A 57,671-nucleotide genomic window follows, 5' to 3' on the forward strand; every position below is an offset into this window, starting at 1 on the left:
ATGTATAACACAATGTAGACTTTGCATTTTTCACCCAAGATTGGCGTAGCCGCTGATTCACCTTCGGTGACTTCCTGTTTCAAAAAAGCCTTCAGTGTTTTGACAATCTTTCCTTTCCATTTGCCTGTTTTTTTATCTTTGCGAACGAAACTCTTTCCAGACGCGGAAAAGTCATCAATAAGCCACAGATGATTAAACGTTGGGTTGTTGGGATTGCGCTGTTTTAGATAGTCAGCAAAGTCAGTATATTTTTCTTCACTGACTGAATAGGTTAACCATACCTGCTCGTTATCAAGTTGAGGATTAAACCGCCTGAAAGCGTCTGTTCTTGCACCATCAGAAAGCCCCAAAAACAAACTTTGTGTCAATGCTTCACTGTATAGTGGGTGATTCGCAAGCTGATTTCGTTTATGGATAGGTATGTGCGTCTGATTTGCGACCGCGTCTAGCAAAAGTGGTCTAATATGCATCGAGAATACAGATTCAACTAATAAACGAATTTGTGCCTCAGAAATATAAATCAAGCGATCTCTGACAAAGTCGAACGCAGCGGGTATATCACCTTTATCAAACTGGTTCAGCCAGCTCGACAAACTTTCTAAAAATCGAAAACCCGGATAGAACTGTTGGTAATCATTACACTTCATTGACATAGATTCCAACCAGGCTCTGTTGAATTCCACATTATCGGTATCCAGAATTTTATTGAGTGCTCTTGTAGCAAAATCCTTTTTATTCATTGTGACCCATCATCTAAAGTAAAGACACCTTGCCCAAATTGCATCATTGAAAACAGTCGTAGTGTTGCGCTTAATTCTATTTCATCTAGCGCGCCAATCTTAAAACCAGTGTCTGCATGCCCTGGGACATGATTAACACTAATACTGAAGGGGTGCGATAGCAGTTCGTGATCATTACCACCAGGTTGTCCACTATCACCCACTGTTAAACACTGTTTGGCGTGATGCAATGCTCCAATAACTCTCAGTTTTGAGGTCGATTTGTTAATAATATCAATCGAGTGACCCGAACGAAGTACTTTTATATCAGGACAGTGTTCAATCAGCTGAGCACATAACACATCAATCTGCGTGTCGGATTGCAGGGCAAAACCAAATTCGATTGTTATTTGCGTTGGCCTCATGTCGACCGATGCGCCACTTAAGCGTTTTGATGAGATAAACTCATGAGCGTGTTTAATCACTGGGTCGATTGGATATTGACTGACATCCAGTGTTTTATCTGCCGTTTCAATGACAGAACCGTTGTAATAGCCAATCACTATCTGTTCCCACCACTTTTCCTCTATGGCTTTTCGAATAGATATTCCGGCAGATTTTCCCCTACCGGTAGCAATCCCGACGCGAACGCTATGCTCAAGCAGGCGCTCTAACATCAACGCCACAATTGGCTTGAGTTCATCAAAACGTTCGTCGCTGTCACACAAGGTACCATCATAATCAAAAACGACAGCATCAAACGACGTATCGTAATAATGGGATGGCAAGGGCACATCACTTGCATCAACTAACGGTTGCGTTAAACAGCTACTTTGGTAAGGCAAGTAGTAAAGCGAACGGCCAAATTTTGGTACAAGGACTTTATTTGGATCACGATTTTGTGGTTCAGCTATCTCCCACAATAAATGCATCGAGAACAGGATGCTCTTAAACATTGCTTCGACGGGCGCACCAGAGAAAAAGATCAGTGAATTGGACAGGGATGTGTTTATTGCTAAACGCGTCAGACGCGCTAAAGCAGCTGTGCCTTCGTCAGCTAAGATGATGATGTGTGTTTCAGATTGATTTAAAAAAGCACCATAATGCCTGCCATGACTGAAATTTCTTATATCTGCAATCTGTACGCTGGCGACCCCGGATTCATGAAAACGGGATTCAATGTCTATTGCGGCTGGTTTAAGTAATGGCGCATAAACTACGATCAGTTGATTCAGTTGATTCAGTTTATTAGGCGTGGTCACTCGAGGTATTGCCGCGTCGGCTACATTACTGAGATTGGTGAGTTCGCTTTGAGGCTGAATGGCTCCGAACGCTTTGTAGCCAGCAATCATCGTGGCGACAATTGTGGATAACGCTAAAAACCCGTCCTTTTCATGAACGGGAAGGCAGACATTTTTTTGGTTCGTACGTTCACACAATTGACCAAGCGGTGTTTCGTTGAGGTTTGTCACACACGTAACGATGGCTTTATGTTTATTGGCGTATTCAAAGGCATGAATAATGTCAGGATTTTTACCTTCCGCGGAAAAGAATAAGCAGCGTTGACCTTCTAAATCTATTGCAGAGCACAGTAATTCTAAAGGCGTATACACCGTACACTGCTTGCGACTTACTTTTTCGATAAGGTGGGCATAAAAATGGGCTGATGTTAGCGAGCCTCCAGAGCCGACTAATATGGCTCCTGTCGCCTTGCTTTCCTCAAGACAATCTATTATTGCGCTTGGTACATCCAACGATGCTCGTCTGATCTGATCAGGTATTTCGTCTAGCAATACCTTATAGGATTTCTTCTTTTTGGTGGCCATGTTGAATCCATTACTTAGGCGCGTTTCTTCTCCGATTGTGCATCTTGCCTCAATTCTTCGCGCACTTCCATCAGTAGTACGCCCAACATGTTTTTACCTTTTCCGTTGACTTCACCCCATGTTCTATTTACTTCATTATCAACGGTCGCAGACTCAACCAGGCGTGCATCTCCCGTTGAATCCAATAGCGCCCTTAATTCTGGGTGTTGGGTGTATTTCGCGATTAAGATGTGTTTCATTCGCGTGAACTTGTTTTTAGACCATCCGGGGACGATATCCCAATAGTACAAACCGTGCGCCGCCATCGCCACCAGAGACGGGCTAGGTGCAGAGAGGATCCAATCGCGCACCGCTGGTTTGCGCGCCTTACCTGCTTGATAAGCATGCTCAGCAGTTGGATATTCAATACCTTCAAAAATCACTGGCCAGCGAGATAAATTTGAAAAGGCGCCATAGGGCTTCTCGTTTGCTCGATAGAATCTGATCTCCTCAATTCCTTCTCCCATCACGGTATCTCCTGGTTGCATAAAAGTATAATATAACTTATTTTGGTTATATTAACCACGTTATTAGAAGAAGTAAAGTTGCCTCAAACAAAAAAAGATGCGCAGTTAAGGCGAAAAATTTGTCAAAGGATCAAAGCGTTTAGCGAAAACTATTTGGGTCTAGGTTCAAGAGAACTTTCCAACGTTTTGGGCTATGGCGATCCCTCGACTTTACGGTCGGTGTGGCGTGCTGAATCGTTGCCCAGCATCGAGAAAATAGTTGCACTCAGTAAAATCGAGACCGATGAAGGGTACATCCTAAATTTAAATTGGTTATTTTCAGGTGAGGGCGAGGTCTGCGTGCAGCCAAGAAAGAGTCAGGTTGACAAAATGACAACGTCCAGTGTCGAGAAAAAGCTCGTCACAACGCTCAGAAAAATGCCTGTTCAAAAGCAACGAAGCCTTTTAAACATCATCACATAGACAAATTTTGACATTTACGGACTCATTTAAAATCGAGAAAGCTGATGTATATGAAAAAGTAGAATTGAAGACCGCTAAAAGACAGTCTTCAATTCAATCCAGAAGCTAAAGCTGACACTCGCTGGTACAAGTTATAGAATGGAGAGGCAAACCCTGTGCAACCCGCATCAAATTACATTGCTTTATATTCAACCAGGTAAACCAACACAAAATGCTTATGTTGAGCGATTTAATCGCACGGTAAGGCATGAATGGCTTGATCAGCATTTGTTTAAAAGTGTCGAACACGTTCAAGAACTGGCGACTCGCTGGTTATGGACATACTACAATGAACGACCTAATGTGGCAATCGGTGGTGTACCACCCAAAAACCTATTGAACGCAGCATAACGGATTTCTACAAATAACTGCTGTTTAAAATGGGGGGATTACACCCGTAGCTTCTGTATTATCGTATAAGTTACCTGTACTTGCCTATTCTCGTTTTAGTCCCACAACCCTCAATTAGTGTACAAACTTTATTATTCCAAAACGGTTTTGTGTACAAACTTTATTATGCGAACACACCCCTTTAATTGGTATAGCGGAAAAGCTGATAAGGCGCGCCGCCGTAATCGTAATCACTCAATATCAAATTAATTACGTCACCTTTTTCAATATCGTATACGGTGGTTTCAAGCAGTAAGTCATCGGTGTCGGCGTCGTATACGTAAATATCGTAATCACCGGCTTCAGTTTCAATGTTTAAACTACCCAGGTAAGAAATGCTGTCTGATGCGTCGTAGGAGTCAGGGTTGCTGCCTTGTTCAATCACTTTGATATTGATGGAGGTACTGCTTTCATTGTCAATGTTGTGGGCAAAGAGGAGTTTGGCGTGGGTGTCTATTACCCGTAAATCTTCGGTATGCGAGTAAGCTGTTACGATGCTGTCTGTATCACCTGAGCTGAGTAGCATCACAACTTGGTCGGCGTACATATCAATGCTGGTACTTTCTAGTACGGCACTGGTGTCGGTATCTTTAAGATAAATGTCGACGCTACTAGCGTCATCGGCATCGTCAATGTCTACGTTTATAAAGGGTGAAACATCACCAAAGTAAAGCGCTTCAATCACGGTGCTACTGCTGCTGTCTTTTGCAACGGCAACGGCGCTTGTACCCACAATGTTATTACTTACCCTTACATAACTGTCTTGTGCTTCGTTAGTGAGTTGCCGGGCGCCGTCATCATTTAACTCTATGATGCTGTAAAAGGGGTCGTCGAAGCCTGCATTTTCATAGCTAACAAATAGATAAGAAAGCGCCTCGCCTTCTTCAATGCTTATGTCGTTTTTCATGGCGAGTATGGTGTCTGTGCCTGACTCGGTGAACACTAATTTATAATCACCAGCGTCCAAGCTAACTTCGCCACTGTAGTCCTCAGCCGCCAGCGTGTAATCCACGGTTTTATTGGTGAGTGACGCGTCAGCATCCAAAATATATACATCTACGCCATCGTTTATATTGGCTAAGTTGGCAAATTGCACCAAGGCATAGCCATCGTCAAAATCATCGTCATAGATATCTGAAATATCGATGCTTATTTCCATGCTGCTTGGCGCATCGGCATCGCCATATAAAATATAGCTGTGCAGGTTCTTCTTACTGACTTTTAAGCTGTCTTCGCTGATAAAGTCATCGTTTTCTGTGTTAGGTAAAATTTGATTGAACGCAATATCAAAAGTGGAATTCGTCACGTAGGTGTAACCCGTGGCTTCGCTAAAAGCCAATGTGGCTTCAGATTCATCTTCCACAACAAATTCGATGTCTGGGGATTGGGGAACTAAGTTAACGTATTGGGCGTAACCGTAGCTATCACCTTCCTCTTCATCCTCTTCAATATACACACAACCAGTTAGGTAAAGGGAAGCAAGAAGGGTACAACCGAGGATGTACTTTGTATTAATAAGCATAATTTAGCCGTTAGAGTGAGCGATACTCTACGAACATATAAACAAAAAAGAGTTGTGCAAAGGAAGGTAAATATTGCTTAAAGAGGTGCATTGCGGTTGGGCAAACCGCAATGCGTGATGTTTTAGAACCGGTACATAACCGTTGCCCGAACCGTGCGAGGCTCTAGCACGTGGTAGTGAATATCGTCGGTTTCGGTGCCTAGGGCATCGCTTGAAAGTCGCGAGGCGTAAAAATAGTCAATGTCGTGGTCATCGCTATCGGTAAGGTTTAACACATCAAGTTGGAATACCCAATTTGCCATTTTATATCCAGCCCGCAAGTTAAGTACTGTGCTGGGATCTGAGGTTATACTGTTGTCCTCAACAAGCGGTCGCTCCCCAAAATGCCGTGCTCTTAGGCTGCCAAATAAGCCGTTGTCGAAGTGCGCCGACAGGCCAGCCTGTACCACGTTTTCAATCGCACCTGGAATGTAATTACCTTCAGGTGCATTATCTGTAAACTCAGCGTCGGTGTAGGCGTACTCAAGGTCAACAGACCAATTGTGGTCAAGCTGATAATAAAGCGCAATTTCCGCCCCCTTACGCTTAGATGCACGGCTAGCTTCGGTATTCCCTGCATCACCAACAAACAGTAACTCGCTGTCTAAAGACAACTGCCACAGCGATAACGAGGCATTGAGCTTTTCATCAATAAACCCTCGTATTCCCGCTTCAAAACCGGTTGAACGTACTAACGGATCTACCCCTTCAACCGCTTCACCAGAACTAGGGTCTACTGCAATGGTGGTGCCCCTGGCATCGTTAGAATGTAAGCCTTGCCCAGCTGAACCATACAGTTCCCATTCAGGGGTCAATGTGTATACCACACTGGCTTTTAACGAGGTGATGCCGTCACTGGCCGTGCCGCTATTGGCCGATAAATCAACGCCATTTGCATTTACACCGGCTAAGTCTTGCACGTCAAAATCAAAATAATCGTAGCGTAGGCCAAGCACGGTACGTAAATTTTGTGTCCAATAAGTTTGGTTATTCACATACACACCCACACTCGACTCGGTGACGTCGTCACTGCGAATAACGCCCAAGCGCTGTCTAGCTTGTGTGTGATATAAACCCACTTCATCTATATCATCTATTCGTACTTGCGTGCCAACCGTGGTGGTGGTGGGTTGACCAAATAGGGTGTGATCTTGCCAATAACTGACATCACCGCCATACACGGTGCGCTCGTCCACTTGTTCAAACTGGTCGCCATTGTCAGGATCATCAAGAAAATACGTAAAGTTAGACCACAAATTCATGCTGTACGACATTACATACGCGTTTGCGACCACGTTGTCGCCGCGCCAGTTCGCACTCAGGCTATAACGGTCGGATTCCCCACCCACAGTGGTATCTAGCGAGCCTAATTCATCTACTAACCCGCTTGATACCGCACGTTCGGGAATTTGGTCAGCACTGTTCCAGCTGTTGTCATAACCCATAAAAGTGAGGGAAAATTCACCGCCATCTTGTTTATTTATCCACTTTGCGAGCACATTGGTTTTATCAAGGTCTTCGTCAATATCGCTCCAAGGGCCATCGTAGGTATTGCGCTCACCGGCTACAACGACGTAATTGGTATCATCAATGCTGACATCGCCTAAGCCAACTAACCGCAGAAAGTCATTTTCGCCTATTGTGGCACTGAGTAATGGTGAGGAGGTACGGTTAACGGTATTGAGTGTGGCACTTCCGGCACCACTAAAATCGCCCACGTCAGCGTAGTACACCCCTTTTTTATAGTTTAAAGACTGCACGGCTTCAGGGATAACAAAATTAAGGTCTGTGTAGCCTTGCCCGTGACCATGGGTGCGCATATTCACCGGCATGCCATCTACAAATGTGGCAAAGTCAGTACCGTGATCTAAATTGAAACCGCGCAAAAAATATTGATTCGCCTTGCCTGTACCACTGTGTTGCGTCACCACCATGCCCGGAATGAACTCCAGTATTTCACCGGTACGTAAAATAGGGCGCAGTTGAATTTCTTCCTGTCCCACAACCCCTTGTGACGCTGAAATAGCCTCTCCCACTAAGCTAACTTGTCGACCAGACACGGTGACTTTCTCAATATCGTGGCTGTCATCTTCGTGAGCATTAGCTTGCAAAGCGGCAAGAACAAGCAGTGCTATGGGTGTTTTTTTCACAATAGTTCCTTAATGGGTATACGTTAATTGGGCACTTTCTGGTAACGTGCATTCTTGTATTATTAATGCCTTTACTAAAACCTATAAGAGGTCGGTGTTCGTGAAAGAGCTTTATCGGGGGTTAAGTCAGTGGCTAGGCGGAAAACCTTCGCAACACAGCCTCCCTGCATTAGGTGGTCGTGAAATAGACGTCCTTAAGGTGTTGTGGCAACACGGAGAGCTGAGTGCTCAAGAGGTGCTTACTTTTTTTGCCCATGAGCAACTCTCGCTCAGTACGATGCAAAGTACATTGGAACGCTTGTTTCGCAAAAATATGCTTACCCGATACAAGCAGGGGCGCTCTTATCGCTATGCGCCAGCATTGTCTCAAAGTACCGTGGTCAGCCGCTTGATGGGAGAAATTGCCAACCAATTGGGTAACGGTGAATCTCAGGTGATCGTCAGTGGTTTTATGTCCTATATTGAAGGGCAAGCCTCAAAAGAAGAGGCAAAAAAGTTATCCCATTTGCTACCTTCTCATGAGGAGAAGGATGACTAATACGAGTTTTCTCGCCCATCTCGCTTCTTGGCTGTTACTGTCTTTACTGTTGTCTTGGTGTGTAGCAGGGTGTTGGCGAGTAGCACGCCCACAACGCGTGTCGTTTTTACCCGATGTACAAGTAAAACTACTTTTCACTTTAGTATGGCTTCCCTTTATCTGTGCGGCATTTAGCCTCATTATTAACGAACTGCCCCCTATAAATCGCTATTTAGTGGGTGAACATTGCCACGAAAGCCATTGTGGGCCCCATGACTTATACATACCCACTTCATCTACTTTAGGGGCTGGGGTGTTAGCCTTTGCCATTGGTTTGTTGTGTGTCACTATCGTAATGATGGCGCGCCAATTGTACCTGAATAAACGCTTTCACCAGTTATTACAGCTCGCTAGTGCCAGTTCTCGTGCCAATGTTTGTAATAGTGCCAGTGGCCCACAGGCTGATATGAATCAAATTTATCAGCGAGTAGACAGTCAGGTTCCTTCTGCTTGGTGCGCGGGGTTGTTGCGCCCACAAATATACGTGTCTCAAGGTTTAGTGGAAAAGTTATCGGAGAATCAGCTTAATTTGGTGTTATTGCATGAGTTTAATCACGTACGCCAATTAGATAATATTAAGTTACTCTGTGTACGTTATTTTATGCTTCTCTGGCCAAAACGTTGGCGCACAGCCTATCGCCATGCCTTCATTAATGGGTTAGAACTGAGAAGCGATTTGTTCGCTTTACATAATATGGGGCACCACACTACTCTTGATGATTTACCCCTATGCGTTTGCCAACAAGCAGGAGAGCAGGGCGCAAGCAGCGAAAGGCGCAAGCAATTGAAACGGTTATTAACCCAACCTCAAAATACGCTGATGCAATATGCGGTAATTTATATCTTTGTGTTTGTATTTGGCATGTTACTTACCTTGATTGCTGTTGCCGTGGGGCACCCGCTCATGGAATTTCTATTGCAGTAATTTTCATGCTGTGTGGATCGGTGCTCGGGGTCGACAACAGTTGACGCCTTTCTTCACAACTAAATCTTAACGCGCCTTTTAAGGTTCGAAATACGCAAAATACCCCATGCTTATCACCGCTATATGTGTTTATACTGAGATATTAATCTTTAGTATAATCGGCACGTTTAAGTTGGTTGGATGGCGTTTATGTACACGGTGTTAGTGGTTGATGATTCACCCGATTCCTTAAGCTTAATTAACGATATCCTTGAAAAGGAAGGGATAAGCACACTTGTGGCATTAGAGGGTAGCCAAGCTATTACCATTGCTGAACAAATCAAACCAGACATCATTTTACTTGATGCCATGATGCCTAAATTAGATGGCTTCGAAACCTGTACGCGGCTAAAGCAAAACAGAGAATTACAGCACATTCCCGTTATCTTTATGACAGGCTTAACCGACTCTGAAAGCACGTTAAAGGGGCTAAATGCGGGTGGTGTGGACTACATTGTTAAGCCGGTCAATCCCGATGAACTGGTGGCGCGTATCAAAATTCATGCGAACAATGCACAAATCACATCGAGTGCACAACAAGCGTTAGATTCTATGGGGCAAAATTTATTTGCTGTTAATCAAGTAGGAGAGCTGCTTTGGGCTACGCCTCAAACCCACGACTTTCTATCCAACATCCCCTTCGCCGATGATTGGTTTAACGACAGTTTAATTCCTGCGGTGAAACATATATTGCAAACACCTGGGCAGCATGATGTTGTGCAACAGGTATCCTATGAAAGTGGCGAATGTGAACTGGCATTGTTGTCTCAACGGGAAAACGGAGACAGTACCTTTCGTGTTAATCATGCCGTAAAGGCCATGTCGGGCGAAGAAAAACTGAAAGCGACACTTAACTTAACCGGTCGAGAATCAGAGGTTCTTTACTGGTTATCTAATGGTAAAACCAATAAAGAAATTGCACAAATTCTCGATATTGGGCCGCGCACCGTGAATAAACATTTAGAGCAAGTATTCGCTAAGTTAGGGGTAGAAAATAGAACCACAGCCGCAGGGATAGCCATCCGTGCGCTGGCAGTGAACTAGCATTGACTATGTCACAGCGTCACTCCATTGGCCCGTTACAGCAAGCGTTTGCTCATTTTGAAAAGGGTGATATTCAACAGGCTCATAAAGGGTGTGTGTCTTTAATTCAAGCGGGCGAAAAGGTCGGCGAAGCGTATCACTTACTGGCGCAAATTAATGTCAGTGTAGGGCAGCTGCATAAAGCGGCAGAGCTCTGTAAACATGCCATTGCGCATAAAAACCTAGTCGAGTTTCGTGTTTTATTGTGCAAGGTTTACGCATTGCTAGGGCAAACCGATGGTGTAATTGCCATTGCCAATACGGTACAAGTGGAGGCTATTCAAACGCCTATTCACGCCGATACCCTCGGCGTAGCGCTATCTACATGTAATGAACACGCTCGTGCACTGGTGTACTTTTCTGCGGCGGTTAACGCCCCAAACCCTACGCCAAATTTTCTTTATAACTATGCGGTTTCAAGTAAGTTTTGTGGTGAACTTGAACAAGCAAAGAAAGCTCTTTGGCGAGTGCTGGACGATGATTCAACCTATTATAAAGCGCATTTTGCGCTGTCTGAATTAACCAAAGGCGATGAAATACACCGTCATTTAGCACAACTAAAGCAAAAGCTAGACAATGAAGCGCAAACCCTTGAGGCGCGACTGCATTTAAGCCACAGCCTAGCGCGGGAATTAGAAAAAAAACGGGATTATACCCAAGCCTTTGACGTATTAACTCAGGCAAAGCAAGAGAAGCAGAAGCACCTTCCTTACGACGCGTCTGCCGACCGGCAGGTCTTTGCTTATTTACAAGCAGCCTTTGCGTCAAATGGGCATATTTCGCCTTCGTCACCTTCTTCACAAAGCACCACTCGACCCATTTTTGTCGTAGGCATGCCGCGTTCTGGCACAACCTTGGTAGAACGCATTTTAAGTAGCCATCAGCAGGTCAGTTCCGGTGGTGAATTACAGGATTTTAGTACCCTTTTAAAGCAGATGTCGGGCAGCCAAAGCCTTAATGTTTTAGACGTCACCACGTTAAAACAGGCGGAAAGTATCGACTACAATAAGCTTGCGCAGGCATACCTTGCGCGAACACAGCACATAGGTAATAGCGCCCACTTCGTCGATAAGCTCCCGTTCAATTTTTTCTATCTTCCGTATATTCGCCGTGCTTTTCCCAACGCAAAAATTATTTGCTTACAGCGAAACCCAATGGACACCTGTGTGGGGAACTTCCGCCAGTTATTTAGTATCCACAACCCACATTATCATTACACCCACAGTCTACTTTCCTGTGCGTCTTTCTACCGCCAATGCATGAATTGGGTAGAGCACTGGCAGGCAATAGAAGGTGAGAATTTTATGTTGCTGAACTACGAAGCCTTGGTGACTCATCCAAGACAGCACATTGCTGACTTGCTCAAGTTTTGTGAATTATCATGGGACGAAAATTGTTTACACATGCAAGGGAACACTGCGCCTGTGTCAACGGCCAGCAAAATGCAGGTGAAAATGCCCATCAACCAGCAGTCGATAGGTCGTTGGCAGCGTTACAAGCCCCACACCAATGCCTTAGAGGCAGTCTTTCAGTAATAAGTTAAATTCGGCGTCATTTAATTAACAAAGTTTTAACTATTTGATTTGGCAGAAAAAGTGCGTTAAATGACGTAGTCGGAATAGGAATAATGCCAGTACTCGTTGCAACCTAGCAAGCCCATAATAATCCTGCAAATAAAATAAGAACCCATCGCAAATTGATCATCCAATGCAGCGTCCAGCAGTTATCTGCATGTCAAACGAGGGTAGAGTTCACAGGCAATTACGAGTACACCACTATGAAAAGCATTGAACGAAATAAAAAGAATCGCATAGCTGCAGCAATCACCGCCGCATTAGTACCAATGGCATCGGCCATCGTTGCGCCAGGGGTAGCGGCACAAGAAGTGAATGACGCTGAAAAAGCTGTTGCTCTAGAAACCATAGAAGTCACGGCAACGCGACGGGCAGGTTCATTGCAAGAAGTCCCTATTAATATTTCTGCCGTTACAAACGACTTAATGGAGCAACAAGATTTAGAAGAACTCGAAGATATTGCACGTTGGGTACCTGGTTTAACGGTAAACGATCAAGGTGGACGTTCAGAATCGCCTATTATTGTTCGCGGCCTTAACACCAATTCATCTGGCCCAGGTTCAAATGGCGGCACAGTCGCAACCTACGTGGGCGAAATTCCGTTGTTCATGAATTTACGCTTACTTGATATCGACAGAGTAGAGGTTTTGATTGGGCCACAAGGTACCTTGTATGGTGCGGGAACACTTGGTGGCGCAATACGTTATATCCCTAAAAAAGTAGATTTAGACTTCGTTTCAGGGTCGGTGAATGGTGACCTGTATCAAACCAATGAAAGCGAGAGCATGGGGGGAGAGGCTGGATTTGTATTTAATGCGCCTATTATGGAAGGTACCCTTGGTTTTCGTGCTGCTTTTAACTATTCAGATGACCCAGGATTCATCGACTACGATTATTTAGTGCGTGAGTCTGGCACCTCATTGCCGGACCCAGATTTTACCGATCAAGCTGAAGTGGATGCGAACCTTTATAGTGTTGAAGATGGAAACACCTTCGAGCAAACAGCGGCAAAAGTACAGTTACGCTGGGTGCCCACAGATTGGCTAGATACAACACTTTCCTATTTCTACCAAAAAGATGATATTGGTGCTCGTTCTACCGTGCACTATCAGTCTTTGGGTGATGAAAACCCCATTGGGGATTTAGTGGGAAAATATGACGCCGCCTATCGTTTTCTTGAACCCATGGAGCGTGAAAACGAGTTGTTAAGTTTAGAAGTTGAAGCCGACTTAGGCTTCGCTACCTTGGTTTCTGCTACCGGTTCATCTAAGACCACCCGTGATTCTAATTCAGACGTTACCGATTTATTGATTCGTTTAAATTTTGGTTATGAAGAGTTCCCCGCATTTTCAGGGTTAACAACCAGCACCAGTGAAGACGAAAATTTAACTCAAGAACTTCGTTTAGTGAGTAATAGCGACGGCCCGTTAAGCTGGATAGTGGGCGCTTATTACAACAAGAACGACTACAACCGTAACTACAGGGAAGAAGTGGAGGGGTTTGATGAGTTCGCCATTGAAACCTGGGGCGCCACAGGGCCACTTCGTCCAGACAGTATTGAGTACATTTCTTATGGTATCGACCAAATAAAAGAACAAGCATTCTTTGGTGAGATTAGCTATGCGTTCAATGACAAACTGGATATTACCCTAGGCTTACGTCAATACAAATACGAAGTAGAAACCGAATCAGATACTGACCTTCCTCTCTACTATACGGTTTTTACAGGCCGAGATCCCGACTCTATCCTTTTTGAGCCGAATACAGCGGAAGGCGATGATGATGGAAATTTATTTAAATTCAACGCCAGCTATGCATTTTCGTCAGACGTGATGGGATATGTCACTGTGAGTGAAGGGTTTAGAATTGGCGGTGTTAACGCCGTAGCAGCCTGTCCGCCTAATGTTGATGATATTACCAATCAGCTTATCTGTGCATTACCTGACGAGGCCATGTACGACGCAGATACCACAACAAACTATGAAGCTGGTATAAAAACATCATGGTTTAAAAGTCGCTTTACTTTCAACGTTGCAGCCTTCAACGTTGACTGGGAAGATCCTCAAGTGTCGGGTATAACCGAAAATGGTGCTGTGGGTATTCTCACCAATGCTAAAGGGGCAAATGCGAAAGGGGTGGAAATCAGTTCTCGCGCTACGTTAAGCGACGACCTTACGATGTATGCTGCCTATTCTTACGCAAAAACCGAGATGACCGACGATGCATTTGGAATATTCGGGAGTACAGGTGACACTGTGTACGAGGGAGATAGACTGCCAGGCTCTCCTGAGCACCAAATTTCAATTGGCCTAAATTACACCACTGAATTGTGGAACCGCCTGCTAGATCTTAGTTATGGCTTTACTGCACAAAGTGACGTGTACTCTACATTAGGTTTGCGTAATTATGGTGAAGAATTACCTGGATATGGGTTGAGTAATATCAGCGCCAAGCTGTCTGATGAAGCGTGGAGCGTTACCTTTTATGTAAACAACCTGTTCGATAAATATGCCTTTACCTCTGCTTCACGGAATTGGGGTGATATTGAATACGGTAACCGAGGTAGTGACTTACAGCGAAGCTATGCACACTATATTTTAACGCCTCGTACAGTAGGTCTTAAATTTAGCTACCAGTTTGGAATGTAGTGATTGTGGAATGAAACAATACGGCTCAGCGTTTAGCTGAGCCCAAATAATAAATGTAAGGAAAGCAAAGTGATTACACGTTCTCGTATTCTTGGCGCAGTGTTAAGCGGTTTACTTATGTGTTCGCTAGGGGCATCTGTGTATGCGGAAGATACCGACACGCCCATGCCCGATAGCTTTAAAGAAAAAACCAAAGGCATATCCGAAGAAAAACTAGAAATCTTGGACTCGCCTCTCCCTACCATGTTGTTAGGTACCATGGAGCGTTTTTATAAGTCGATGGAAGGAAAGTCGGCTGAAGAAATTGAAGCGTACCTCGACGGAATGATTGAGGTGGCGGAAGCGGGAAAATTTAACCCGGAAACAGACATGGCGTCTATTCCGCTTAATACCGAAGCAAAAGGGTTTAACGGGTGGAAAGCGAAGCGCCCTAAAAGCCTCAACCCAGAAAGAGAGCCAGGTCCCATTCATTTAAGCCGTTATATGAGTAGTCGTTCTGGTGGCGTAAAAACCTTCGCCAACGCGCCCCTTGCCATTTATCCCGAAGACTTAATTGCCGGCAATGTGGATATCGCTATAGTGGGTGCCCCACTAGATATGGGTTCTTATTATCGTGGGCAAAAGTTCGGCCCCCAAGCCATGCGTAATGAGTATGGTGCAGGTGGGATTGATATGAGCACTATGGTGAACCCTAGCAAGGTACTGAGTATCGTGGATTATGGTGATATTGCTATTGATAACATGAGCACCGAACTTTCGGTACAGCATGTGCGCGAACGAGTCAGAGAAATTGCTGAAACTGGCACCATGCCTTTTATTGTGGGCGGCGATCACAGCTTAGAGTACCCGGACATTGCTGCGTTAGCGGATGTGCATGGTAAGGGAAGCTTTGGCGTGGTTCACTTCGATTCGCACTATGATGCGGGTAAAAACCAAGCGCACTGGTTAACGCACGGGCAACCGGTTTACCGAGCGGTAAAAGAAGGGCATGTAAAACCAGAAAACTTCATTCAAATTGGTTTGCGTGGGCCTTGGCCTGGTCCAGAAGGCTTCGAATGGATGCGTAATAACGGTATGCGTTATCACACCATGGCAGAAGTAGAGAAAAAAGGTTGGAAGCAGGTGATGGACACGGCGCTTAAAGAAGCCCGTGAAAATGTAGATAAACTCTATATCTCATTTGACGTGGATGTTATCGACCCTGCCTTTATACCGGGTACCGGTACGCCAGTACCTGGCGGCTTAACCATGCGTGAAGCCATTCCTATCGTGCGAGGCTTATGCGCACAAAACGATATTATTGGGTTTGAAATTGTAGAGCTCGACCCCTTGTTAGATCCAACCTATCGTTCAGCGCTTAATTCAAACTTTATTCTTCATGCGTGTTTAACCGGCGTGGCAATGCGAAAAGAAGGCATAGAAGACCCGTATTACCTTTCTGATTTAACCACAGAACATAGGCAACCAGAAGCCGGTGAAAAAGCACGGAAAGAAGGGCTTAGGGAGGAAGTCGACCCTAACTACGCCAAGCCGAAGAACTAGGTATAAAACAGTGAAAAGCCGGTTGCATCAAAGACCGGCTTTTTTGCCAAAAAGAATAAGAAAGCAGGTGCAGTACATATGTTGAAGGTATTAATTCGTGATCCACTGGTGATGTTTTTAGGCTTAGGGGTCATTGTTTTTGGCCTTTATTACGGCCTTGAAAACGATGATAGTGATGCCGTTGAACTGAGTGAATCGAATAGAAACGTATTTGCTGAGCAATTTGAATTACTGACCGGTCGCCAAGCCACGCAAGCCGACTTAGCAAAAATTGAAGACGACTATATTCGCGAAGAAGTACTTTTTCGTGAAGCTATTGATGCAGGTATGCACCTGATTGACCCCGAAGTTCGCGAAAAACTGGTTCAGGAAATGCGTTACCAGATAACCGGCTATTTACCTGACCCAGACGAAGCTAAATTAGTGGCATATTATCTTAAGCATATAGACCGCTACTACGTAGAACCCACCTACAGCTTTCAGCATGTATTTTTTGAACAGCTTCCCGATAACAGTGAGGAAATTTTAGCAAAACTCACCCGTGGCGAGGAAGTGAAAGGGGATGAGTTCTGGCGTGGCAGATTAATGCCTGCCTATGGTGTAAGCATGATAAGAGGCATGTTCGGCAAAGCTTTTTTAGACACCATGGATAACCATGCCTTTAGTGAATGGTATGGCCCTCAGGAATCACTTTTAGGGTGGCATTTTGTCAAGGTTACGCATTCAACGCCTCGATCGCCACTCACCTTTGACGAAGCAAAAATGCAGGTGACGAACGACTACGTGGTAGACCGGCTCGATAGTGCAGTGAAAGACTACATTGATGATTTAGGCGACAAATACCGCATTATTAAGCACGTTAAGGAGTAGCCACATGCTAAGAAATACAGCCATTTTTGTGTGCTTATTGTTTTGCGTGTTTCCGTTAAGTGCGGATGTATTTTCGGCGGCAGAATTAAGATTATCCGATGGCGAGATGGAAAATACCTACCAATTTACCGCGCAGCTTCCTACCTCGCTTGCCAGCAGTAAAACCCTTCAGTTGCCCAGCTACTGCCAGGTAGAAACGGTAAATCAGCAACGGTTAGGCAGCAACACGATACTGAGTTATGAATTTGCCTGTACGGACGAACTCGGTGACGGCGCTGAAATTATTACGCCATGGTATTTAGACGGCGCCAATTTAAGAGTGAACACGCAATCGAGCAACTTTAGCCTTACCCTTAAGCGTTCATTGAATACCATGGTGGTGCCCATGGTACAGCCCGGCGCACTGACGTTATCGAAGGGGCAAACCATTAAACGGTATTTGTGGCAAGGTATGCTGCATATTTGGTTTGGATGGGACCACCTCGCTTTTGTGCTTTGCCTATGTTTATTGGCCCGTGGTTATAAACTATTGTGGCTAGTGAGTACATTTACGCTTGCCCACTCTCTTACCCTTGCTCTGTCTTATTTTGAACTTGTCACCCTTCCTATTGCGCCCGTTGAAGTATTAATTGCCTTGTCAATTTGCTTGATGGCGCGCGAAGCAATTCTATGCAATCGAAACGCAAGAAAGGTAGCAATGACAGCCAGTTTGGGCGTTGTCGCCCTATTCGGTTTAATCCACGGTTTGGGTTTTGCCAGTGCGTTAGGCGAGTTAGGGGTGCCGCAAAATGAAATTACATTGGCACTCTTGTTTTTTAATATTGGGGTGGAAGTCGGCCAGGTGGTGTTTATTGGTGTTATCTACGCGGTTGGCGCGTTGTTCACCAAAACCCCGTATGCCGACCAGATGCGTTACAGCGTGTTAATGGGAGTAGGTACCCTGGGCATGTTTTGGGTTATTGAACGCATTAATGGTTTTGGTGGGGGGATTATTTAACCTGTCTTCAAGAGACGGTTAAAGCACCATTAATCAGCCTGATATAGAAAGGGAGAGATGGGGTATTTAACTGGGGGATATGACTTATTGTTTGGTATTTAAGCGACTTTTATAGTGGTACTACGTTCACTTTTAACGTCCTTAATAATGAAATTAAAAACTCTTCTACTCGCTACCAGTTGGGCAGCGTTATCTTCTTTCTCGGTGCAAGCGCTTCAAGAAACTGCCGAGAAAGAGGAGGTGCAATCACCTCCTTCGCTGCCCGGTGAGGTTCATTCAAAAATAGATTCCGCCACGCCAGGCCTTATGCCTGTTAAGCCATTAAAAGACGTACCCGAGGATATTCTTGCGTTACTTGATGCATTGCCCGAAGCCAAGCGAGAGTTTGTGCTTAGTGGAAAAGGCGCGAGCGTACTTAAACCCGACCTTATGTACGAGTTAATGCGAAAAGCCAGTACGCAGGAAGTTGAGCAATACGTTGACACTATGCTCACTGTGTATGACCAAGTGCAATATAAGCAAGGCCGAGACACTGACCAAATCACCCTAAATACCGATTCAGAAAACTACAATACGTGGCGAGTGAAGCGGCCAAAAGAGCTTGATCCCGAGCGGGAAGCCGGGCCTATTTCCCTAGGCCGCTATTTAGGTGGTGGCCGCTCTGGCATACCCACTTTTGCGCGCTCTCCAGTGGCCCTTTCTCCTGAGGATTTGGTTGCCGGTGAAGTGGATGTTGCCATTTTAGGTGCGCCTTTAGACATGGGGTCAGGCTGGCGAGATGCCATCCATGGCCCTCGTGCAATGCGTATGTTAGGAAGGGGAACCGGGGGCGCAGACGTGTCCACCATGATTGACCCAGGGAAAGTATTGAACATTGTGGATTATGGCGACGCAGCCATAGATCAACTTAGCACTGAGCGAAGTGTTCAAGAAGTACGAGATCGGGTGCGCGAAATAGCCGAGACCGGAGCGATACCCTTTATCATCGGCGGTGACCATTCGCTCGAATATCCCAATGTTGCGGCGATTGCCGACGTTTATGGAAAAGGCAAGGTGGGCGTTGTGCACTTTGACGCGCATTTGGACACAGGTCGCGGACGGGTGCATTTATTGGATCATGGCCAGCCTATTTACCGCCTCATGAAAGAAGCGCATGTGCGACCCGAGGATTATATTCAGGTGGGCTTACGGGCGCATTACAGCAAAAGTTACTACGAGTGGGAGCGTGAAATTGGTATGCACTACCACACCATGGCTGAAGTAGAACGGCGTGGATGGGATGCAGTTATGGAGCGAGTTTTACAAGAAGCCACTGAAAATACCGAATTTTTGTATGTGTCCTTCGATGTTGATGTACTCGACCCAGCATTTCAACCGGGCACGGGAACGCCAGTATCTGGCGGGTTAACCATGCGAGAAGCCATCCCCATTGTTCGACGATTGTGCGCCGAAACAAACCTGGTTGGGTTTGATATTGTGGAATTAGCCCCAGCGCTAGATACCACGTACGTGAGTACATTAAACGCCAATAGCCTGATGTTTGCGTGCTTAACCGGTGTCGCTATGCATAAAAAAGGCATTACCCAGAAAGGCTTTATTAGCGAATTATCTTCTGAGCACGGACAAACCGATTACTATGGAGATAAGAAATAATGAAACGCCTTCATATTGAAAGAAAATCAAATATATTGTGTGCGGCAGTAGGTGCAGCACTCATGCTATCCGGTTGTGCTTCTACCACCAAGGCTGAGCGCACACCCATGCCCGAAGTCGCGATATCAGCCAATACACAATTGTTGACTGACCAAGAGTTGGCCTTCATCAACGCCTCAGATGAACTGGTTTTGTATAACTTAACCCCTGAAAAGCTGGCGGTAAAGTTAGCGGAAAAGTCGCCTCAGGAAGCGAAACAGTTAGTACAAGCCTTGATGCAAACCAGTGCACAAAGACGCTATCAAGCAAACCATACTGCCTCCAAAGCTACGCCAGCGGAAGGTATTGAAGAGCCGCTAGCGTATTTGGCAGACAGCGATATTATTCCTCTTAACCCTGAGGCGGGCGGGTATAACAGGCAACGTGTATTGCAACCTGCATTGTTCGACCGTTATAAGCGCGAGCCTGGCCCTTTCAGTTTAAAGCGTTATCTAAATGAAGAAGGTGGCATTCCTACCTTTGCGAATGCGCCTGTGGCAATACGAAAAGCCGATTTAGTTGCCGGCGCTGTGGATGTGGCATTTGTCGGTGTGCCGCTGGCTTTAGGATCAGGATGGCGAGACGATAAACACGCGCCAACCCTCTTACGTGGTATGTACGGGTTAAGTGGGTACAGCGTTGAAGGTGGCATTGACCCAACCTTGGCAATGCAAGTGGCAGATTATGGCAATATTGCCGTGGATAATATGAGTCCAGAGCTGAATATTGAACACATTACTCAGCAACTTACCGACATGCTGGAGGCGGGCACAATCCCCTTTATTGTGGGCGGTGACCATTCCATTATGTTTTCAAGCGTGAGCGCGGTGGCCGGGCATTTTTCAGATACCCCGGTGTCTGTATTGCATCTAGATGCCCATTATCGCGGAGAGCGTGATAAAGACCACTTTTACTCTGATGAGCAAAGTGTTGCCAACTTATTAGAAGCCAGCGTCATCGAGGGTGAAAACCTGATTCAAGTAGGGCTTAGAGGCGCGTCTCAAAATAAAAGCGCCTTGATGTGGCTACGAGAAAACAGTGTGAAGTATCACACCATGGCGCAAGTTGAACGGGATTCATGGCCGGTAGTCATGGAGCAAGCATTGACGGAGCTTAGTGCTAGCGCAGGAAAGACGTTTGTGTCTTTCGACATGAGTGTGGTTGACCCAGCGTTTGTGAGTGGTTCTGGGCAGCCAGTGGCAGGAGGGATTTCAGTCCGTCAAGCCATGACCTTGGTTCGCCGAGCGTGTGCAGAAACTGAGGTGGCGGGTTTTGAAATGCTTGGTGTGGCACCGTTTTTGGATTTGAGCTACAACACGGCACTGAGCGCCAACCAAATCATGCATGCTTGTCTGACGGGCATTGCTATGCGTAAATCTGGTATGGACAACGCCAACTACATCGACCCAATGGCCCTTAGCCATCAGTAGCGATTGCCGCTAATAAAGCAAAAAAAAGACCGGCTTCTTCAGCCGGTCTTTTTTATTTCGGGCGGTTAAAGATGGCGCATTAGGCTGTCGAGCTTCTCAACCACCTTCACAAACTGAATTTGAGATGAAAGCTGCTTGAGCTCCTTTTGGGTCTCAGGGGGAATGTCATAGTGCTCTGAGATATCTTCGAGTTTGGCAGTAAAGCCCGACAGATAACCAATTTCCGCAAGCGACTTAAGGGCTTGATATTGATTACGCCCTACGGGAGGCTTATTCCCTTTGTTTTCGCCCGCTGGCTCAAGGGGGCTATCATCGTTTTGATTTATCCAGCGAATATTCAGCCAGTGGCCTAATTTATCAATGAGATTTGCAATAGCAAAAGGTTTGGTAAGGTAGTCGTTGTGATTTTGTCGGGCATTATCTTCTCGATCTAATTCCCGCACATTGGCAGACACAATGATAATGGGTAGCTTAAACCCTTCTTGCCTAACCAACTCAGCGGCTTTCCAGCCGCTTATTTCAGGCATTTTTAAGTCGAGGAACATGAGGTCGATAGCGTGGCGTTTTAACTTGTCTAAGCCTTCTTTAGCAGAACTGGCGGTAATTACAGTAAATCCAAGAGGGGTGAGAATGTCGCTCAATAACTGCCGCTGGCTGGCTTCATCATCTACGGTTAACAGCGTTTTAGATTCACCTTCGTAGCCCACCACCTGTTTGTCTTCATCTACAGGCGCCCTGTGAATATGAGTCAATCTGGGTAACATTAAACTTAGGCTAAACCTACTGCCTTTGCCGAGTTCGCTCACTAAACTAATATCACCGCCCATTAGCTCCGCCAGCGCGCGAGAGATAGTGAGGCCTAAACCCGTACCAGAAACCGCTGTGTTACTGTCAGATACGCGCTCGAATGGATGGAACACGGTTTCTTGATCCTGGGTGCTGATGCCCGGTCCGGTGTCTTCAACAATAAACTGGCCCACTTCATTACGGTATCGCACGGTAAATGTCACGCTGCCGTGTTCAGTAAATTTAAGGGCGTTAGAAATTAAGTTGATTAAAATTTGCCGTAGACGCTGTTTGTCACCAGACACATATTGGGGCAAGTGCTGGGGAAAGTCAGCGGTAAACATTAACCCTTTGGAGAGGGCTTGTTGCTGAAACATATCAACAAGCTGTTCTAATAAGGGGCGCAATTGAATATCTTCACGGTGAACTGATAATCGGCCCGCCTCAATTTTAGACACCTCTAACACCCCTTCAATTAAATCGCTTAGGTATTCTCCATTGCGTTTCATGGTTTGCAAAGGTTCTTTCGCGTGCTTGGGGATTTTGCTATCACTGGAAAGTAACTGCGCGTAACCCAGAAGCACGTTCAGCGGCGTTCGAAGTTCGTGACTCAAGCCAGCCAAATATCGACTTTTTGCTTTATTGGCCGACTCCGCCTCTTCTTTTGCTAATTGATACGCCCGAGAGGTTTTTTCATGAGCACTGACTTCGGTCGCCAGGGCTTTCGTTTGTTCACGAAGCTCTACTAAGGCTGAACGATTACTTAGCCTTGCAAGGGTGAATAGCCAACTCACTACACCAATAATAATCAGCAAAAAGAAAAATATCTTAAGTAGGGTGGCTGCAAAGACGTCTTTAAGCGCTTCGGTGGCCATAGGAATTTGCCAGTAAATGAGCAGCAATATGGTGGCGGAAATACCCGTGAGTAAAAGGGTTAGCCATAAACATTGTGCAATAGGGGTAGTCAGTACGCGCAACGTTTTTAAACTAAAATAGCGGTTAAACAGTGCAAAGGCTTGTGCTGATAAGGTGGCGTCTTCCCTGCATTGGTCACCACAACGCACGTCTAAGCTACAGCACAAAGAGCAAATAGGCTGGTTATAGGCCGGGCAAAAACTCATGTCTTCGTTATCAAATGTATTTTCACACAAGCAGCATTGGTGTTCAGCGCCACTAAGATCACTGGTGGCATTGGGGACCAGATAGTATTTCCCTTTAGTTGCCCACCCCATTGCAGGTACCATAATAAAGGGCAAGAAAAACGCTAAATAGGAACCAAAGGCGACACCAAGATCGCCAAATGCACCCATATGTGCAGTAAAGCCTACAACCGAAGAGACAAACATCGACACAGTGCCAACCGGATTAATGTCGTATAGTTTAGAACGTTTGAATTCGATGATGGGCGGGCTTAGCTTAAGCGGCTTATTAATGAGTAGGTCAGCCGATACAGAACTTAACCATGACAGTACCAGCACTGAATAAATCTGAAGCATGCTTTCGATGGTCTGATAAATACCCAATTCCATCAATAAAATAGCAATAAGGATATTGAAGATCATCCACACTACTCTGCCTGGGTGGTTGTGGGTAATACGGCTAAAAAAGTTAGACCACGCCAGCGACCCTGCATAAGCATTCGCTACATTAATTTTTAGCTGTGAAATAATCACAAATACAGTGGCAATGACAATGGTCAGTGTGGTGTTGTTAAAGAGAAACCCAAAAGCCACTTGGTACATATGTGCAGGGTCGCTCGCTAGCTCGCGAGACACTCCTTGTTTCAGGGCTAAGTACGCTAGAAACGACCCTAAAAATAATTTACCCGCTCCAAAAATTATCCATCCTGGCCCGGCCATTATCATGGCAATCCACCATTTTAAGGGGCTTGATGCCGTGGGCTTAGGGGGCAGAAACCTTAGAAAATCAACTTGCTCACCAATTTGCGCCACCAAGGAAAGCAAAACCGCTGACGCTGAACCAAATAAGAGTATGTTAAAACCGCCACCCATTTCACCGGCATCGCCGGTAAACTCTGTCCATTCCCTTAAACTTGAGTCGGGGTGGTTGAACACGTACAACAGGGGCATTAGCTGTAACACAATCCAAACTGGCTGTGTCCACACTTGGAAGCGACTAATATAAGTAATGCCGTGGGTGACCAAGGGCATGACAATAAGTGCACTAATGGCATACCCAATATATAGAGGGATACCTAGCAGTAGCTCAAGGGCCATGCTCATGATGGCCGCTTCAAGGGCAAAGAAAATAAAGGTAAAGGAGGCATAAATAAGTGAGGCGACCGTAGAGCCTATATAACCAAAGCCTGCCCCCCTACTTAAAAGATCAATGTCGACGCCATACCGAGCCGCATAAAAACTGATAGGCGTACCACTGATAAAAATAACCACCACCAACGCAAGAATGGCCCAGGCTGAATTTACAAACCCATAATTTAATGTAATGGCGCCACCGATTGCCTCCAATACCATGAAAGACACGATACCAAGTGCGGTATGTGCAATACGTGAATAAGACCACTTTCGGGCGCGCATGGCGGTAAAGCGAAGGGCGAAATCTTCCATCATTTCATTCGCGACCAGCTTATTATACGAGCGGCGGCTGGAAGAGACTTTTGAGTTGTCTGCCATGAGGTGGTGATGATCCTACTGGGAATGGGGTTAAACGATAAGTACGCTGAAAGCGCAAACGACTTTTTTTCCTATAGTGTCAGCATACCTTTAACTCGCCAATACCTGTATAGGAATAAGACGAGCCTAAACTACGTAATTTAACTCATTTTTTTATTTTGCTTATAGAAATACTATACAAACAATCGTCACAGCATGGTGTCACTGGCATACCGTTGTGTAACCCCATTATGGAAAACGGCCAATTAGCTCGCGTTAACGTGAACCTTTTTAATCAGGTTGATAGGAGCTAATCACCACTCTAGAGGATGTTTGATGAAGTTACGTAAATTAATAGTCGCTAGCTCGATTATCGCAGGGTCGCTGATTTCAAGTTTATCAATAGCCGAGGAAGATACGATTAAGGTTGGGGTATTGCACTCACTTACTGGCACCATGGCCATCAGTGAAACCACCTTAAAAGACACCGTATTAATGATGGTGGAAGAGCAAAACAAGCAAGGTGGTTTGCTTGGAAAGAAACTAGAAGCCGTGGTGGTGGACCCCGCCTCAAACTGGCCGTTATTTGCTGAAAAAGCACGTGAATTAATTGTGCAAGACAAGGTAGACGTTATCTTCGGTGGCTGGACGTCGGTTTCGCGTAAATCTGTGTTACCCGTGGTGGAAGAGCTAAACGGATTGCTGTTTTACCCAGTACAGTACGAAGGTGAAGAGTCGTCTAAAAATGTATTTTACACAGGGGCTGCGCCCAATCAACAAGCCATTCCTGCTGTAGATTACCTCATGAATGACATTGGCGCTGAACGATGGGTATTGCTAGGCACCGATTATGTGTACCCCCGTACGACCAATAAAATTCTCGAAGCTTACTTAAAGGCCAGTGGGGTGAGTGATGAAGACATCATGATTCAATACACACCCTTCGGTCACTCAGATTGGCAAAACATTGTGTCTGATGTGAAGAAGTTTGGTTCCAGTGGCAAGAAAACCGCTGTGGTTTCAACCATCAATGGTGATGCAAATGTACCTTTTTACAAAGAGTTAGGTAACCAAGGTATATCAGCGGAAGACATTCCTGTGGTGGCCTTCTCGGTGGGAGAAGAGGAGCTGTCAGGGTTTGATACTGCGCCACTTGTGGGGCATTTGGCCGCGTGGAATTATTTTCAGAGTATTTATACCGACGCCAACAACGCGTTTATTGATAAGTGGAAGGCCTTTATTGGTGACGAAAACCGGGTAACAAACGACCCAATGGAAGCCACTTATATCGGCTTTACTATGTGGGCTGCCGCCGTGGAACAAACGGGAAGCACTGATGTTAACACAGTGTCAGACGCGTTAATTGGTATGGCGGTACCAAATTTAACTGGCGGAATCGCGGTAATGAATCCTAATCATCACTTGTCGAAGCCGGTGTTTATTGGCGAAATTCAAGATGACGGTCAAGTAGAAGTGGTGTGGGAGACTCCAGGGACAGTGCGAGGTGACGCATGGTCTGATTTCCTGCCAAGTTCTAAAAATTTGATGTCTGACTGGACGGCACCCATGCTATGCGGCAGTTACGATGTTGAAGCTGGTACCTGTACTGGCAGTAAGTAGTGTGTAGTGGGCGGTATTGCCGTCCACCCCAGTGAGTGGCGCTGTTTTCGAATTCGTTGCAGCGCCACGTTTTTTTGCGACGCACTAAGGAATAAACCCATGTTCAAACCTGTGTTGGCATTATTTTTTGTCATCATTCATCTTAGTATTTTTCAGCCCGCTTATGCGCAAGACGTTGTTTTCGATGACATTGTAAAAGCCTTGCCTAAGGCGTCTTTTCGTACCTTACCTGCTACCCTCGATAAAGCTGCTACCCTTGACGATGAACGTGTTGCCACACTATTCGCGCGCTTACTGGAAGGCGATGTGTACTTTCACCCGAAAAATCAGCAAGTGATGTACGTAATTAAAATCCAAGGTGAACGGGTATGGATAGATACACTCACAGAGCAGAATATTGCTCAGCCAAGTGGCGTTAGGCTAAGGAAAGTCCGTGTCAACAACCGTGTGCGAAGCCATATTCGTCAACTCTTGGCCCAACGAAACTTAAGCCATCGTGATGTCACGGTACGGTTACAAGCGTCGCAAAGCCTATTGGCTGATGTTGATTCAATATCAACTAAGGTTATTTCCTCTCGGTTGGAGCAGGAGAAAAACGCCGATATTATTGATGTGTTAACGACCATTACCGCGCTTAAGCAACTTCAAAATGACGACGAGACCGCACAGTTAGGGGCGCTTGAAACCTTGAGGGGAAGCTTATACCCAGAAGTCAGGGTGGCGCTCTTGTCTTTGCAGCGTAACAGCGAGGTCACTGACACAGTTAAGGCGAATGTAGATGCTGCTCTAGCGGGAATAGAGGCGAAGCGCAAATGGTTCGGTTGGGCTGAAACGGCCTTTTTCGGTATTAGCATGGGGTCGGTGCTTTTATTAGCCGCTATTGGCTTATCCATCACTTTTGGGGTGATGGGCGTTATCAATATGGCCCATGGTGAAATGATCATGTTGGGGGCATATACCACCTACGTCATTCAACAAGCCTTCCCTAACCTTATAGAATATTCCTTACTTATGGCCGTGCCCGCTGCCTTCTTAGTCTCTGGTTTAATGGGGGTACTCATTGAGCGCAGTGTTATTCAGTTTTTAAAGGGGCGGCCTCTTGAAACATTACTGGCCACCTTTGGTATTTCTCTGATTTTACAGCAGTTAGTACGTACCGTGTTTTCACCACTAAATCGTCAGGTAGCAAGCCCAGAATGGATGAGTGGTTCATGGCAAATCAATCCAGTGTTTTCTGTTACCTTTAACCGCTTGTATATCATTATATTTTCTTTGGCGGTGTTCTTTTCCTTGCTGCTATTTTTGAAAAAGTCCTCCCTTGGTTTACATGTTCGCGCCGTGGCACAAAATCGCGACATGGCACGGGCGCTCAGTGTAAAGAGCAATTGGGTTGATGCCGCTACCTTTGGGCTAGGTTCTGGAATAGCCGGTGTGGCAGGGGTAGTGTTAAGTCAATTAACCAATGTGGGCCCCAATTTAGGTCAGGCCTATATTATCGATTCTTTCTTAGTGGTGGTATTTGGTGGCGTAGCCAATTTATGGGGCACGCTCGTCTCTGCCATGACCTTAGGGGTTTTAAACAAATTCCTAGAGCCTGTTACAGGCCCAGTATTGGCCACAATTATCGTGTTAGTCGGGTTGGTGTTATTTATTCAAAAGCGCCCAATGGGGCTGTTCCCGCAAAAGGGGAGAGCTGAATAATGATGAACTTCTTCTTTCAACTAAGCAGTGTGCAGCGCGTCGTGTCTGTATTGTTAGTCATGGCCGTGTACGTGGTATTAGCGAACCAGTTATTTTCCCCGGAGTCATTTTTTTACGTCAGCAGCTACTCGGTGAACCTATTGGGTAAATATCTGTGTTACGCCTTGTTGGCGTTAGCACTCGATCTGGTGTGGGGCTATTGCGGCATTTTAAGCCTAGGTCACGGCGCCTTCTTTGCCCTTGGTGGGTATGCCATGGGCATGTACCTGATGCGTCAAATTGGGGATAGAGGCGTATATGGCAACCCAGATTTACCTGATTTCATGGTGTTCTTAAACTGGGAAAGTTTACCTTGGTTTTGGGTGGGGTCAGATAGCTTTTTTTGGGTGATTGCAATGGTGGTACTTGCCCCAGGAATACTGGCGTATGTCTTTGGTGCCATGGCGTTTCGTTCAAGAGTTAGCGGCGTGTACCTTTCGATTATGACGCAAGCGATGACTTACGCACTCATGCTGGCCTTTTTCCGCAATGAGATGGGATTTGGTGGCAACAACGGTATGACTGATTTCAAAGACATTTTAGGGTTTTCATTGCAATCAGATACTACGCGGTTGGTGTTGTTTATTATCACTGTATGCGTATTAGCGGCCGCTTATTATGTGTGTGATCGCATTGTTTCTTCGAAAGCCGGTAAGGTGATCACCGCCATTCGAGATGCAGAAAATAGAGTGCGATTTGTGGGGTACAACAGTGCCAGTTATAAGGTGTTTCTGTTCACCTTTTCTGCCGTGCTTGCCGGCATCGCAGGTGCACTCTACGTACCTCAAGTAGGCATCATTAATCCTGGCGAATTCTCGCCCATAAATTCCATCGAAATCGTTATCTGGGTGGCTATTGGGGGCAGAGGCACCTTATACGGCGCCATTATTGGTGCCATTGTGGTGAGCTTTGCAAAAACAAGGCTGACAGGGATTATGCCTGAGGCCTGGTTATTTGCACTTGGCGGTTTATTTGTCTTAGTCACCTTGTTGTTGCCCAAGGGCTTGGTTGGACTGATTGATCATCGTTTTTCTGTCAAGCGTAAGGTGAATAAGCAGGAGTCAGCCTCATGAAAAGTGCGTTACTGACAGAGAAAAACCCCGCGCCAGATACGCGTCACGGTATGATTTTATACATGGAAAATGTGAGTGTTAGTTTTGATGGTTTCAAAGCACTTAACGATTTGAATTTGTATATCAAAAAAGGTGAGTTGCGTTGTCTTATTGGTGCAAATGGGGCGGGTAAAACTACCCTCATGGATGTCATTACCGGTAAAACCCGCCCCGATACCGGGACGGTAAGTTATGGGCAGCAAATTAATTTGCTACAGCATAACGAAGAGCAAATTGCCCGTTTAGGGATAGGGAGAAAATTCCAAAAACCGACGGTATTTGAGGCCTTAAGCGTCAAAGAAAATTTATACCTCAGCCTAAAAATGGACAAAGGCATTTGGACATCGTTATGGCACGCATTAAGTGCAGAACAACGAGATGATATAGACCAAATTCTGCATACCATCGGCCTTCTTGCTATGCAGCATCGTCAAGCCAGTGAGTTATCCCACGGGCAAAAACAGTGGCTGGAAATTGGTATGTTGCTGGCGGCCAAACCTCAGTTGTTGCTAGTGGATGAACCCGTCGCAGGCATGACAGTGTCGGAAGCAGAGCGCACCGCTGAGCTTTTAACCTCGTTGGCTGGAGAGCACTCAGTGGTGGTCGTAGAACATGACATGGGATTTGTGCGTTCAATTGCGCGCACGGTCACGGTGTTGCATCAAGGTAGCGTATTAGCAGAAGGCACCATGGACGCCATTCAAAGTCATCCGGAAGTGAAAAAGGTATATTTGGGGGAGGAAGGAAATGATTAACGTATCCCAACTGAACCAGCGTTACGGTGGTAGCCAAATATTGTGGGATTTGAACATGGACATAGCGGCCGGTTCCCGCACATGCATTATGGGGCGTAATGGAGTGGGGAAAACCACGCTACTAAAATGCCTCATGGGCATGTTACCCGCAGCCTCTGGCAGTATTACTATCAATCAACAAGACGTCACGCGCGCAAGTATAGAAAGCCGTGCCAATATAGGCGTGGGCTATGTACCACAAGGCCGTCATATTTTTGGTCAGCTTACCGTTGAAGAGAATTTAAAAGTGTCGCTCAATTGTAAGCGCCAAACGTCACGCAGCCTGCCAGAAGACATTTTCGAATACTTCCCTGTGTTAAAAGAAATGCTGCAACGCAGAGGCGGAGATTTATCAGGTGGTCAGCAGCAGCAACTTGCTATTGCCCGTGCCTTAGTGCTTAATCCTAATATGCTTATTTTAGATGAGCCGAATGAAGGCATTCAGCCCAACATTGTTCAGCTGATTCGTGATGTACTATTGCGCTTAAATAAAGAAAAGGGCATGACAATTGTTCTGGTTGAGCAAAAACTGCCCTTTGCTCGCGCGGTTGGCGAACAATTCTACTTAATGGAACGAGGGAAAGTGGTGTCCCATGGTGCGATGCCAGAGCTTAACGATGATTTGGTTAAGCAGTATTTGTCGGTTTAGCAAGGAGTGATAATGACGGCAAGGCCCGCAGCAGCTTACGAACAGTGGCTGGCGCGACTAGAAATGACATTTGCCCACCGGCAACAAAAAACAAAACTGGTGGATACACTGCGGGAAGGCCCGCTCAGTGTACAGCGGGCTTTTTACCCAGAAACCACTGGCGCGGCGCATTTATATTTATTGCATCCGCCAGCCGGTATCGTGTCTGGTGATGAATTGCATGTTGCGGCCACCTTAGAAAAAGATTGCCAAGTACTGCTAACCACCCCGGGAGCCAATCGGTTTTACCGCGCCCGAGAGGCAAAACAAATGGCCAGTAAGCAGTGCCAGTTCAACCGCTTTACTGTTGCAGACAACGCTCACCTTGAATACTTACCCCATGAAACACTGGTTTACACCAACGCCAATGCGTTTAGTCATACCCAGGTGTATTTGGATAAAGGCGCAAGCTACGTAGGTTGGGATATTGCGTGTTTGGGCTTACCTCATATCGACCAACCCTTTTGCAAAGGGCAGTTCACACAAACCTTCAGCCTTTATCACAACCAAGGTATTCGTTTTCATGACCGCCTTGCCATACACGCTAAAGACAGGCTGCATGAATCTCGCATTGGGTTAGCGGGGCACCATGTGGTGGGCACCATGGTGTTATTTAATGGCCATGAAGCGTCATCAAACGAATGGGCAAAAAACGTGTGTAGCTTAATTCGCGGCTGTATTGAAGGACTTAACCTGAGTCATTTCATGTCAGTCACTCAGTTGCAAGGCGTTGTTGTGGTGCGTTATTTAGGTGAGGACAGCGAAGTTTGTCGTGAGGGTTTTGTGCATATTTGGATGCAGACAAGGCCACAGGTGTCTGGTCATTTAGCGGTACCACCACGAATTTGGTACACATAACTGATTAAAAAGAGCGGGAGCAGCTTTTGGAACTATTACCCAGAGAGAAAGACAAGCTATTGTTATTTACCGCCGGACTACTGGCCGAGCGACGTTTAAACAGAGGCTTAAAACTCAATTACCCCGAAGCGATTGCATTTATTTCAATGGCCATTTTAGAAGGCGCACGAGATGGAAAGTCTGTCGCTGAACTGATGGATTATGGGCGTACCGTATTAAGCGCCGAGCAAGTGATGGAAGGTGTACCTGAGATGATTCACGATGTTCAGGTAGAAGCCACATTTGCAGATGGCACCAAATTGGTGACCGTTCACGACCCTATAGTGTAGGAGAATGCGATGATCCCCGGCGAGATATTCACAGACGAAAGTGATATAGCACTCAATCAAGGTCTACCTGAAACCAGCGTGGTTGTGGTTAATCATGGCGATAGGCCAATACAGGTGGGATCCCATTATCATTTCTATGAGGTGAATCCGGCGCTGCATTTCGACCGCCAAGCCACCAAAGGACTGCGATTAAATATTACCGCAGGCACTGCAGTGCGTTTCGAACCTGGTCAGAAACGTACGGTAAGTTTAGTGCCTTTTGGTGGCTCAAAATCCATTTATGGGTTTCGTGGTGATGTGATGGGAAAATTGGAGCAAGAGCATGACTAAAATAGACCGTAACGCCTATGCACACATGTTTGGCCCAACCACCGGCGATAGGGTTCGTTTAGCGGACACCGACATTATTATCGAGGTAGAAAAGGACTACACCTGCTATGGCGATGAAGTGAAGTTTGGTGGCGGTAAGGTTATTCGCGATGGCATGGGGCAGGGGCAGCTCAGCTGCGCAGAAACGCCAGATTTAGTCATTACCAATGCGCTCATTTTAGATTACTGGGGCATTGTGAAAGCCGATGTGGCCATTAACGATGGCCGTATTCAAGCCATTGGCAAAGCCGGTAATCCCGACGTGCAAAACGGCGTGACTATTCCTATTGGCGCGGGCACAGAGATTATAGCGGGAGAAGGGCAAATACTGACGGCAGGCGGCATTGATGCACACGTGCACTTCATTTGCCCTCAGCAGGTAGATGAAGCCTTAATGTCAGGAGTGACCACCATGATAGGTGGCGGCACAGGCCCGGCTACTGGGACGAAAGCCACCACATGCACACCTGGGCCTTGGAATATTGAAAAAATGATGCTTTCAACTCAGGATATGCCAATGAACTTTGGCTTTTTGGGCAAAGGAAACGCGAGTTTACCGAAAGCATTGGAAGAGCAAATTGAAGCGGGTGTTTGTGGTCTTAAATTGCATGAAGATTGGGGAACCACTCCTGCATCAATAGATAACTGCCTAACCGTAGCCGACCGTTACGATGTGCAAATTGCCATTCACACCGATACATTAAATGAAGCCGGGTTTATGGAAGATACTTTAGCGGCATTTAAAGGCAGAACGATTCATACTTATCACACCGAGGGTGCGGGTGGCGGGCATTCCCCAGATATTATTCGTGCTTGTGGTGAAGCCAATGTGTTGCCGTCATCCACAAATCCAACACGGCCTTATACCGTTAATACCGTTGACGAGCATTTAGACATGCTAATGGTTTGTCACCACCTCGACCCTTCTATTCCTGAAGATGTGGCCTTTGCTGACTCACGAATTCGCAAGGAAAGTATCGCGGCCGAAGATATTCTACAAGACCTAGGCGCAATCAGCATGATTGCCTCTGACAGTCAGGCCATGGGACGCATAGGTGAAATGATTTGTCGAACATGGCAAACCGCCCACAAAATGAAAGTGCAGCGGGGGCCGCTACCACAAGACTCTGACAGGAATGACAATTATCGTGCGCGTCGTTACGTGGCCAAATACACCATCAACCCGGCGATAAGCCATGGTATCGACAGCGAAGTGGGTTCTATTGAAGTAGGTAAACTGGCCGACCTTGTACTGTGGAAGCCCGCCTTCTTTGGGATTAAGCCCAGTTTGATCTTGAAGTCAGGTTTTATTGCAGCCGCACCTATGGGCGATCCCAACGCCTCTATTCCTACACCACAACCCGTCTATTATCGACCCATGTTCGGTAGTCTTGGCGGTGCCGCAGCCTCATTGTCTGTGACCTTTGTGTCACAGGCATCAATGGATAACAACATAGCAGAAAAATACGGGATACGCCGGCCACTTGTGGCATGTAAAAACACAAGGAATATTGGTAAAGGAGATATGAAACTCAACGATTGGCAGCCACACATTGAGGTGGATGCGCAAACCTATGAAGTACGCGCAAATGGTGAATTACTTACCTGTGAACCTATGGAAGTATTGCCCTTAGCACAGCGCTATAGTTTGTTTTAAGAGAAGTATATGTTAACGATTTCAGAAAGGTTGGGTCATTATCATGGTGATGCCGACGATACCATAACCCTAGATTTTGATACGCGGCAAAAAGCGCGAATTAAAGTGACAACCGACAAGGGCGTGCCGGTCGGCATTTTTATAGCGCGAGGGAAGCCCTTACGCGTGGGTGAGCACTTGCGCAGCGAATGCGGCAAAGTGATTAAGGTGATAGGTGCCCTTGAAGCTGTTACCACAGCAAGTACAGACGACTGGCACACCTTTTCAAAAGTGTGTTATCACTTGGGTAACCGCCATACTCGCTTACAAGTTGGTGAACGCTGGTTAAGGTTTAAACCCGATCATGTGCTTAGCGAATTAGTGCAGCGTTACCATCTCAGTGTGAGTGACGCACCTGCGGTATTCGACCCTGAAAGTGGCGCCTATCAAAGTGGCGAACATCACCACCATCATGACTGATCTTTCAATGCTTCAGTGCGCAAGGTTGCTGCAATTATGCAGTGCGAATTTGCCGGTGGGAGGGTTCTCCTTTTCACAAGGTTTAGAGCAAGCGGTAGAGCGTGGGTGGGTAACGACATCTGATGCACTAGAGAATTGGGTAGCTGTGCTGCTAGAAGGCAGCGTCGCCAATGCCGATGTCCCTTTGTTGATGCAGCAATTTCGCGCAATAGACGCTCACGACCAAACGCTATTTTTAGACACCGACGATTGGATTGCGGCTACCCGAGAAAGTGAAGAAATTTTACTGGCCGAGCAAGCCATGGGAAAAGCGTTACGTAGGTTGTTGCGCAATTTAGTAAACAAAGAAGACAGTCTGGCCGCGCACTGGGTTAATCAGCTAAATGCCCATTGTTTTATTAGTCAATTTGCCTTGGCCTCACATGTTTTTGGCTTATCACTTGATGCCTGTCTAAGTGGTTATGTGTGGACCCTTATTGATAATCAGGTGGCTGCGGGCACAAAACTCATCCCGTTAGGACAAACCGACGGCCAAAATTTACTGTTTCGCTTAACCACAAAAATTACACCATGTATTGAGAGTGCCAAACACGTGCAGCAAGACCAAATTGGACAGTCTATGCCGTCGTTGGCCATGGCAAGTGCATGGCATGAACAACAATATTCAAGATTATTCCGTTCTTAGAGGAAACCTTATGCAAAAACAGACATTGCGTGTTGGTGTGGGTGGCCCAGTGGGGTCTGGAAAGACAGCGCTACTGCGTTCGTTATGCCTCGCTATGCGTGAAAAGTACAACATGGCCGTAGTGACCAATGATATTTATACTCACGAAGACGCCCAGTTCCTAACCAAACATGACGCACTTGAAGCCGATCGTATTATCGGTGTAGAAACCGGGGGTTGCCCCCACACGGCTATTCGAGAAGACGCCTCAATGAATCTTGCTGCCATTGATGAATTGCAATCTCGCCATGAGAATTTGGATTTTGTCTTGGTAGAAAGTGGCGGTGACAATCTCAGTGCCACCTTTAGCCCAGAACTCTCCGACTTAACGCTTTATGTGATTGATGTTTCAGCCGGGGATAAAATCCCCCGCAAAGGTGGGCCGGGTATTACCAAGTCTGATTTACTTATCATCAATAAGATAGACATTGCTGACATGGTGGGAGCCTCACTAGACGTGATGGATACGGATACAAAGCGCATGCGCGGCGATAAACCTTTTGTATTCACTAATTTAAAAGCAGGTGAAGGATTGGCTGATATCATCAACTTTATAGAAGTTGAAGGCATGTTGGTTAAATCTTAATTAAGGAAAGACAATGAAAAAACAACTTCTATTGATTGCAGCGCTATTCTCTAGTGCAACGTTAGCCCATGATGATCATTACCTAAATACCACCGTTCATGAGTATTACCATATCGCGTTTTACGTTTTGTCTGTGCTGGTTGCCATTAAAGGTGTGCAATGGTTGGGGAATAAGCTAAGAAAACGCCTGCAACACAAGTAGCGGGTGGATGGCGTAAGGTTGCCACGCTATACATTGAATAATAGAGCGTGGCACCTATCGTGACTGGTCATTATGATGACCTTTGGGTCTGTTTCTAGCGGCTAAGCCTTAGTGTAAAACACGTCCCTACGCCACATACATGAAGGTTAGTATTCGTAACGTAAGTATGCCAGTACAGTGTCTTCGTCAGAATATTTGTTGTATTCCGTGCCAATAGCAAACTTATCCCAATTGTATTTTACACCCAGTTTGTAGGCTTTTTGATTGTCGCCATCATCCCAATTTTGCCATTCTAGACCACCATAAAACTCCAGTTGCGTTGTTACCTTATGGCGGAGGTTAGATTCAACAATATAGTAATGGGTTCCTCCCTCCCAATTTTCTGCTTCGTTGCTAACCCCTAAATCTACATCACCGTACCCTAGCTGATAATCGATGGTCGTGCGTGCATTGATATGTTGGATGTAGCCAAGTGTAGCAACAAGACGTTGGGCATCTAAACGTATACCAGTGGCATCATCGTTAACGTCAGAGTAGGTGCCTTCAATGAAAAAGTTATCGCTAAAGGCATAACTACTTTTTAATTCGAAGCCCTTGAGTGTAAAGTCATCTAAATCGGCTATGTCACTTTGTACATAGCCCACTTGGCTGTAGGTATAGGTTGGCGTCATATCGTTAGCGAAGACGGCAAAAGGCGCGGTAAGTAGTGCGGCGGTAGCGGTAAGGTGTTTTAACATGTTTCATTTCCCTGTTGGTTAAATTCAGGGGTAGTGTAGAGTTGGGAAGGTGAATGCAAAGTGAACTAAAGTTGAATGGGAATTAACGTCAATAACCCTTGAAATAGAAGGGGCTATACGTTTTGAACGGGTAGGGCACGTTAGTGTATCAAGAGGAAAATATTGGAAGTGAGACTTCAATAACGGCGATTTTCCACTACACTCAATAGTAGCGAGCTACTTTTGCGTGGTACGTTTTCGCCATAAATTCAACTCATAACACCCTATAACAGGTGACACGAAAACACCTGTTATAGCAGGGTTGTTGTACCAGCTGTAAAGGAATCGCAGATTTATGAACCAAGGCTTGCAACGCTTCCTTGCACGCATATTTGTTTCACTTACGTTAACTGTAATTAGCCTCAATGCTTATGCAAGTTGCAACGCAGTTTCGCCCACAGGTACACCGCTAAATCAGCCTTACACATTGAAAATCGGTCTACAACGTTTAACGCTTGAGTGCGATATTTCAGCCCCGGTTATCCTCAGTTTTACCCGCGACCACATTACGTACAGCCAATTGTATACCCAGGATCTGATAAGTGTGGAAGCCTTAACTGGGTCTCGAAAAGCTTTTTTTATTCCCCAAGGACGACACACCTTTTATTTGGATTTAAGTGCGCAGGTGCCTGCGCCCTTTGCGCCCTCCGTACAGAGTGTGGCGCAATATCAACGCTTCTCAACCGTGCATACCCTCACCCTTAGTGGTTTCGTGGGCTTTTGCTTGGCGCTCACGTTATACGTGGGAATGCTAGGAAACAGCGTGCGCAATATGGGGTTTTACTCTTACAGTTTTTATATTTTAAGTGCAGCCATTTTCTTCACGCTACAAGAAGGGCTATTTAACATCGGTTTCGAAGACCTTTCCGTGCTTAATAGCGTGCACTTACATTTGTTTTTTGTGGGCGTGACGGTGTTTGCTGCAGTGCGCTTCCTCGACCAACTTCTGGATTTAAAAGTGCTGCTGCGACAATGGCAGCGAAATCTACTTTTATACCTCTCTTACATCGCTTTAGGGTTAGCGTTTTTACAACTTCCCTTCGGGTTTAACGCAGCGGTGCTCGTCAATATGGGCTTTAGTGTGGTCACACTGCTCATTATGGCTATTGTGCTCGCTGCAGCCATTTACGCCGTTGTGAGAAAAGTACATTGCTCACGCTTAGTATTGGCGGGGCTAAGTATTGTGGTTTTGGCGATGCTCGCGCGTTTCACATTGGACAACATCAGTCCTTTTTTACAGCGTTACGGGCTTATTATTGGGATCACCATTGAAGCCTTTATTTTTGCCATTGCCACGGCGAAAAAAGTGAAAAAACTAGATGAAGATAGGCTAACTGCTTATCGAAAAGCTTCTATGGATACTCTGTGTTCGGTGATGAATAGAAGCGGTTGGGAAGGGTTTGCCAAAGAACTGGTAGACACCCACAAACGTGAAGGCGGCTACTTAACCGTGTTGTTTGTGGATGTGGACAACTTCAAGCGAATTAACGATAAATATGGACATAACGCCGGCGATACTGTTTTGCAGGTTATTGCGAAAATAGTCACAAATAGGTGCCGAGAACAAGATGCGGTGGGCCGAATAGGCGGCGATGAATTTGTCATCTTAAGCCACTGTTTTAGTGAAGGCCAATCTCAGCGCCTTGCAGAGCGCATTATTAAGGGTTTAGAGGGGAGAGACGTGAAAACGGCTAACTGCCTTGTGCCCGTGTCTGCCAGTGTTGGGGTGTTTATTACCAGTGAGCCTTCTGTGAAACTAGACACCCTAATTCAGCAGGCCGATGCCAACATGTACAAAGCAAAAGAGCGGCGTCGCAGAAAGAAATAAGGGCACCCTTGGTACCCTTTACTTTACTTAGTCTTCATTGCCTAGAGGTCGATATTGTAACGAGAACCCAAGCCAGGACCATACACGATGGCGTTTAACAGTAAACGGTTAGTGCCTCGTGATGAGCCTCTAAAGTTGGGCTGCCCTGAAAACAAAATTACTTGCCCTTTACCTACCCGTTCGCGAGTCAGATAGGCCGTGTTGGCAATACGTTGCTGTGCTTCAGGCCACACTAAACCGCTCATTCTTACATTAAGGGTTTTACCTTCTGGAAGGGTAAACCAGCGGCCGGTACTGTTGTTACCTTTTGCTTCGTCAGTTTTTTTCGCCGCTTTGTCGTTGGCATACACGCCTGCTCTAACCACGGCCTGACTACGAGAGTCCGACATTAGCAAAGGCTGGCTGGAATACATCAAAGGCAAGATGTCATTGGTGCCAACAGTAAGCCAATGAAGTTGATCGGTACGTCCCGCTACTATTGCGCCACTTGGCATAAATAGCTTAAGCCAGTTATCTCGGCGCTTGAGTTCTTCTTCACTTTGGGGTTTGGGTAAATCGGCCCATGGGTAGCGGTAATCTGTGTCTAGCGTGTGAGCCATGACACTTGATGATGATATGGCTTCAGACTCGGCTAGATATTCGCGGTAAAGGGCAATGTCGTAGTCCAGTGCTTTGTCGAATGCCCCTTCAAGGGTGCGAACCGTGCCAATGCCATCTTCTTTTGCAAGCGCCGCCGCAGAGCGGTCGTGAGCGATAAGTGTTCCGCCATTTTGTACCCACGCTTTTAGGGCAGCAAGCTGACCGTTTGAAAAATTAACCCGGCCAGACGGTAAAACAAGCACATTATAACGGCGAAGGTCGGTATAGCTAAGTGCGTTAACGTCAATCTGACTATGGCGAATACCTAAATTCGTGTCAATACTCCACCATGTTGCACCGGCGTCGTAGCTAGAAATACTGCCGTGGCTAATGATTGCTACCTGTGGCTTAGTGAGTAACGGGAGGTGTTCACCACCCCAATCCGGTAGGTCGCCTTTACCGTAACCATTTTGAATGGTGACTAGCTTAAGCCCTAGTTCATTGGCCATTTGGCTAGCGTGCTTCGCGACTTCGGTGTGATTAGGGTTGTCTGTAACCGTCACCACAATTGAACCTCGATTTAAGGTTTGATTGTTGTACTTAGCATCTTTATCAATAAACCTAACGTGAATGCCTTGCTCCATTAAGCGCGCGGCAAAGGCAACCGAACGGTCATCTGCGCCATCTACAGCCCAGGCAATACCAGCACTTGGCGTCGCATTAGAAATAGGCGTTTGGCGGTATTTCTCTAGGTTTTTAGTGAGGTGCTCTGGTACAGTGAGGCTATCAAGGCCATACATCATGGTGAGGTTCCATGCTGTGGTGTCGTACATCACAGATGAGCCGTCTCTGAGCGTTTTTTGTCTTTCTTCTATTAACACCGCGTCATTTACACCGGCATCAAATTCTAAAATGGCAGCAATAAGCGGTGCGTCTGGTTGACGGTTCGGTATAACAAGGCTGCCTTTCGGGATAACCGTATCAGATAACGTATTGCCTAAGTGGGTAGTTGCTTCATCCACTTCCATATCTTTTTGGGTAACGTATACCTCGATGCCTTGGGCAAGCAGCCTGTCAACAAAGGCGTCGGTTCGGCCTTTATTATCGTTGGCTAGCACCACAAAAGTGCGATTGGCAAACTTACCTTTAGAGGCCACATTATTTTTACGTCCTTGCCAGTAATCCTTGTACATCGCCTTACTGTGTTTGGCTAGGGTGTCTAAATTGGCCATGGTAGAGACAAACTGGTGATGCACCGCTTCCCTGTAAGTTTGAATGGTCCCTTCTGGCCGGCGAACGCCATCTTCAGCCATACGAGATTGTTCGTAAAGGATATGCATGGTGCCACGGTACTCGGCATAATTAGAGTAGCCAGGGTACCAATTTTCAAACCACTCACCGGTGTAATAACGCCACCCTTTGGCATCGAAGGCCGAAGTTTGGTCTTCAGCAAAGGTCACCGCCCATTTTTGCAAGTTGGGGTCGATATTTTGATTAAGCGGCTGACGGGGAGGCCCCATTAAATACGTATCTTGTGGTCCCATTTCATGACCATCAATCATCAATTGTGGACGCCACTGGTTAATTAATGCTACCCGGCCCACCGTTTCAGGCTGAGTAAGATAGAAAAAGTCACGGTTAAGATCGAAAAAATAATGATTGGTTCTACCATAGGGCCAGTCGCCTCTGTGCAGCAGTGACTGATCATCTACATTTGGCGCTGTCCCTCGGTACTGCTCTAGGGATTTTGCGAAGCGAGCGCGACCATCTGGGTTCATCATAGGGTCAATGACTACCACCATGTCGTCAAGAAGGTCGCTAACGGTCTGCTCTTCACTGGCAATTAAGTGGTAAATGGCAGTTAACGCGGCATCGGCACCGGACGTTTCGTTGCCGTGAATGGAGTATGCCATCCACGCTATTGCTGGCAGGTCATTAATAATAGCGTTTGCTTTGCTGTCTGATACGTTACGGGCGTCAGATAAGGTATCGATATTGGCTTTAATTTCATCAAGCTGAGCAAGTCGTGTGGGGGTAGAAATGAATACTGCAAGAAGCGGGCGCTGCTCGTGAGTGCGGGCGTATTCAACCACATGCAACCTATCAGACTGTTCAGCCCATGTCATAATAGCACTGTGAATTTGTTTTGGCGTGGCAACCCGAGATCCTACAGGGAAGCCCAAAAGCGAATCCGGGTGGGTGATATCCGTGTTGTAATTGCCACTGAGTAATTCACCCTTGTACTCAAGCGCGGCTTCTTTATTCGGTTTCATGAGCACTGCTGAATACGCGGGCAGCACAAACAAACCCAGCACCAGAGCGAACCATGTGCTGGTGGTTTTTAAAATCTTCATGTTTTTCCTTCGTTTTTCTGCGTTTTTTTCGTTTTTGTCATTGCCATAGTGGGCTGTGCTGGCACATTCGTCAACTGCACTAGGTTAAAATTTAGGCTAGGTGCGATTTGCGGTTAACACAAACCGAATTTTGTTTTTATGTCGGCTATACCACGTCTTTCAATTGTTGTTTTGCAATCAGTTTTACCGCGCGAGTTAGGTCACTTAATGCGCCTGAATCTATGGATGTCCAGTGCCAAAACAATGGCAGCCCTAAGGCCTGTTGTGGAAACAAAGACACAAGCTCTCCTTTTTTTACCTCATCCACAACTTGCAGTGTTGGTAATAACGCCCAGGCAACACCATCTACGGCCATTTTTACAAAACCGTGGGAGGACGGATACCAATGACATGAAGAGAAGCTAGGCGCTAGATTGAAACAGGTTTGTTGATAATCGCTGAGTAAGGTGACGTCGTACTCGTCGTAGAGTAGACCGGGGCTTTGCATTACCTTTTCTGGGCTGGGGGAACCCGAGATATAGCGTGCGATAAACGCCGGTGAAGCATAAAGTTGATAATACATAGTGCCTAGGCGAATAGATTGCCCGCCCGTCACCGGCGTACCGGTTTGGCTTATACATGCCATGACTCCACCTTGCTGCAATTTTTCGCGAGTCTGTGTTTGATCGGCATTATAAACATGAACCGGATTGCGCCGGGTTTCACTGAATTTAGCCAGCACCAACGAAAACCAGGTCGCAAGCACGTCATTGTTCACGGCCACCGTGATGGGTGAAGCGCTTTCTTGCAAACCGCTTTCAATATTTAGCGCTTCTTCTAACACACTGACTTTTTGGAAATGCGCCAATAATTCCCGGCCTAACGGGGTGGGCTTAAGCGGTTTCGTTCTTACAATCACCGGCCCACCCACGTTTTGCTCTAGCCGCTTTATTTTTTGCGATACAGCAGATTGGGTAAGACTCAAAGCTTGCGCGCCGCGGTCGAAGCCGCCGTAGCGTACCACTTCATTTAATGCGTAAAGTGCATCGTAATCTAACATAGCCTAGGCCCTGTAAACGTGTCGTTATTAATATTAAATATATTAATTTAAAACAAATATCATTAATTTAATTTAGTTTGCGTTATTGGTTAATATAGCGCCAGTTTTATTTATTCATTGAGAAAAAGGCACAAGGTATGTTTGCGGCAGCGACAAGCGGTTTAATCATGGGGGGCACGCTCATTATTGCCGTGGGGGCACAAAACAGTTTTTTGATTGAACAATCATTGAAGCGTCAATGGACAGCACTTTTTGTGCTTTTGTTTATTATTAGCGATGCTATTTCAATTAGTTTGGGTGCCATGGGGTTTGGTGTCTTGCTGCAAGAGTACCCAACACTAATTTCGATTACCAAATGGGCCGGTGTGGCGTTTTTACTGTGGATTGCTTATAACAAAATTAAGTCTTCAATGGCGGACGACGCGTTAGTTTTAGCCACAGCACATAAAGTATTGCCATTCAAAAAAGCGCTGTTAATCGCCTTGGCGGTGACTTGGTTAAACCCCCATTTTTATCTAGACACCTTATTATTAATGGGCAACTTAGCCAGTCAATGGCAACAAGATAAATGGTGGTTTGTCGCGGGAGCCATTAGCGCTTCTGTTATTTGGTTCGTCGGTGTCAGTACCCTAACGGCGAAATTTGCTCATCACATGCAGCGCCCTCGCTTTTGGCGTTGGTTCAATCGCGCGAACGCTGCTGTCTTAGGGTTGGTTAGCGTACAATTAGCTAGCCTTTAGGGTCAGGCTAGGGTGATTTACCGATAGCCTAGTTGAACCCGTAACTCTGCGAAGAACTGATTAATACGTTCTGCGTTTTTGCCCAAATCGCTACGGCCTACTCGCGACTTACTGCGCATGTCCACTAAGGTGTCATCACCCTGCGCTGTTAGCCGAATAACCACATCGTCTTTAAAGCCAAACCATGTGGTGGTGTCGGTGGCTTCAAGCGTATCTGGTTGCTCGCCTGCGCTAACTCTTTCCCAGCCTAAGCTCTCTATGGCTTTTTCTGCCGCCATATAGACTTCATTAATGGGCTGGGGGAGGCGCTGGGTTTTTATCTCTGGGTAGGCATCTAATTGTTGTCTGGTGACTTCACCGCCCTCATAGGTGATAGGGTTTGGCGCGTCTTTGCGCAAAGGGGCAATAGCGACAAATTCAGGCGGGTTGGTAACATGGGTAGTAATGTCGTGAATAGGTGGCACTGTGCTAGCTTTACTGGCCATGCTTAAGGGCATAGCAACCGCCACCAGCGCGAGAATGGCAAAGAGTGTGGTACTACCCCAATTTACGCTCTTGCGTTTAAGCAATACCTGCAAAATAATTAAAATTAGTGCTGCGCCGCCAACGTATACGCCAGAGCGAATAAGGGCAAAGGCAGTGCCTAGGTTTACTCCAGCATACTGGTAGAGTGGTCCGGGCAGCGTAACCATTAAAAAACTTACCACGCTGGTAAGAGCAATCAGTGCTTTCACAGTCAATCCTCGTTATTATTTTAGTGATACTTTAACAGTGCTTGGCGAAAATTGGTTCAATTTCGCGGTTAAATTTGTGTCAATGTGTGTAACCATGTGGCCATATCGTTAATCAATGTTGTCTACATCCGATGAATACGTCACTCGTTACCTTACTTGAAGATAGTTTACTTTTACTAAAGCCTACGCTTACGTTAGGTATCAGTGAGTTCGATCTTATTGCGCTGTTAAAGCGCCCGCCTTATTCGTTGTTTGATGAAGATGCGTTACGTGACCCATTAATGTTGTTTCAAACTCACTTTTTGGTTTTCCACGCGCTGTACAAACTGCAAATAAAATGGCGAGAAAGCGGTGAAGGGCGACTCGATATCCATACTACTAAGATTCTCTTACGGGATGATATCCAGCCACAGAATATCCCGCTACAAAATAAAGACGCCACACAAGCGCAAACCCACTTAGCGGGTTTAGATCCGTTGGCGAGTTATTATTTGAATTTAGACAATTTAAAAGGCACTAGCGAGGCAGACGTCGCCGCTTTATTAGATGATTTTTGGCGTCAAATGGCGGGGCAAAAACTAGGGGTGCCGAATACCAAAGACAGAGATAAGGCGTGCGATGTACTTAAGCTAGATAAGCAGGATATACTCACGTTGAATAGCCTTAAAGCGCACTATCGCAAAGCCTTGTTAAAGGTTCACCCAGATCGGGGTGGCAATGTTGAAGAGGCACAGCAAGTCATTCAGGCTTACCGCGTATTACTGAGTTCGTTAAAACGGGTTTAGTGGGCTTTTTCCCAGTTTCTGCAAAGCCACTGTGGGAGTGATCGCCATCACCTAAAGCACGAAACGATCTTAACATCTTTGTGGTTAGTACAAATTCCCTGCAACTGGACGATAAGATCAGCAAGTTTACCTTCCAGGGCTTTTATTCTTTAGTATAACTACGCACAATGTTCATCTTGCAGTGGCACAATTCACTATCGGCTGCCATGGGTGTATGTCGTACTTTGCTAACACCCGTTACAGTCAGACGCATCGGATGCAGCTAGGCTTGAAATACAAACTAACTTGAACACACACGGGTAAACGTTTTCGTTTAGCTGTATAGATTGGTTATTGAGATTGAGAAACTATATGAGTCGCCTATTTTTTGTTATTACTTCCATGGCTACACTGCTAAGTGTGGTGGGTTGTTCTGAAGCGCCGCAACAGGCAGCGCAAGCACAACAAGCTAGGCCTGCGCCTTCGGTGTCTGTGCTTACCCTTGCTAACCAGCCCATTACGCACGAGTTAGTCTTGCCAGGCAGAATTACACCTTCTCGCCAATCGCAAATTCGCCCCCAAGTCGACGGTGTTATTACTGAACGTTTGTTTGAAGAAGGTGCGCAAGTTGAAAAAGGTCAACAGCTCTATCAAATTGATGATGTGCGATACCGTGCCCAGCTAAACAGTGCCATTGCCGATGTTAAAAGTGCACAAGCTAACCTGAAAACCTTGGAAGCCAAAGCACGCCGATATGATGATCTCATTCAGCAAAATGCCATTAGCCAACAAGAATTTGACGATGTCATAGCACAAAAAGAGCAAGCGCAAGCCGCCATCAGCGTGGCAGAAGCATCGGTTGACCTGGCGAAAGTTAATGTAGGGTATACTCAGGTGTATGCCCCCATTAGTGGCCAAATTAGCCGTTCATTTGTGACTGAAGGCACCCTGGTCACGGCGAATCAAACCCAGCAACTGGCCACCATTACTCAGCTGGACCCCGTGTATGTTGATATGCAAGAGTCTGGACAGGCGATATTAACGCTACGCAAACAAATCCAGAAACAAGGTGCGCTGCCGGTTGAAATTACCCTTAATGAAAGTACAAACGAAAAGTACACACATGTTGGTTCAGTCAAATTCTCTGAAGTCACCGTGGATGAAGGTACGGGCTCGGTGGCATTACGCGCTGAACTGCCTAATCCAGAAGGTTTATTGATGCCAGGTTTGTTTGTGAAAGGGCACGTGATTACCAGCAAAGAAAGTGGCTTACTTGTGCCTCAAAGGGCAACCATGCGTCAGTCAGATGGCTCGTTAACGGTATACGTGGTCAATAACGAGAATCAGGTGGAAGCACGACAGCTAACCGTGGGAACAACTTACCAAGATCAGTATGTGGTAATAAGCGGTGTGCAAGAAGGTGAGCGGGTTATCGTTACCGGCTACCAAAAAGTCAAACCAGGTAGCACAGTCAACCCAACTGAGTGGCAATCTTCTTCACGTGGCTCACGTTAAGCAAGCAAGGAATTTATCGTTATGGCTCGCTTTTTTATAGACAGACCCGTCTTTGCGTGGGTACTTGCAATTATTACTATGATGGCTGGTGTTTTAGCTATCACCTCATTACCTATTGAACAGTATCCGAAGGTGGCGCCTCCTACGGTGACTATTAGTGCATCTTACCCGGGAGCATCTGCGGAAACCGTTGAAAACTCGGTCACTCAGGTTATCGAGCAAAGCTTAACGGGTATCGATAATTTGCGCTACTTCTCGGCCAGTAGCTCTAATAGCACCATGTCTATTAGCCTTACGTTTGCCCCTAGCGCCGACCCAGATATTGCGCAAGTGCAAACGCAAAATAAGGTGCAGGGCGCGCTACCACTGTTGCCTAGCGAAGTGCAGCAACAAGGCGTTACTGTGTCTAAGTCCAACAGTTCATTCGCGTTGGCGGTAGGGTTTTATTCAGAAGACGGCAGCATGTCTCAGTACGATCTGAGTGACCTTTTGGTGTCCCAATTTCAAGACCCTATTTCTCGTGTTAACGGGGTGGGTGATGTGCGTGTCTTTGGTGCGCAGCGTTCCATGCGAATTTGGCTAGACCCCGACAAACTCTACAGCTATAACTTAACACCGGTTGACGTTCAAGCCGCTGTACAGGTGCAAAATACCGACGTATCGGCAGGGCAGTTAGGTGGTTTACCTGCTATTGAAAATCAGCAAATTAATGCCACTATTCAGGCACAAAGCCGCCTGCAAACCGTGCAGGACTTTGAAAACATCGTTTTACGGGTAAATACAGATGGTTCTCAAGTAAGAGTCCGTGATGTGGCCCGGGTAGAGTTAGGCGCGCAAAGCTACGACGTCATTGTGCGTTACGACCGTAATCCTGCGTCGGGTATGGCAATCAGTTTGGCATCTGGGGCTAACGCACTTGATACCATTAATGCCATCAAAGCCCGCGTAGAAGAGCTTCGCAGCAACCTTCCAGACAGTGTAAAAGTGGTGTATCCGGTAGACAGCTCACCTTTCATTGAATTGTCGATTGAGTCTGTGGTGCACACCCTTATTGAGGCCGTGGTGCTCGTCTTTTTCGTTATGCTTCTGTTCTTACAGAACTGGCGCGCAACCCTGATTCCTACGATTGCGGTACCCGTGGTATTACTGGGTACTTTTGCTGTGCTACTTGCGTTTGGCTTTACCATTAACGTGCTCACCATGTTTGCGATGGTGTTAGCCATAGGCTTGTTGGTTGACGACGCCATAGTGGTGGTTGAAAACGTCGAGCGTATTATGGAAGAAGAAGGGCTTGAGCCAGCTGAAGCCACCAAAAAATCCATGACGCAGATTACCGGTGCATTGGTGGGTATTGCCGCTGTGTTGTCCACGGTATTTATTCCCATGGCATTTTTTAGTGGTTCTGCCGGCGCAATATATCGTCAGTTCTCAGTTACCATTGTCTCAGCTATGGCCTTCTCTGTGCTTGTGGCCATTGTGTTATCGCCTTCATTATGTGCCACTTTATTGAAAAAGCACCCAGAAGGGCACGATAAAAATAGCGGTTTCTTTGGGTGGTTTAACCGCACCTTCAACAAAGGCCGCGATGGCTATCAACGCACCACCACGCATATGGCTAAGCGTTTTAAGCGCTACTTTATTGTGTATGGCGTGTTAGTTGGGGGCATGGCCTTTATCTTTAGTCAACTTCCAGGAGCGTTCCTGCCTGATGAAGATCAGGGCCGTATGATGGTGTTAGTCAGCACACCACCAGGGGCAACTGCTGGGCGAACGTTAGAATCGATTAAACAAGTAGAAGATTACTTTTTAGATCACGAACAAGAAGCCGTTAACGGCATGTTCGCGGTAGTCGGCTTTAGTTTTGCTGGCCAGGCGCAAAATGCGGGTATGGCCTTTTTAAACTTAAACGATTGGAGTGAGCGAGACGAAGATAGCTCCGCCTTTGCGGTGGTCAATCGCGCATTCGGTGCGTTAAGTCAAATTCAAGACGCATCTGCGTTTCCTATTGTCCCGCCGCCAATCATGGAGCTGGGTAACGCGACTGGCTTTGATATGCAACTGGTAGACCGCGGGGGCAATGGTCATGAAGCCTTAATGAATGCACGAAACCAACTATTAGGGATGGCGGCGCAAAATCCGAAGTTGGCAGGCGTTCGCCCCAACGGCCTAAGCGATGTTCCACAATTCAAAATCAATATTGATAGTGAAAAAGCATCGGCACTCGGGCTGAGCTTGAGCGATATTAACAATACTTTGCAGATAGCTTGGGGCTCAAGTTATGTGAATGACTTTATTGATAAAGGGCGTATAAAGCGCGTTTATATGCAAGGTGATTTGCCAAGCCGCATGACCCCTGAAGATTTAGAAAAGTGGTTTGTTAGAAACAGCGATGGTGAAATGGTGGCATTCAGCACGTTTGCTACCACAGAGTGGGTGTATGGCTCGCCCAAACTAGAGCGTTTTAACGGAATTTCATCGGTGAACATACAAGGTAGCCCCGCAGAAGGTGTGTCGTCTGGTGAGGCAATGGCAGAAATGCAGAAGCTTGTAGATCAACTGCCTTCAGGCTTTGCTATTGAATGGTCAGGTTTATCTTATGAAGAGCAAGCCGCGGGCTCTCAGGCTTCGTTACTGTATGCCATATCTATATTGGTAGTATTTTTGTGCTTAGCCGCATTGTACGAAAGCTGGTCAGTCCCCTTCGCGGTAATGCTGGTGGTACCCTTGGGTATATTAGGCTCAGTCACAGCCGCCCTTATTTTCAACTTGCCTAACGATGTCTATCTTCAGGTTGCATTTTTAACCACCGTGGGACTGGCGGCAAAAAATGCCATTTTGATTGTTGAATTTGCCAAAGAACAGGTTGAGAATGGGGAAGACTTGATGGTGGCCGTGTCTAATGCGGCATCACAACGTTTCCGCCCCATACTTATGACATCCATGGCCTTTATTCTCGGTGTTACCCCGTTAGCGCTTGCCAGTGGTGCGGGCGCAGCCAGTCAGAATGCTATTGGTATTGCGGTTATGGGCGGTATGTTTGCAGCTACATTCTTAGCCATTTTCTTCGTGCCTATGTTCTACGTCATGGTAGAAAGGCTCTTTCATAAACAGACACCATCTAAATAAGCAGGAGCATTGCAAATGACAACGGTCATTTTTTCTCACGGAAAGGAGAGTGGACCTTGGGGCAGTAAAATTACGACTATGTCGAAGGTGGCAGAGCAACTGGGCTTTCGGGTTGAGAGTATCGACTATCAAGATTTAGACTCGCCGGAAGCCAGGGTTGACCGTTTGGTTGAGAATATATCCCAGCAATCAGACACTGTTATTTTAGTCGGCTCCAGTATGGGGGGCTATGTGTCATTGGTGGCGGCAGAACGTACCAATGTGGTGGGGGTATTCTTGCTTGCCCCCGCGCTATCAATGCCTGGCTACGAAGTACAAAACTACAAATATGCTGGGGAAGTGAGTATGGTGCATGGATGGCACGATGACATTGTGCCTGCCGAAAACAGCATTAACTACGCCCGTACCTGTAGTGCAAATTTGCTGCTCGTGCATGATGTGCATCGTTTATCAAACAGCATGCCGCAAATATCACCATTTTTCCGCAACTGGTTGAAGCCTTTCGATATTCACCGGCTTTAGCGCTTTACCTTGCAGGATGAAAAGCACGGCGAGCCTATACAATAGGCCGCCTGTGTTCACCTACGACTAATCGCTTACTTTGCCTCTGTGCATTCACATCATCACACTTGCTAAAATATGGCATTATGTGAGGAATGCAGGATAACTTGTATAGGTTGAAGTGATGGCAATAGCGTTACCCCCCGAGCCTAATTGGCATAAATTAATCAAATCTGGTTCGCGAGTGTTTGTTGGTGGTACCGCCTCTGTACCTTATGCGCTGGTTCAACATCTTATTGAAAATAGCGAAGGCTTTAGTGATATTGAATTGGTTCACATGCTGGCGCTTGGCGATACCCGTTGGGCAAAAGAGGAATATAAACGTTTATTCAAAGCCAACACTTTTTTTATTGGCGGTGAGGCCATTCGTCGTGCTGTTGATGAAGGGCGGGCAGATTATACACCCGTGTTTTTATCTGAAATATCGAGCTTGTTTAGTGATGGTACGTTGGCGTTAGATGCTGCCTTAGTGAATGTCAGTCCGCCGGATGAATTTGGTTATTGTTCTTTGGGCGCTGCCGTGGATATTTCCATGTCTGCGGTAAGAAACTGTCAGCAAGTGGTGGCACAAATCAACCCACAGGTTCCTCGCACCGCAGGGCATTCCTATATCCATATCAGTGAAATTACCGCCTGTATTGAAGCCAGCGAACCTTTGGTGGAAGTCAGTCCGCCCCCTATAGATTCCGTTGCTGAACGTATTGGTCAATATGTATCTATGTTGGTGGACGATGGCGCAACGCTGCAATTCGGCATTGGTAAAATTCCCAGTGCAACGCTGAAATATTTGTGCCATCACAAAGACCTGGGTATTCACAGTGAAATGCTCACAGACAGCGTTATCGAGCTTTTGTCTTCAGGCGCGGTGACCAATAAAAAGAAAACCTTTCACCCCGGTAAGGTGGTAACTAGCTTTGCTATCGGCTCCAGAAAGCTTTACGACCTGATTGATAACAACCCGCATATTGAATTTTATCCAAGCAGTTATGTGAACAAGCCCACCAATATTGCGAAAAACGACAATATGATTGCCATTAACAGTGCGTTGGAAGTCGATCTTACGGGTCAGGTGGTGGCAGATTCATTGGGCTATGATTTTTATAGTGGCATTGGTGGGCAAGTGGATTTTGTGACTGGTGCTTCTATTAGCAAAGGAGGCAAACCCATTATCGCTCTGCCTTCTACCGCGAAAGATGAAACCATTTCCCGTATTACTCCAAGAATTTCCGAAGGTGCAGGCGTCGTCACCTCAAGAGGCAATGTACAATACGTTGTGACGGAATACGGCATTGCGTCGCTTAAAGGAAAAAGTATTCGCGAGCGCGCACTTGAACTGATTAGGGTGGCCCACCCTAAGTTTCGTGCTCAGCTTTTAGAAGAAGTCAGAAAGCACTATTGGGTGCCGCATTATCAAGAAAAGTACCCCACCGACATTCCTGAGTTAGGGGCTATTCAATTGAAACGCTTGAATATTCAGGGGGAAACCTTTTACATGCGCCCCTTAAACCCTGCGGATGAACGGCGTTTGCAAGAGTTCTTCTATTCCCATACAAAAGAAACCCTAAGGCTACGCTACAACTACGACCCCAAACAAATGTCACGGGAGAAGTCGTGCAACTTAGTTAGTGTGGATCAGTCAGCAGATGTGGCCCTTTGTATTGTTAAGCAAGATGGCTCACGCATTACTATTCAAGCCGTCGGTCGTTTTTATTTAGAGCCAGTCAGTAATACCTGTGAAGTAGCCTTTGTGACCAGAGAAACCCAGCAGGGGAAAGGCATGGCCAGTCGTTTACTTAACCAACTAATCGACATTGCTAAAGCGCGGGGTATAGAAAAAATGATGGCATATGTCAGGGGAGAAAATAAGCCCATGATCACCATTTTTGAGCAAGCCAATTTCATTCGAAAGTTCACCGGTGATCCAAGTGACATTGAATTGGTTTTAGATGTGGCAAATGCACAATGACCATACGCATCTTTAGAGGAAAAGCCAGTATCAAGCATGATGTCGACAAGACCCATCCGGAGTCGCCGGACCGCTTGTTCGCCATTGACGATCAACTGCTGGCGTCAGGGTTAGAAATGGTATGCGAACACGCTGACGCGACGCCAATTGCTAAAGCTTATTTAACCTTGGCGCATAGCCCAACCTATATTGATGAGGTATTTGCACAAGCCGCTAAAATTGACGAGGCAGCCCCCTCAAATGAGCAAAATGTGGTGTGGCTTGCTGAAGATACTGGGCTGGTAAAAGGAAGTTTAACTGCAGCATTAGAATCCGCAGGAGCGGCGTGTCTTGCTGTTGATTGGGTAATGCAAGGACATGACCGACAAGGCTTTTGTGCAACGCGACCTCCGGGGCACCATGCTACCTACGACAGTGCGATGGGGTTTTGTATCTTCAACAATATTACCATTGCCGCGCGGTACGCCTTACAAACTTACGCATTAAAGCGTGTCGCTATTGTGGACTTCGATGTGCACCACGGCAATGGTACCGAGCATATTGTGGCGGGCGACCAGCGTATCATGATGTGCTCAAGCTTCCAGCATCCCTTTTACCCTCATAGTGGGTCGCCAGTACTGGCCAGCAATATATTGTCAGTACCCATTGATGCGGGTGCTACAGGCGAAGTGTTTCGCCATAAAGTCGCGCATTGGTTTGCTGCACTCACTCACTTTAAGCCCGAGTTAATCTTACTTTCCGCTGGTTTTGATGCCCATGCTGAAGATCCTATGGCCCATTTACGCTTAACCGAAGACGACTATTACTGGTTAAGCGTAGAACTTAAAAAAGTGGCCGACACCTGCTGTGAAGGCCGTATTGTGAGCGCATTAGAAGGTGGCTACGACATGAGTGCATTAGGTCGTAGTGTGGTGGCACATTTAAAAGGGCTAGCGTATCAAGTTGCTAAGCCAGCCCTTTAGCGCGCCTTGTTAACCGAAGGAGTAAAAGCGCAAAAACAGGGGGTTATGAAAACAGCATCCATAAGCCAGCACCTAGCATGCCGAGGTTTTCCGTCAACGAAATAAACCCGAGAGGCACATCGCTATTGCCTCCTACACAGGCGCATTTTAGTTCCCGTTTATCTATGTATACGGCTTTAATAACCGACACAGCACCAATTGCGCCGATAAAAATAGAGAAAGGGGCAAAGAGCATGGCGGGGATACCTGCAATCATGGCTAAACCTGCATAGGCTTCCACAAAGGGGTAAACATACGCATACCTTGGCTTTTTCATGCCTAATAGGTCATAAGTAATGAACTGCCGTGAAAACGCCACCACATCTTGAATTTTTTGCAGTGACAGCAGCACCATAGATACGCCGATAAAGGTCATTATTGTACCTTCAAGGGTAAATATCTCACCGTCCTTAAATACGGTGGCGCGTAGCAGAAAAGCTAAGGTGGCCAGCGCCGCCAGTGCAAAGGTAGCAATCACGGGCGTGTAGCGAGAGCCAAAGTCTTCCTCGGGGGTTTTGTTAAAATGACGCCTTAGCTCATCATACCCTCCGACTCTTTGCCCATCGATAAAGGTTTGTGGCGTGGTGTCTACGCCATGCTTCTGCTTGAAAGCATCGGTTTCCTCTCGGGTACTTAGGTGCCTGTCATCGACTTTGAATCCTTCACGCTTGAGCAAGTCTTTCGACTTGAGTCCAAACGGACAAATGTGACCCGGTGTTACCATTCGATATAAGGTGGCTTCTTTATGCATTGGCTCCTCCATGTACAAATTTCATGCAAAGTTAGGGGGTGCGGTAAGCTTTATAGGGTAAAGCCGCGCAACGGCTATGAACCGTGAATGACATAAAACATTACATATAGCATGCCAAAACGAGAGAAAGGCCTAACTTAGGCGTGGCAGAAGCAGCCTTGGCCGTCGGCGTTGATAATGGCACCAGGGTATGCGGGCGTCTTGGTGTACTGTAAAACCTCTTCCACCACGTTTTTACCAGTAAAGCATCCATACCCTGTGGCGTAGGGGCCGAGGTAGCGAAGCTGGTATTCATCATCAATGACGATGAGTGCTGGTGTGGCAGTCATCACAGACTTAAGCTCTGGGACTTGTTCTAATGACAGTTCAACAGAACGATAGCCATCAGTTTCTAATTCAGCCAGCAGTGCCTGCTGATGGGGCTGAGCGAGCGTGTCGCAATAGCAGGCCTTTGAAGTACTTACATGAATAATAGAGGCGGAAGGAATGCCGTTTTGCTGTAAAGCGCGCGCAATATCAGTGTCAAAACTAGCCTCGGTAGAGGCGTGCAAAAGCACGCCTTGCGGGTCAAACTCCGATAGCTGCTTTTGACTATAAAACAGCAATCCCGCCAATATGCATGCGGCCCAAGCGAACAGCAAAAGCCAGCTTGAGCGCTTCGCCATCTTACTTAGCACTTAAAGCGAGCAATGGCATTTCGCATTTTCTGCGAAATGTCAGTTAAGGTTGTTACCTCCGCTGACAAGGATTCAGCGGTAGCCAGTTCCTGAGAGGTAAACTCGCTCAACCTTGCTGTGCTTTGTGCAATAGACGCCGACGCGGTTTCTTGTTCAACGGCGGAGGTCGCAATTTCTGTCATGCTTTCACTGGCATTTTGAATTTGCTGCATAATAAGGGTCATTGCTTCGGTGGCGGTATTCGATGACAACACGGCTTCATCTACCAGCGTAATACAGGTTTGCATCTGATCAACCGAGTTTGCCGTTTGGTTAACGAGCTGTTCGGTAATGGTGGTAATTTGGTCGGCACTTTCTTTCGAGCGAATTGCCAGCGTACGTACTTCGTCAGCAACCACCGCAAACCCACGACCATGTTCGCCAGCGCGGGCAGACTCAATGGCCGCATTCAAAGCTAGCAAGTTTGTTTGCTCTGCCACTGCGGTTATGGCACGCATTGCTTCTGATATATGACTGCACTGCTCGTTTAATGCTTCATTTGTTTTTGCCGCACTGTTTAACGTATTACGCAGAGAATCTATGGTCTGACTGGTACTAGAAATAGAGTCACGGGTGGTTTGCGAAGAGGCTTGAGCATCATGGGCTTTGTCACTGGCAAGGGTTGTTTGCTCAGTGGATAATTGCATAGTTTGCGCAATTTCTTCGGTAGACGCAGACACCATGGCGAGCTCTTGATCTGTATTTTGGGTGATTTCAAACATATCGCTAGCCGCTTTTTCCATTTTGCCGCAACCACGCACCACATCATCGGTTAACGATGACGCTAGTTCAACTAAGTCTTTAACCTGGCCAATAAGCTCTGCGAAAGGTCGTGTAACAGGGTTTGAAGCATCAACGTTTACACTTAAATCCAGTCGCCCCGCTTCTTTTTGCATATCTTCAATCGCTAAGCGAAGTTGCGCCGCACCAGCACCTTCTTGGTGGGCTTGTTTGGCCATATACATAAGTACGCCGCCTTCCGCGAGGGCAAACGCAGCGTGCATTAATAGGATTGAGAATGTCACATGACCTTCTTCAAATATCACTAACGGCGCGCCCTGGGTTTGCAAAATAAAGAAAGAAATGTGGTGAACCGCAACCACTGCCGTCCCCATTGCAATCACCGTCCAATCTCTGAAGTAGGAAAGAAACGCCAAAATAACAAAAATTTCAAAGTGGACTTCTATTAAGCCGAAACTTTGGTGAATATGTAACGCCGTGAGTAATTGCGTACCAATGGCCATGGCATGGCGGCTGATAGCAGCATAGGGCTGTGAGAAGCTAAGCAGCAGAGGAATAGCAGCAATCGGAATACCAAATAGAAATGCAGGCAGTAGTTCGCCAGTGATAAACCCAATAACCAATGATATCAGCCATTGAATGACAATGACGGCGCGAAAGATCTTATGACCTTCGGCAATCCAAGGGTACTGCATATGACTCTCCAAAGAATGTACGCTTTTTATAAGTGTAGGCAACAAATGCTGTGTGTGCTAATAACGAAAATAGTACGGTGAGTGAGGAGTTTAGACCACAAAACTTTAGTCTAAGACTTAAATATAATTCACTCGCAATTTAGCCGTAAAACCATTATTGCCAATGATTCTAGAGCATAGCGACTAGCCTGTATGTCGCCGAAATAACCTGGGCAATTACCCCATATAAAACCTTACACAGCCCTGGGGGCCAAGCGTCCCCCACATTCATTCCCTAAACATCGGTTAAAAACCACAAAGGCAGCAAGAGTGATGGTGTGTTAAAGCACACCCTAAGTGATACCATAGCCTCATGAAAAAGCAGTCATGCATCGTACGCAGACTATCTACTACAGACCCGTCGCTTTCGTTAAAAGGGCCTAAAGCAGTGGCAAAAATTGTTTTTCTATCTACCGATAATTTAGAAGGTTTTTTCGTTTACGATACCTTACTCATCCCCTTCTTTGAGCAGGCAGGGTGGCAGGTAGCCACGTTGTCTTGGCACAATAAAGACATCAACTGGAGCGATTATGATTATGTCATCGTGCGCAGTACTTGGGACTATCAGCAGTATCCGTCTGAGTTTACCGCCTGTCTGGAGAGTATCGATAAATCGAAAGCAAAATTGCTGAACCCATTAACCTTGATAAAGTGGAATATTGAAAAAAGCTACCTTTTAGATTTAAAAGATAGAGGGGTGAGTACTGTACCGACGTTTTGGCAGTCCCACTTTTCAGTAGACACCTTGGTACAGCAATTTGACGTTTTTGCCACCGACACCCTAATTATCAAGCCCATATTAAGCGCCAATGCCGACGATACTTACAAGGTGAGCCGAGATAATATTACCCAATTTATACCGACTTTATCTCGCTGTTTTGCTGAGCGGAAACACATGATTCAGCCATTTCTTCCCTCCATTGTAGAAGAAGGTGAGTATTCACTGTTTTATTTTGCCGGGGCGTTTAGCCACAGCATACGAAAAGTACCCAAGTCGGGTGATTTTCGTGTACAAGAAGAACATGGTGGGGCACTGCATCTTATTGAACCTGATCAGACGATGTTAGACGCAGCTCTTCGAGCCCTTGACGCCATGCCGGAACAGGCGTTGTATGCACGTGTAGATCTGGTGCGCTGTAAAGGTGAGTGGGCGTTGATGGAGCTTGAGCTGATAGAGCCGTCGCTGTACTTTAATTTATCCCCTTCATCGCCTCAGAAATTTGTGGACGCATTTTTAGCGATGCATCAGCAAGACGCTTTAAATCCGTAGGCGATCACGCAATTCATAAAAAAGCGCCCCACATTCGAGTGAGGCACTTTTTTGGGCGGGGTACGAGGCTTGTTTTAGGCCGCGACTATGAGATTTATCGCTGTACCGACTAACGTTTCGAGATGCTGGTGAGCTATGCTTAGCCTGTCTTTGTGGACTTACAGAATGTCGGTTATTGCTACTATTATGGCTTCTTTTTAGCGATGGCTCATGGCGTGTCGAGGACGACTTATTGCTATTAGTCGCCGGCTTGTGTGACTGACGGCTAAGCTTTTGTTGCACATTTGCATAGCGTTGGTTTCCTCTTACCCCCTTGTCTTGAACACGTTTTTCACGGTACTGGTTATTACCAGATTTGTTCTCGCGTACCGTGTTTTTATGGGATTTATTTCCTCGTGTTGTGTCTATCGTGCCCTGATTGTTGCGTACTGTCCTATTACGATTTCGATTGTCCGATAACTTATTTTTGAGTTCACTGTGACGTACCAGGGTATGTCTATTAGGGGTGCCTGTTTTAATTTGATGCTTGTTGCCGGGTTTATTTACCATGATGGTTTGCTTGTGCTGGTAACGTTTTGGCGCCGTATGTGTCACCCGCTGTGAATAGCGCGCACGGCGGTGGTCAACATTATGGTTCCAACGTTGGTAGCCTTTACTGTAAACCCGCTTTACAGGTGTATGGCGGTAATAGCGTGTCACCGGACCACGATGCACAACAAGATGGCGGTTATGCCAGTGAATGCCACCAAAATAGAATAAGGTAGAAAGGTGTACGCGAGGCGACCAATAAATTCTCGCACTTTGGTGCACACTCACACCAAAGTGCCAGTGATAAGGTGCAATACTGTGATTCCAGTGACCAAAGACATGTGTGGGGTTGTAATAGGGCACA

The 57,671-nt window shown here is 46.3% G+C and carries 47 protein-coding genes and 1 pseudogene (2 of these 48 only partly in view); 34 read left to right on the plus strand and 14 right to left on the minus strand.

What is annotated here, in order from left to right:
* The 3 genes in view from IUA53_RS00730 to IUA53_RS00740 are tightly spaced (at most 14 nt apart) and all read right to left on the minus strand, a layout consistent with a single transcriptional unit that may run on beyond the window.
* Positions 1–740 carry the 5' portion of a phosphoribosyltransferase-like protein gene (locus IUA53_RS00730; protein ID WP_196897921.1) on the minus strand. Its footprint begins 379 nt before the window's first position, so 740 of the gene's 1,119 nt are visible here — the first part of the coding sequence; it begins with the start codon at positions 738–740; the stop codon falls past the left edge of the window.
* Positions 737–2,545: an HAD hydrolase family protein gene (locus IUA53_RS00735; protein ID WP_196897923.1), complete on the minus strand. Its 1,809-nt coding sequence runs from the start codon at positions 2,543–2,545 to the stop codon at positions 737–739. Before IUA53_RS00735 ends, IUA53_RS00730 begins: the two co-directional genes overlap by 4 nt.
* A 14-nt stretch (positions 2,546–2,559) precedes the next feature.
* The gene (locus tag IUA53_RS00740) at positions 2,560–3,051 is read right to left on the minus strand and encodes an NADAR family protein (RefSeq protein WP_231401302.1); all 492 of its coding nucleotides are present in this window, start codon (positions 3,049–3,051) and stop codon (positions 2,560–2,562) included.
* 78 nt (positions 3,052–3,129) lie between these two features.
* Here IUA53_RS00740 and IUA53_RS00745 point away from each other — a divergent pair, with 78 nt between their 5' ends.
* The gene (locus tag IUA53_RS00745; RefSeq protein WP_196897927.1) at positions 3,130–3,513 is read left to right on the plus strand and encodes a hypothetical protein; all 384 of its coding nucleotides are present in this window, start codon (positions 3,130–3,132) and stop codon (positions 3,511–3,513) included.
* 118 nt (positions 3,514–3,631) lie between these two features.
* Positions 3,632–3,903, plus strand: a pseudogene (locus IUA53_RS00750) (integrase core domain-containing protein); the annotation flags it as partial.
* A gap of 181 nt (positions 3,904–4,084) precedes the next feature.
* Here IUA53_RS00750 and IUA53_RS00755 read toward each other — a convergent pair.
* The gene (locus tag IUA53_RS00755) at positions 4,085–5,464 is read right to left on the minus strand and encodes a DUF4397 domain-containing protein (RefSeq protein WP_196897929.1); all 1,380 of its coding nucleotides are present in this window, start codon (positions 5,462–5,464) and stop codon (positions 4,085–4,087) included.
* 122 nt (positions 5,465–5,586) lie between these two features.
* Positions 5,587–7,653, minus strand: a complete 2,067-nt coding sequence (locus tag IUA53_RS00760) for a TonB-dependent receptor (protein WP_196897931.1) — start codon at positions 7,651–7,653, stop codon at positions 5,587–5,589.
* A gap of 100 nt (positions 7,654–7,753) precedes the next feature.
* Here IUA53_RS00760 and IUA53_RS00765 point away from each other — a divergent pair, with 100 nt between their 5' ends.
* The 10 genes from IUA53_RS00765 (at position 7,754) to IUA53_RS00810 (ending at position 21,030) form a co-directional block, all read left to right on the plus strand.
* Positions 7,754–8,191 carry a BlaI/MecI/CopY family transcriptional regulator gene (locus IUA53_RS00765; protein ID WP_196897933.1) on the plus strand — a complete coding sequence of 146 codons (438 nt, stop codon included), beginning with the start codon at positions 7,754–7,756 and terminating at the stop codon, positions 8,189–8,191.
* Positions 8,184–9,155 carry a M56 family metallopeptidase gene (locus IUA53_RS00770; protein WP_196897935.1) on the plus strand — a complete coding sequence of 324 codons (972 nt, stop codon included), beginning with the start codon at positions 8,184–8,186 and terminating at the stop codon, positions 9,153–9,155. The genes IUA53_RS00765 and IUA53_RS00770 overlap by 8 nt, the downstream gene beginning before the upstream one ends.
* 189 nt (positions 9,156–9,344) lie before the next feature.
* Positions 9,345–10,238: a response regulator gene (locus tag IUA53_RS00775; protein ID WP_196897937.1), complete on the plus strand. Its 894-nt coding sequence runs from the start codon at positions 9,345–9,347 to the stop codon at positions 10,236–10,238.
* A gap of 8 nt (positions 10,239–10,246) precedes the next feature.
* A complete protein-coding gene (locus IUA53_RS00780) occupies positions 10,247–11,812 on the plus strand; it encodes a tetratricopeptide repeat-containing sulfotransferase family protein (RefSeq protein WP_231401226.1) in 1,566 nt (521 codons plus the stop codon).
* A gap of 242 nt (positions 11,813–12,054) precedes the next feature.
* Positions 12,055–14,499 (plus strand): TonB-dependent receptor, encoded by a 2,445-nt coding sequence (locus tag IUA53_RS00785; protein ID WP_044055518.1) that lies wholly within the window; start codon positions 12,055–12,057, stop codon positions 14,497–14,499.
* 69 nt (positions 14,500–14,568) lie between these two features.
* Positions 14,569–16,041: an agmatinase family protein gene (locus IUA53_RS00790; RefSeq protein ID WP_196897942.1), complete on the plus strand. Its 1,473-nt coding sequence runs from the start codon at positions 14,569–14,571 to the stop codon at positions 16,039–16,041.
* 78 nt (positions 16,042–16,119) lie between these two features.
* Entirely contained in the window at positions 16,120–16,911 is a 792-nt protein-coding gene (locus tag IUA53_RS00795) for a peptidyl-prolyl cis-trans isomerase (RefSeq protein ID WP_196897944.1), read from the plus strand.
* Positions 16,912–16,915: 4 nt separating this feature from the next.
* Complete coding sequence (locus IUA53_RS00800) at positions 16,916–17,908, plus strand: HupE/UreJ family protein (protein ID WP_196897946.1); 993 nt, start codon at positions 16,916–16,918, stop codon at positions 17,906–17,908.
* Between the two features lie 147 nt (positions 17,909–18,055).
* Complete coding sequence (locus IUA53_RS00805) at positions 18,056–19,561, plus strand: agmatinase family protein (RefSeq protein ID WP_156026709.1); 1,506 nt, start codon at positions 18,056–18,058, stop codon at positions 19,559–19,561.
* Positions 19,561–21,030, plus strand: a complete 1,470-nt coding sequence (locus IUA53_RS00810; protein WP_196897948.1) for an agmatinase family protein — start codon at positions 19,561–19,563, stop codon at positions 21,028–21,030. The genes IUA53_RS00805 and IUA53_RS00810 overlap by 1 nt, the downstream gene beginning before the upstream one ends.
* Before the next feature lie 65 nt (positions 21,031–21,095).
* Here IUA53_RS00810 and IUA53_RS00815 read toward each other — a convergent pair whose 3' ends face one another.
* A complete protein-coding gene (locus IUA53_RS00815) occupies positions 21,096–24,467 on the minus strand; it encodes an ATP-binding protein (RefSeq protein ID WP_231401227.1) in 3,372 nt (1,123 codons plus the stop codon).
* Positions 24,468–24,782: 315 nt separating this feature from the next.
* On the opposite strand from IUA53_RS00815, the gene urtA reads away from it, so the two are divergent.
* From urtA to IUA53_RS00880, 13 genes are all read left to right on the plus strand, one after another.
* The gene (urtA, locus tag IUA53_RS00820; RefSeq protein WP_196897950.1) at positions 24,783–26,066 is read left to right on the plus strand and encodes an urea ABC transporter substrate-binding protein; all 1,284 of its coding nucleotides are present in this window, start codon (positions 24,783–24,785) and stop codon (positions 26,064–26,066) included.
* A gap of 99 nt (positions 26,067–26,165) precedes the next feature.
* The gene (urtB, locus tag IUA53_RS00825; RefSeq protein WP_196897952.1) at positions 26,166–27,767 is read left to right on the plus strand and encodes an urea ABC transporter permease subunit UrtB; all 1,602 of its coding nucleotides are present in this window, start codon (positions 26,166–26,168) and stop codon (positions 27,765–27,767) included.
* The gene (gene urtC / locus IUA53_RS00830) at positions 27,767–28,879 is read left to right on the plus strand and encodes an urea ABC transporter permease subunit UrtC (RefSeq protein ID WP_196897954.1); all 1,113 of its coding nucleotides are present in this window, start codon (positions 27,767–27,769) and stop codon (positions 28,877–28,879) included. Before urtB ends, urtC begins: the two co-directional genes overlap by 1 nt.
* Positions 28,876–29,673, plus strand: coding sequence for an urea ABC transporter ATP-binding protein UrtD (urtD, locus tag IUA53_RS00835; RefSeq protein ID WP_196897956.1), 798 nt, complete (start codon positions 28,876–28,878; stop codon positions 29,671–29,673). Before urtC ends, urtD begins: the two co-directional genes overlap by 4 nt.
* Complete coding sequence (urtE, locus tag IUA53_RS00840; protein WP_044055522.1) at positions 29,666–30,361, plus strand: urea ABC transporter ATP-binding subunit UrtE; 696 nt, start codon at positions 29,666–29,668, stop codon at positions 30,359–30,361. Before urtD ends, urtE begins: the two co-directional genes overlap by 8 nt.
* A 12-nt stretch (positions 30,362–30,373) precedes the next feature.
* Positions 30,374–31,258: an urease accessory protein UreD gene (locus IUA53_RS00845; RefSeq protein WP_196897958.1), complete on the plus strand. Its 885-nt coding sequence runs from the start codon at positions 30,374–30,376 to the stop codon at positions 31,256–31,258.
* A gap of 26 nt (positions 31,259–31,284) precedes the next feature.
* A complete protein-coding gene (ureA, locus tag IUA53_RS00850) occupies positions 31,285–31,587 on the plus strand; it encodes an urease subunit gamma (protein ID WP_044055524.1) in 303 nt (100 codons plus the stop codon).
* A 9-nt stretch (positions 31,588–31,596) separates the two neighbouring features.
* A complete protein-coding gene (locus tag IUA53_RS00855; RefSeq protein ID WP_044055525.1) occupies positions 31,597–31,917 on the plus strand; it encodes an urease subunit beta in 321 nt (106 codons plus the stop codon).
* Positions 31,910–33,613: an urease subunit alpha gene (gene ureC, locus IUA53_RS00860; RefSeq protein WP_044055526.1), complete on the plus strand. Its 1,704-nt coding sequence runs from the start codon at positions 31,910–31,912 to the stop codon at positions 33,611–33,613. The genes IUA53_RS00855 and ureC overlap by 8 nt, the downstream gene beginning before the upstream one ends.
* 9 nt (positions 33,614–33,622) lie before the next feature.
* The gene (ureE, locus tag IUA53_RS00865; protein ID WP_196897960.1) at positions 33,623–34,072 is read left to right on the plus strand and encodes an urease accessory protein UreE; all 450 of its coding nucleotides are present in this window, start codon (positions 33,623–33,625) and stop codon (positions 34,070–34,072) included.
* Entirely contained in the window at positions 34,065–34,757 is a 693-nt protein-coding gene (locus tag IUA53_RS00870) for an urease accessory protein UreF (RefSeq protein ID WP_044055528.1), read from the plus strand. Before ureE ends, IUA53_RS00870 begins: the two co-directional genes overlap by 8 nt.
* A gap of 10 nt (positions 34,758–34,767) precedes the next feature.
* A complete protein-coding gene (gene ureG, locus IUA53_RS00875) occupies positions 34,768–35,382 on the plus strand; it encodes an urease accessory protein UreG (protein ID WP_044055529.1) in 615 nt (204 codons plus the stop codon).
* A gap of 13 nt (positions 35,383–35,395) precedes the next feature.
* Positions 35,396–35,584, plus strand: a complete 189-nt coding sequence (locus IUA53_RS00880) for a hypothetical protein (RefSeq protein WP_044055530.1) — start codon at positions 35,396–35,398, stop codon at positions 35,582–35,584.
* A 146-nt stretch (positions 35,585–35,730) separates the two neighbouring features.
* Here the strand turns inward: IUA53_RS00880 and IUA53_RS00885 are convergent, their stop codons facing one another.
* A complete protein-coding gene (locus IUA53_RS00885) occupies positions 35,731–36,321 on the minus strand; it encodes a hypothetical protein (protein ID WP_044445929.1) in 591 nt (196 codons plus the stop codon).
* Between the two features lie 334 nt (positions 36,322–36,655).
* Between IUA53_RS00885 and IUA53_RS00890 the strand changes: the two genes are divergently transcribed.
* Positions 36,656–38,188 (plus strand): sensor domain-containing diguanylate cyclase, encoded by a 1,533-nt coding sequence (locus tag IUA53_RS00890; RefSeq protein ID WP_044445930.1) that lies wholly within the window; start codon positions 36,656–36,658, stop codon positions 38,186–38,188.
* Between the two features lie 41 nt (positions 38,189–38,229).
* Here the strand turns inward: IUA53_RS00890 and IUA53_RS00895 are convergent, their stop codons facing one another.
* Both IUA53_RS00895 and IUA53_RS00900 read right to left on the minus strand, forming a co-directional pair.
* Positions 38,230–41,121: a M14 family metallopeptidase gene (locus tag IUA53_RS00895; RefSeq protein ID WP_044055533.1), complete on the minus strand. Its 2,892-nt coding sequence runs from the start codon at positions 41,119–41,121 to the stop codon at positions 38,230–38,232.
* Between the two features lie 145 nt (positions 41,122–41,266).
* Positions 41,267–42,160, minus strand: coding sequence for an ArgP/LysG family DNA-binding transcriptional regulator (locus IUA53_RS00900; protein ID WP_196897962.1), 894 nt, complete (start codon positions 42,158–42,160; stop codon positions 41,267–41,269).
* A 137-nt stretch (positions 42,161–42,297) separates the two neighbouring features.
* On the opposite strand from IUA53_RS00900, the gene IUA53_RS00905 reads away from it, so the two are divergent.
* A complete protein-coding gene (locus tag IUA53_RS00905) occupies positions 42,298–42,900 on the plus strand; it encodes a LysE/ArgO family amino acid transporter (protein ID WP_044055535.1) in 603 nt (200 codons plus the stop codon).
* Positions 42,901–42,917: 17 nt separating this feature from the next.
* Here the strand turns inward: IUA53_RS00905 and IUA53_RS00910 are convergent, their stop codons facing one another.
* Positions 42,918–43,634, minus strand: coding sequence for a DUF1499 domain-containing protein (locus IUA53_RS00910; RefSeq protein ID WP_196897964.1), 717 nt, complete (start codon positions 43,632–43,634; stop codon positions 42,918–42,920).
* A gap of 131 nt (positions 43,635–43,765) precedes the next feature.
* On the opposite strand from IUA53_RS00910, the gene IUA53_RS00915 reads away from it, so the two are divergent.
* The 6 genes from IUA53_RS00915 (at position 43,766) to IUA53_RS00940 (ending at position 52,528) form a co-directional block, all read left to right on the plus strand.
* Positions 43,766–44,419, plus strand: coding sequence for a DNA-J related domain-containing protein (locus tag IUA53_RS00915; RefSeq protein WP_196897966.1), 654 nt, complete (start codon positions 43,766–43,768; stop codon positions 44,417–44,419).
* A gap of 351 nt (positions 44,420–44,770) precedes the next feature.
* Complete coding sequence (locus tag IUA53_RS00920) at positions 44,771–45,913, plus strand: efflux RND transporter periplasmic adaptor subunit (protein ID WP_044445933.1); 1,143 nt, start codon at positions 44,771–44,773, stop codon at positions 45,911–45,913.
* A 21-nt stretch (positions 45,914–45,934) separates the two neighbouring features.
* Entirely contained in the window at positions 45,935–49,039 is a 3,105-nt protein-coding gene (locus IUA53_RS00925) for an efflux RND transporter permease subunit (protein WP_196897968.1), read from the plus strand.
* A 15-nt stretch (positions 49,040–49,054) separates the two neighbouring features.
* Positions 49,055–49,561 carry an alpha/beta fold hydrolase gene (locus tag IUA53_RS00930; RefSeq protein ID WP_044055540.1) on the plus strand — a complete coding sequence of 169 codons (507 nt, stop codon included), beginning with the start codon at positions 49,055–49,057 and terminating at the stop codon, positions 49,559–49,561.
* A gap of 163 nt (positions 49,562–49,724) precedes the next feature.
* Positions 49,725–51,566 (plus strand): bifunctional acetyl-CoA hydrolase/transferase family protein/GNAT family N-acetyltransferase, encoded by a 1,842-nt coding sequence (locus IUA53_RS00935; protein WP_196897970.1) that lies wholly within the window; start codon positions 49,725–49,727, stop codon positions 51,564–51,566.
* Positions 51,563–52,528: a histone deacetylase family protein gene (locus IUA53_RS00940; RefSeq protein WP_196897972.1), complete on the plus strand. Its 966-nt coding sequence runs from the start codon at positions 51,563–51,565 to the stop codon at positions 52,526–52,528. Before IUA53_RS00935 ends, IUA53_RS00940 begins: the two co-directional genes overlap by 4 nt.
* 43 nt (positions 52,529–52,571) lie before the next feature.
* Here the strand turns inward: IUA53_RS00940 and IUA53_RS00945 are convergent, their stop codons facing one another.
* The 3 genes from IUA53_RS00945 to IUA53_RS00955 all read right to left on the minus strand — a co-directional run bounded on the left by IUA53_RS00945 (position 52,572) and on the right by IUA53_RS00955 (position 55,470).
* Positions 52,572–53,318: a glutaredoxin family protein gene (locus IUA53_RS00945; RefSeq protein WP_196897974.1), complete on the minus strand. Its 747-nt coding sequence runs from the start codon at positions 53,316–53,318 to the stop codon at positions 52,572–52,574.
* Between the two features lie 137 nt (positions 53,319–53,455).
* Positions 53,456–53,983: a DUF6436 domain-containing protein gene (locus tag IUA53_RS00950; RefSeq protein WP_196897976.1), complete on the minus strand. Its 528-nt coding sequence runs from the start codon at positions 53,981–53,983 to the stop codon at positions 53,456–53,458.
* 5 nt (positions 53,984–53,988) lie between these two features.
* Positions 53,989–55,470 carry a methyl-accepting chemotaxis protein gene (locus IUA53_RS00955; protein ID WP_196897978.1) on the minus strand — a complete coding sequence of 494 codons (1,482 nt, stop codon included), beginning with the start codon at positions 55,468–55,470 and terminating at the stop codon, positions 53,989–53,991.
* A gap of 427 nt (positions 55,471–55,897) precedes the next feature.
* Here IUA53_RS00955 and IUA53_RS00960 point away from each other — a divergent pair, with 427 nt between their 5' ends.
* Positions 55,898–56,779: an ATP-grasp domain-containing protein gene (locus IUA53_RS00960; protein ID WP_196899386.1), complete on the plus strand. Its 882-nt coding sequence runs from the start codon at positions 55,898–55,900 to the stop codon at positions 56,777–56,779.
* Here the strand turns inward: IUA53_RS00960 and IUA53_RS00965 are convergent.
* Positions 56,768–57,671, minus strand: partial view of a DUF3300 domain-containing protein gene (locus tag IUA53_RS00965; RefSeq protein WP_196897980.1) — the 3' portion only. Its footprint extends 536 nt past the window's final position; the window shows 904 of its 1,440 coding nt (coding positions 537–1,440); its start codon lies off the right edge, out of view; the stop codon is at positions 56,768–56,770. The genes IUA53_RS00960 and IUA53_RS00965 overlap by 12 nt on opposite strands.

This window comes from Alteromonas sp. B31-7 (genome assembly GCF_015767655.1).
Lineage (GTDB): Bacteria > Pseudomonadota > Gammaproteobacteria > Enterobacterales > Alteromonadaceae > Alteromonas > Alteromonas australica.

Bases quoted from the DNA above. Each gene is read 5' to 3' on its own strand.
- IUA53_RS00735 (WP_196897923.1), bottom strand. From the start codon at position 2,545: ATGGCCACCAAAAAGAAGAAATCCTATAAGGTATTGCTAGACGAAATA.
- urtD (WP_196897956.1), top strand. From the start codon at position 28,876: ATGAAAAGTGCGTTACTGACAGAGAAAAACCCCGCGCCAGATACGCGT.
- IUA53_RS00930 (WP_044055540.1), top strand. From the start codon at position 49,055: ATGACAACGGTCATTTTTTCTCACGGAAAGGAGAGTGGACCTTGGGGC.
- ureG (WP_044055529.1), top strand. From the start codon at position 34,768: ATGCAAAAACAGACATTGCGTGTTGGTGTGGGTGGCCCAGTGGGGTCT.
- urtB (WP_196897952.1), top strand. From the start codon at position 26,166: ATGTTCAAACCTGTGTTGGCATTATTTTTTGTCATCATTCATCTTAGT.
- IUA53_RS00800 (WP_196897946.1), top strand. From the start codon at position 16,916: ATGCTAAGAAATACAGCCATTTTTGTGTGCTTATTGTTTTGCGTGTTT.
- IUA53_RS00805 (WP_156026709.1), top strand. From the start codon at position 18,056: ATGAAATTAAAAACTCTTCTACTCGCTACCAGTTGGGCAGCGTTATCT.
- IUA53_RS00915 (WP_196897966.1), top strand. From the start codon at position 43,766: ATGAATACGTCACTCGTTACCTTACTTGAAGATAGTTTACTTTTACTA.
- IUA53_RS00795 (WP_196897944.1), top strand. From the start codon at position 16,120: ATGTTGAAGGTATTAATTCGTGATCCACTGGTGATGTTTTTAGGCTTA.
- IUA53_RS00870 (WP_044055528.1), top strand. From the start codon at position 34,065: ATGACTGATCTTTCAATGCTTCAGTGCGCAAGGTTGCTGCAATTATGC.
- ureE (WP_196897960.1), top strand. From the start codon at position 33,623: ATGTTAACGATTTCAGAAAGGTTGGGTCATTATCATGGTGATGCCGAC.
- IUA53_RS00740 (WP_231401302.1), bottom strand. From the start codon at position 3,051: ATGGGAGAAGGAATTGAGGAGATCAGATTCTATCGAGCAAACGAGAAG.
- ureC (WP_044055526.1), top strand. From the start codon at position 31,910: ATGACTAAAATAGACCGTAACGCCTATGCACACATGTTTGGCCCAACC.
- IUA53_RS00950 (WP_196897976.1), bottom strand. From the start codon at position 53,983: ATGGCGAAGCGCTCAAGCTGGCTTTTGCTGTTCGCTTGGGCCGCATGC.
- IUA53_RS00770 (WP_196897935.1), top strand. From the start codon at position 8,184: ATGACTAATACGAGTTTTCTCGCCCATCTCGCTTCTTGGCTGTTACTG.
- IUA53_RS00810 (WP_196897948.1), top strand. From the start codon at position 19,561: ATGAAACGCCTTCATATTGAAAGAAAATCAAATATATTGTGTGCGGCA.
- IUA53_RS00905 (WP_044055535.1), top strand. From the start codon at position 42,298: ATGTTTGCGGCAGCGACAAGCGGTTTAATCATGGGGGGCACGCTCATT.
- IUA53_RS00955 (WP_196897978.1), bottom strand. From the start codon at position 55,470: ATGCAGTACCCTTGGATTGCCGAAGGTCATAAGATCTTTCGCGCCGTC.
- IUA53_RS00880 (WP_044055530.1), top strand. From the start codon at position 35,396: ATGAAAAAACAACTTCTATTGATTGCAGCGCTATTCTCTAGTGCAACG.
- IUA53_RS00920 (WP_044445933.1), top strand. From the start codon at position 44,771: ATGAGTCGCCTATTTTTTGTTATTACTTCCATGGCTACACTGCTAAGT.
- urtA (WP_196897950.1), top strand. From the start codon at position 24,783: ATGAAGTTACGTAAATTAATAGTCGCTAGCTCGATTATCGCAGGGTCG.
- IUA53_RS00755 (WP_196897929.1), bottom strand. From the start codon at position 5,464: ATGCTTATTAATACAAAGTACATCCTCGGTTGTACCCTTCTTGCTTCC.
- IUA53_RS00940 (WP_196897972.1), top strand. From the start codon at position 51,563: ATGACCATACGCATCTTTAGAGGAAAAGCCAGTATCAAGCATGATGTC.
- IUA53_RS00845 (WP_196897958.1), top strand. From the start codon at position 30,374: ATGACGGCAAGGCCCGCAGCAGCTTACGAACAGTGGCTGGCGCGACTA.
- IUA53_RS00785 (WP_044055518.1), top strand. From the start codon at position 12,055: ATGAAAAGCATTGAACGAAATAAAAAGAATCGCATAGCTGCAGCAATC.
- IUA53_RS00815 (WP_231401227.1), bottom strand. From the start codon at position 24,467: ATGGCAGACAACTCAAAAGTCTCTTCCAGCCGCCGCTCGTATAATAAG.
- IUA53_RS00895 (WP_044055533.1), bottom strand. From the start codon at position 41,121: ATGAAGATTTTAAAAACCACCAGCACATGGTTCGCTCTGGTGCTGGGT.
- IUA53_RS00780 (WP_231401226.1), top strand. From the start codon at position 10,247: ATGTCACAGCGTCACTCCATTGGCCCGTTACAGCAAGCGTTTGCTCAT.
- urtC (WP_196897954.1), top strand. From the start codon at position 27,767: ATGATGAACTTCTTCTTTCAACTAAGCAGTGTGCAGCGCGTCGTGTCT.
- IUA53_RS00885 (WP_044445929.1), bottom strand. From the start codon at position 36,321: ATGTTAAAACACCTTACCGCTACCGCCGCACTACTTACCGCGCCTTTT.
- IUA53_RS00900 (WP_196897962.1), bottom strand. From the start codon at position 42,160: ATGTTAGATTACGATGCACTTTACGCATTAAATGAAGTGGTACGCTAC.
- IUA53_RS00890 (WP_044445930.1), top strand. From the start codon at position 36,656: ATGAACCAAGGCTTGCAACGCTTCCTTGCACGCATATTTGTTTCACTT.
- IUA53_RS00775 (WP_196897937.1), top strand. From the start codon at position 9,345: ATGTACACGGTGTTAGTGGTTGATGATTCACCCGATTCCTTAAGCTTA.
- urtE (WP_044055522.1), top strand. From the start codon at position 29,666: ATGATTAACGTATCCCAACTGAACCAGCGTTACGGTGGTAGCCAAATA.
- IUA53_RS00935 (WP_196897970.1), top strand. From the start codon at position 49,725: ATGGCAATAGCGTTACCCCCCGAGCCTAATTGGCATAAATTAATCAAA.
- IUA53_RS00925 (WP_196897968.1), top strand. From the start codon at position 45,935: ATGGCTCGCTTTTTTATAGACAGACCCGTCTTTGCGTGGGTACTTGCA.
- IUA53_RS00945 (WP_196897974.1), bottom strand. From the start codon at position 53,318: ATGCATAAAGAAGCCACCTTATATCGAATGGTAACACCGGGTCACATT.
- IUA53_RS00855 (WP_044055525.1), top strand. From the start codon at position 31,597: ATGATCCCCGGCGAGATATTCACAGACGAAAGTGATATAGCACTCAAT.